Below are 57,671 nucleotides of genomic sequence, written 5' to 3'. Positions count from 1 at the left end.
TATTCGGAGCCATACAGATTGATTCAACCTTTGAAAAGGCGGTGCACGATGACGGAAGAACAACGAATTTTTGACGGGTTATTGTTCAATCCAGGTCATGCCGATCTGCGAAAAATCAAAGCCAAAGCGCACAAGCTTAGCCATCAATATAGTCTTACGTTCGAGGATCAAGTGGAGGAACGAGAAGAGATTCTCCAGCAGCTGCTTGGTGCACGAGGAGAAAATTGCTTTTTGCAGGGTCCTATTTTCTTTCACTATGGGACTCACACCGAGATTGGCAGTTCCTTTTTTGCCAATTACAATTTAACGGTTCAGGATGATGCCAAGGTAAAGATAGGTAATTATACGAGCTTCGGACCGAATGTTACTATCGTTACTCCGGTACATCCGTTAATTGCTTCGGAACGCCAGCAGATGATTGATCAGCATGGAGAAGTCAATTCATTATGTTATGCCAAACCGGTGACGATCGGTAATAATGTGTGGCTGTCTGCCAATGTAACGGTATGTGGTGGCGTGACTATTGGCGATGGATGTGTAATCGGCGCAGGAAGTGTGGTGACACGAGATATTCCAGCTAATTCCTTGGCAGCTGGAGTTCCATGTAAAGTGATCCGAACCATTACCGAGTCAGACAGTATGCGTTATCAACCGGAAGTTATGGGAGATTGTCAGATTAGGGAGTAAAGGGCATGCTAAAGCGAACTATTTGAGTTTTAATATTTTGACTGGTTCTATATACTTCATTGTTGACCTTTCGTGTTAATACTTGAGTATATAGAAAAGGTCATTACAACCGATTTCGTGAGAGTAAGCAAGATAGCTGTTTTATGAATAACAGATAACTTGCTTGCTCTTCTTTCATAATTGTAAGCGTTTACCATTCGATCTTTACCAGATTGGAAACTTCATGCTATTATAGTGTCGAAACGTTTCGAATGAATAAAAAGGAGGCAATACCATGAGAAAAGTACGAATACTCAGCCTAATGTTAGCTTTTGCTTTATTAGCTAATCTGATTTCTGCGCCTAGCTTTGCAGCAGGTCAAGACTCCAAAAGAGCATCCGGATTCAACAAAGAATTGAAAACGGTTGCAAAAAAGACATATAAATACTTTACTGATTATACAGATCCTGATACTGGACTCACTTACGACGAGGTCAGAACTACGGATAAAGGGACCGAAGAAGCCAAACGCACTTCGCCTACCAATATTGCCATGTACATGATGAGTACTGTATCTGCGCAGCAAATGGGGCTGATTAGTAAGAAGGAGGCAGTATCACGTCTGCAGACAACTATCGGTACACTGGAGAAGCTGGATAAATGGAATGGGCTGTTCTATAACTGGTATAACACGGATGATGGCTCACTCAAAAAAGACTGGGGACAGTTCATCTCCCAGGTAGACAATGGTTGGTTGTCAGCCGGTCTAATCGTCGTTGGTCAAGCGTATCCGGAGCTTCATGGACAAACAAGCAAAATGGTCGACAATATGAACTATACAACATTGTACGATCCGGAAGTGGGTCAATTCCGGGGAGGCTATGACGTCGCCAAAGGGGCATTAACCGATCATCATTATGGCATGTTCTATACAGAACCGCGTGTAGGAAGCTATATTGCAATCGGTAAAGGAGACGTACCGCAAGAACACTGGTGGAAAATGTATCGTACCATGCCAGCAGAATACGACTGGCAATCGCAGATTCCTCAAGGTAAAGTGGTCAATTACGATGGTGTAGAGGTATTTGAAGGAAGTTATATATACAAAGGCAAGAAGTTCGTACCGAGCTGGGGAGGCAGCATGTTTGAAGCGCTTATGCCGGGTATCGTCATAAATGAAAAAGAACTGGGCGCCAAAGCGCTGGGATTGAATAATAAAAGACATGTCCAATTGCAGATTGAATACGCCAAGGAAAAGGGCTATCCTGCATGGGGATTTTCACCTTCGGCAACGCCGACAGGATACAGCGAATTTGCAGCGACACCGCTTGGAACTTCAGGATACAAGGACAGTTCCACGGTGACAGCACATGCTACATTCCTGGCTCTGGAATATGCGCCAGAAGCAGCGCAGAAGAATATCAAAGCACTGCAAAAATTGAAAATGGCTGGCAAGTACGGATTTTATGACTCGGTTAATGTAGAGACCGGCGAACTGGCCAAAGCTTACTTGGCACTTGATCAAGGGATGATTATGGTCTCAATTGCCAATTATCTGCAAGATGGAGTTATTCGTGATTACTTCCATAAGGACCCGATCGGCAAGAAACCGGAAGGCTTGTTAAAGAAAGAAGTTTTCTCGATTCAATAGAATCAAGCGGATTTTTCTTTATACGTATTTGAAAGGAACAAAGCAGAGACAAATCTGTTTTGTTCCTTTATTTTGACATGCATTAATACGGATCATGGCATAACGTCCGAAATACCTAATAGTTGGGAAGAGAACTATTGTTACGGTTATAGGATATAGAGAGTATGTTCGCAAAATACTCGAAACAAACTCCAAATATCTTGTTGTTAAAAAGAACTGGGACTCAGATCTGGATGATTTTCATATCAAATGGGGGACACGGAACACAAATGTCATAACGCATGTATATAGCAACGAAAATTAATACAGAAATAGAGGTGTGAATATGCGCAGACAAGTGCTGAAATGGATAATGGCGATCGGAGCACTATTCATTATTTACATTGGTACAGAACTTTTCCTGATGTACCAGGTGAAACCAACGATATATTCTACCGTCAAGCGGTGGGCAGCGCACGCACCAGAAATCGAAGCGTACGGGCAAAAATGGGCGTACGTTGATACGGTAGATATCGGTACATCGACGTTAACCAAATTCACGGAAGGGGAAGGACCCTACAAAGATCAAATGTATTACTTTCCCGGAAGGCCCGTTCGTCCTGCATATATTTTCGTACCCAAAGCAGGGACTGAGTATTATAAATACCAGCTTTCTACGTTTATCTTTTTCTATGGCATTTAAAATATAGAGGCAAAAGAGAGCCTTTAAAGAGCTTTCTTTTTTGCCTCTTATTCTTTTGAACGGAATTAAATCACCTCATATGGTAAGATGAAAATCAAATCTATCCGATAGGAGCTGCATACTGGATCATGAACAAATGGAGCGAGCATTCGCCGGGACACAAGCAAGAGCAGGCACGTGAGGAAACGGCCCGTTTGGCCCGACTGATTGATCTACATATGACGCGGGACGGAACCTCTGCCGCGCGCATTCCTGGATTATATTTCAACCGTTATTCGCAGCCGGAACCGTCTGATTACATGCATACCATGTATTGGCCAACCATAGGAATCGCAGCACAGGGCAAAAAAATCATTAGAATCGGCGAGGAAACGGCCGAATACTTTGGCGCCCAATTGGTGGTCATTCCGGTAGCCTTGCCTGTAGCGATCCGGACAGTGCAGGCAAGTCCATTCGAACCTTTCCTGGGTGTAGGCATTTATCTTGATCCGGATAAAATTGCCGCGCTCGTCCCGAAAGTTTACCCGGACGGACTGCCTATAATGGAAAACCGGAGTGCAGCCTATGTATTGGAAGCCGAACCAGCGTTGATCGCTTCTATGTCTCGCTTGGTAGCATGCCTGGACGATTTCGATGATAACGGACTGCTGCTCTCGCTGGCCGAAGACGAAATTTTTATCCGTCTGCTACGCAGTCCAATCGGGGTCTACGTAGCAGAAACGGTACTAGCCGGATCGAGCATACAGCGCGTTGCTAAAGCAATTGACTGGCTACGGAATCATTTTACGGAGTCGTTCAAAATTGCTGAGCTGGCGGATATGGTCCATCTTAGCGAGTCATCGTTCCGAGAACATTTCAAGTCGGTCACCGCCGTAAGTCCACTGCAGTATCAGAAAGCACTCCGTCTACAGGAAGCCAGACGGCTGATGCTCTCCGGGGAACGGGATGCGATTACCGCCTGCCGGTTGGTCGGTTATGTGAGCGATTCGCAGTTCAGCCGTGATTACAGCCGTTTTTTCGGTAGTCCGCCGAGTCGAGACATCGCCAAATGGAGACAGTAGCCACTATTTGTCAGCTTAGCTTATAAGCATTCGCCTAAGAAAAGAATTGGTTCCCTAAACGTATCATTTTCTATAGACCTTGTCAGTTGCTCTAAAAAGACCTGCTGCCCTTTGGGTGTCAGGTCTTTTTGCGCAGCCAATACGGTTAACCGTTCGATTTGTTCAAACGTCTCGAATCAGGCAAGAAGAAGCGTGAAATAGTCAAACTTTCTATCGGCTTTCTTTCTAAAATAGTAAATAACATGTACCGTATTCAGAATTTGCAGCTTCAGCAGGAGGATAGGAAATGTTCCAGCACAAAAGACTCCAGTAAATCAAAGGGTTCAATCGAAAAAGCGTTACCATACAAGGAGGAAATATGATGCGTATTCTAGTAACGGGAGCAAGTGGATTTATCGGTTCAGCTGTTATTCGCGAACTGATCGAGAATGGACACGAAACGATTGGTCTTGTTCGTTCGCAGGAGGCGGTCGAACGTCTGACTTCGATCGGTGCGATGGCGATTCGAGGTTCTGTCGAGGATACCGCACTTTTGCGCAAAGCCGCAGACAAAGCAGATACGGTAATCCATACAGCGTTTTTTCATAAATTTTCGCATGCCGGACTGTCGACACGTCTGCGTATTGCACTTGGAGGGGCTCCCCGTCAGGCGTCTACTCGGTTCATGGCTGCGGCTATCCATATGGAGCAACGCGCGATCGAAACGTTCGGCGCAGCACTATCCGCAAAACAAGGGGCGCTCGTCATTGCTATGCCGACGATGACGCTTACTGCGGGAAGATTGGCGAGGGAAGAAGACGATGGTGATCCCTATTCGGTCGGTGGCGGCCGAGTGGCTTCGGAGAAAGCGCTGCTGATTCAGGCGGAAAAGGGGATTCGCGCTTCCATAGTGCGCTTACCTCCGATTGTATACGGAGAAGGAGATCAGGGCGGACTGCTACCTTCACTCATTAAAATCGCACGTTCCAAAAAGAAGTCTGTTTTTATCGAGAAAGGTGCCAACCGCTGGCCTTCCGTGCACCGGCTCGATGCAGCCCGGTTATTCAGACTGGCTGTAGAACAAGGAACTCCAGGATCCCGATTTCATGCAATTGCTGATGAAGGAATTCCTTTTGCGGATATTGCAGAATGGATCGGCTTGGAAAGCGGTCTGCCGATCCAATCGATTAAAGCGGATCAAGCTGCAGACCATTTCGGTTGGCTGAGTTCATTTGCTGCTGCAGACAATCCTGTATCCTCGACACTTACAAGTGAAAGGCTAGGATGGAAAGCGAAGCACCCGGGTCTGCTGGACGAGATAAAGAAAGGGTATTATTTCGGGAAATAAAGTTTTCTAAATAGGGATTGAATGGAGAACTCATATGCGTAATATAAATATGAGATATTCTTCACAAAAATGTCACGTCAAACGCTGATTAATCAGTATTTGACGCTTTTTTTTTAAAGTTAGTACATTTAAAGGAAAAAAGGGTAATAGCATTAGAGAACTAATGCTAGAAACGATTCATTTTCAGTTTAAACGGTTAAAAAGTGAGGTTATCCTAATGTTCACCCTTATGGCTGCAAGGTTACTCCGTCTTTTCCCTAATCAGGCGAAAAAGACGCCCATGCTCTCCTTCGAGCCAGTGAAGGAAAAAAAAGAGATGAAAGTAGAGACGTCTGTAAAACTCACGGATATTTCCTTCTACTATCCCTCGAAATCCAAACTGAAAAAACTCCCGCTGTATATTAATTTTCACGGGGGAGCGTTCATCATGCACGAAAAGGAGATGGACGATCCGTACTGCCGTTACCTGGCCAACCGGACAGCATGCATCATTGCGAATGTAGAGTATGCAAAAGCGCCGGAGTACCCTTTTCCTAACCCACTCGAACAAGTCTATGAAGTGTTTCGATGGATTCAGAGTAGAGCCGACGATTTGAACATCGACACGGAAAAAATGATGGTCGGCGGACAAAGTTCAGGAGCCAATCTGGCCGCTGCGCTCTGTCTCTATTTGGAGAAAAAAAAGGAAAAGCAACCGCTGCTTCAAGTGCTGTCATGCCCGATGCTGGATTTTGCGACTCCGCATGCCGACAAGCCGGAAACGGACAAATGGCGGGCACGATATCCCCAGGCCGCTCACTTTTTGAACATGTGCTACGTCCCGGAAAAAGGTCAAGCAGAACATCCTCTTGCTTCTCCAGTTCGCGCTGTCGTCAGCGAACATTTGGCACCTGCCCTTATTCTCATCGCAGAACATGATGCTTTCAGACCGGAAGCGGAATATTATGCGGAGAAATTAAAGGAAGCTGGGGTACATATTGAGGAAAAAGTATTCAAAGACTGCAAACACGCTTTTACCCACCTGGGTCCAAAAGAAAAAGCGGAGGAAGCCTGGGAAATGATTGCACGTAAAATCAGAGAAACGGCGAATGAGCGGTATGCAGAATAAAGTAAGGCGTATGCCGGCTTAGAGCCACAATGAACACCATTCTTGATTGATGGAAGGAGAAACAAGACAAGTGAAAACGACAAACAAAAACGTAGTGGTTATCGGAGGCGGACTCGGAGGACTGTCAGCTGCAATTTCGCTGGCACAGGCAGGATACGAGGTATCTTTATATGAAAAAAACAATCACATCGGAGGGAAGTTGAACCGACTGGACCAGGACGGTTTCGGTTTTGATTTGGGCCCATCTATTCTGACAATGCCCCGGGTGTTTGAACATTTGTTTAATGCTAGCGGTAAATCCATGCAGGACTATGTTCCGATCGAAAAGCTGAACCATCAATGGCGTTCCTTTTTCCCTGACGGAAATATCATCGATCTATATGAAAATCTGCAGGACATGAAGGAGAAAAACGACTCCCTGAGTGAAAAAGATATGCGCGAGTATCAGAATCTGCTTGAATATTCCAAAAAAATCTACAATATGACGGACAAAACCTATTTTAAGCATGGTGTAGATAGCACAAGAGAAATTATGAAGCATACGAGCCTGTTTGGTGCGTTAAAAAATTTCGATTTGTTTTCTACTGTTCATGGAGCAATCGACAAGCGGATCAGCAATAAACAGCTTCGCGATATGCTGTCCTACTTTATCAAATATGTGGGTTCGTCGCCTTACGACGCACCGGCTGTTTTGAATATGATGATTTATATGCAACATGATCAGGGGCTGTGGTACGTACCTGGCGGATTGAATAAACTGGCAGACGGTTTAGTGAAGCTGGCCGAGGAAGTGGGAGTTCATTTCCATCTCGGTACACCCATCGTCAAACTCGAAAAAAACAACGACGAAATCACGGGCGCCTTTTTGGAAGACGGAACAAAGCTGACTGCGGATTATTACGTTTCCAATATGGAGGTCATCCCGGTTTACGAACGGTTACTGGAGGAAGACAACCGCTTTGTAGACAAATTAAAGAAAAAATTCGAACCGGCCAGTTCGGGTCTTGTGCTGCATTTGGGCGTGAAAAAAAGCTATCCTCAGCTTCGCCATCATAATTTCTTTTTCGCGGAAAACATGAAGCAGCAAATGCAGTCCATTTTCCACGAACATACCCTGCCGGAGGATCCAGTCATTTATTTGGTTAACGTGAATAAAACCGATCCGTCGCAGGCTCCTGAAGGACATGAAAATATTAAAGTACTACCCCATATTCCTTACATACGGGATCAGAAACCGTTCACTCAGCAGGACTATGAGCAATTTGCTGAACGAGTTCTGATCAAACTGGAAAAAATGGGCTTAGATGATTTGCGAGCCAATATCGTGACTAGAGATATGTGGACACCAGAAGATATCAGAAAGACGTATGGCTCTGACCGCGGTGCTATTTACGGAACGGTATCCAATCGCAAAAAAAATAAAGGATTCAAGCATGCCAAACAAAGCGAACGCTATAACAATCTCTATTTTGTAGGCGGAACGGTAAACCCGGGCGGTGGAATGCCAATGGTTACGTTAAGCGGCCAGCTGGTCAGCAAAAAAATTGTGCAGAGGGATGTTGCACATGCCGGACAATGAAAATCCTTTTCTGAAGACCTTGCCTGAAAAGCAGCGTGAAGAATTACTGCGCCAAGGCAGCCCTTCAAACGAGATGCGTAAAAAACAGCTTTTAAAGCTGAAAAATATTCTGGTGAAACGCGAAAAAGAATTAACGGATGCGCTTTATTCCGATCTGGGTAAACCGGCGTTTGAATCTTTTTCATCGGAGATTGCCGTTCTGTTGAACGAAATCGATTACGTCTGCAAGCATATCGCTAAATGGAATCGTACCCGGCGTTCCCGGCACTTGAAATTAGGCTATATCGAATCACTCCGGAAAAAGAGACATCCGTACGGAAGCGTACTGGTTATCGGTTCATGGAATTATCCGGTCCAGCTTACCCTGATGCCTGTGATCGGAGCCATCGCTGGAGGGAACTCTTGTATTATCAAGCCGTCCGAATATGCGCCGGCAGTAGCCGAACTGCTAAAAGAAATCATCAATCAGGCATTTCCGCTTGAACAACTGCACGTGGTCACAGGAGATTCGCAAATCGCCAGCCAGCTGACTACAGCACCGTTTGATTTGATTTTTTTCACAGGCAGCGGGCAAACCGGTAAGCGGGTGGCGGATCAGGCAGCCAAGCAGCTTACGCCGGTAATTCTGGAACTCGGTGGGAAAAACCCGTGTATCCTTGACGAAACGGGCTTTTCGGCAGCCGCTGTTAAGGACATTATATGGGGAAAATTTATCAATGCCGGCCAAACTTGTATTGCGCCGGATACCCTTTTTGTACAGCGCTCCGTTTACGAAAAAACGCTGGCGGAAATTTCTACGGTGCTTGCTGATTTCTATGGGGAGCAGCCTCAGACAAGCGAAGATTATGGACGAATCTGTACCGAAGCCCATTTTCAAAAGGTGATCCATTTTATCGCACAGGGCACAGTTGAGTATGGCGGTATGTATGATCAAGCCGACCGGTTTATCGCTCCAACCGTGTTGACGGATATGGAGCCGGGAAGTTCCGTTCTGGAAGAAGAAATTTTCGGTCCGGTTCTTCCTGTTATTCCCTATACCGATTTGAATTCGTTATTATCCAGCGGTATTCTTCAGCGCGATGCCCTTACTGGATACATATTCAGCACTGACAAACATCGCATTGAGCAATTTAATGAATACATGCGCTCCTCGACGATTAGTGTCAATCAAGTGATCCATCATGCGGCGAGTCCCCATATTGCGTTTGGCGGAGTTGGCCAAAGCGGATACGGCGCTTACCATGGCAAAGCCGGTTTTTTGGCTTTTAGCTATGAAAAAACGAGCGTTCGAACGTATCATTATCTACGCTTTTCGGGTAAATTCCCGCCTTATTCGGAACGAAACATGAAAGCTTTGAAAAAGTTGAGAAAGCGGATTCTTTAAACGACCAGTATCGGAACAAAGAAACAGGATGCGGAAATGAGGATTTTGTATGAGTAAAAAGGTAATTGTCATCGGAAGCGGGGTGGCGGGTCTTGCCTCTGCCATCAGGCTTCAGGCTGCTGGCTACCAAGTAGAGATCTACGAAAAAGGTTCAAAACCCGGTGGTAAAATGAACCGGATCGAACTGGATGGAGGATACAAATTCGATTTGGGACCTAGCATCGTGATGATGCCCGAAATCTATCGGGAACTATTCGAAGTGTGCGGCCGCGATCCGGACGATTATATTCCCATGGAAAAACTAGATCCGATTTACCGGGCTTATTTTAGTGATATTCCTGATGAGCCTTTTGACATTTCCTCCGATATGACCAAGCTGACCAAAACGATCGAAGCGATCAGTGAAGAAGATACAGCAGGCTTTTTCCGGTATCTGCATGAGATTTATCAAAAATTCATCATTGCTAAAAATTATATTCTTCCCAGACCTTTCCGTAAAAGGAGTGACTTTTATAACTTCCCGATGCTGAAGAAGGCAATCAAATTAAAACCTTACGATACCGCGGATAAATTTGTCGGTCGATATATCAAGAACAAAAGGCTGAGACAGATGATCAGCTTTCAAACGTTATATATTGGCATTTCACCTCTGACTAGCCCTTCTTTTTATACCATGATTCCTATGCTTCAATTTTTATATGGAGTATGGTTTATTAAGGGCGGGATGTATACGATGGCTTTGTCGATGGAAAGACTCTTCAAAGAGCTTGGAGGAATCATTCATTACGGCCAAGATGTACAGCAGATATCTATTCAAAATCAAAAAGCAGAAGGGATTGTCGTGGGCGGGCAAAACATTTCTTCGGATTATGTCGTTTGCAACGCAGACTTTCCTTATGCGATCAAGCATCTTGTACAAGACAAGCCTTCCAAAGGACAGTATACCGACGAGAAAGTCGACAGCATGAAATATTCTTGCTCCTGTTTCCTGCTGTACCTCGGTATGAACCGCAAGTATGAAGAAACGGACCATGTGCATAATTTTATTTTCAATGAGGATCTGGACCAGAATCTCAATGATATTTTTGATGGAAAAAAACTGACGAATGCTTCTTTTTACGTGTATATCGCGTCAAAAGCAGATCCTTCCATGGCTCCTGAAGGAACAGATGGATTGTATATTCTGATGCCTGTATCCAATGCAGCCGAATCCAATTATGAGTGGAACGAGGAGACGGTTGCTTATTATCGCAGTTACATCTTAAATGAATTGAAAAAGATTCGTGGTTTTGAAAATATGGATAATGAGATTGTGACCGAAACGCATATCACACCGCTGGATTTTAGTTCCAAGTTCAATGCGTATAATGGTGCTTCATTTGGTTTGCAGCCTATTTTAAAACAAAGCAACCACTACCGTCCGCAAAGCAAAGCGAGCGATTGCGAAAATTTGTACTTTACGGGAAGCAGTACACATCCCGGCGCTGGCGTTCCAATCGTACTTCTGTCTGCCAAAATCGCCGCCCAGGAATTGATCCAGGATGATACAGGCGAGCTGTTTGATTATTCGGTGAAATAAAGAAAGGGGGCGAATGTTATAACGGCTTTGGACATTATTAAACTGGCGATTGGATTTGGGACAGTGATAGTCGGCTTCCTCATGTTCTGGTCGCTGCCTGTGCCCCGTGCCTCCGCCAGAGGGGCAACCAATCTACCGTTTCTGTCTATTATTATTCCTGCCAGAAATGAAGAAAGCAGGATTGTGCCTTTGCTGCGGTCCCTACAGGAGCAGCGGTTTACTTCATTCGAAATTCTGGTTGTGGATGACGATTCATCAGACAAGACCGCTGCTGTAGCAGAAAGTTTCGGCGCAAAGGTGCTGCAGAACGAAGGAGCGGGGAAATCCTCAGCCTGCTGGTACGGCGCCGAACAGGCTAAAGGAAGCTGGTTATTATTTTTGGACGCGGATACCAAATTCGAAAGCGCAGAGGGGCTAAACCATCTGCTGCAGTTTTATCAGGAAAAGGGAGCCAGAGGTATTACAGCGCTGCAGCCTTTTCATACGGTAGAGCACTGGTATGAACATCTTTCTGTTATTTTTAACATTATCGTTGTAACCGGGATGAATCTGTTTACCGTTTGGGGTTCTCGGTTTAAAACGGCCGGTTCGTTCGGTCCGTGCATTTTATGCAATCGCGACGATTATTTTTTGTCCGGCGGGCATAAAATAATCGAAGGAGCCATAATGGATGATCTGGCACTGGGAGAGGCGTTTCTTAAACAAAATCTTCCTGTACGCTGCCTGGGGGGGAAAGGTATTATCTCTCTGCGCATGTATCCTGAAGGCATTGGCAGTCTGATCGAGGGCTGGTGCAAAAGTTTTGCCGTCGGTTCCAAATCGACGCATCCAGTTGTCATGTTCATGGTCATCTTATGGATATCCGGCAGTTTCATTGCTGCATCCGCTCTAGTTTCTTCTCTGATAAGATGGAATCCTGCTATGATCCTGTTGAGCGGGATATTATATGTTCTGTATGTCATTCAGACAGGATGGTTTGCCAGTAGGGTGGGGGACTTCAAAAAAGTGATTTTTCTTGTTTACCCGATATGGTTTGCGTTTTTTATAGGCATCTATTTATATTCGTTTATCAGGGTAAATGTTTTCCGTTCCGTGAGTTGGAAAGGTCGCAAAATCAAAGTCTGAATACTGCGTGATGTAAGCTAATAATTAAATCAAGTTTTTGGGAGACCTCTTGTACATTTTTTGAACGTACAAGAGGTCTTTTTATAAAATAAACATAACCATTGAATATCAAGATTCACTAGTGCCTATAATAAAATCGAGATGACGGATCGTGACGAGCATAGAAGATCAACTGCAATAGAAGTATTTTCAATTGTAAAGTGAATATGCTTATCTGATAGAAGAAAACGGAGCTGGAAGCGCGATATAGTCGATCGTACAAACAAAAGGAACAACCCAAATTGTATGCAACCAGGACGCGGTTCTGTATATCGCAGCTATGCAGGATGCCGCGCAGCTCTTGTATTCGCTTATCCCTGTAGTAAGAGATCCTATACTGCTGGTAGGCTACGCTATCATGATGTATCATTTCCCCAGTATAATTATGGAACTGAGCGATCGAGAAAATTCACTTTCAAATTGAACGAGAATGTTAAAAGAACAGAACTCCGTTTTAAAAATTGTTTTGGTATCGAATTAGCTGCGGACCTATATTTTCCAAAGAATATTGAGAAAAAAAAGTCGTCTGCACTTGTAATTGGTGGTCCATTTGGAGCCGTAAAAGAACAAGCGTCTGGATTCTATGCCAATGAAATGGCTGCGCTTGGTTTCGTAACATTGGCTTTCGATGGTTCGTATACGGGTGAAAGCGGTGGAATTCCTCGTCATGTTGCATCACCAGATATCAGCACGGAAGATTTCATGGCAGCTGTAGATGAGCTTGGGCTTCAGCCTAATGTTGATCGTGAACGTATAGGCATGATCGGGCTTTGTGGCTGGGGGGGCTTTGCTTTAAACGCGGCATCAATCGATAAGCGAGTAAAAGCGGTAATTACAGTTTCCATGTATAATATTTCCGCAATGGGTGACGTCCCAACCGCGGAGAGAACGACCACATTGAATGCGTTAGCGAACCAACGTTGGATTGACGCTGAAAATCGCACTAATACTCCCGGTGCGGATAGATTTCCGAACGGTTACCCAGAAAATGAACCTGATGAGGGTAAAAACGTGTATAACTATTATCGTACTGAGCGAGGATTCCATGAGAATTCGATCTTATCGAATAGTACATGGAATGCCACAATGCCGTTATCATTTATGGCAACAAAGATAATGCAATACATTGATGAAATTTCACCTAGACCCATACTGCTGATTGCAGGAGATAAGGCACTTACAAAACCGCATACCGACTGGGCTTACGAACATGCCAAAGAGCCTAAAGAATTATATGTTGTTAAAGACGCAGGTCATGCGACTTTATATGATCAAAAAGATAAAATACCGTTCCAAAAAATAAATGATTTTTTTAATCAACACTTGTAAAGGGAGATTTAATATTGAATGTTTTGATATTAGGAGCAGCTGGAGAAATATAAATTCTTATGTAGGTGAACGAATTCGTTTTTATAGAAAGGCACAAAATTTGACACAGGCTCAGTTAGGGGAAATGGTAGAATTACCACAACCTTATGTTGGAGATATTGAGCGTGGAGAGCGTAATATCTCTTTAGATACTTTACAAAAAAATCTAGTTGTTTTAAATATTAAGCCTTTGCAATTATTTAAGAACTACGATACTAAGCTATCTAAGGAATTGCCAGACATGCTAAATCGACTTCAATTTTTATTAGAATCTCGATCTAATAAAGAGATCGAGATTCTAATAAAAATGATCAATAATTTGCTGGAATCAATAGATGAATTAAAGTAAATAATAAATAAGTATTCAAATACAATAACTGTAGTAAGCAATAAAATTAAATAAATCTTATGTAGGCATGATAAAATAAAATGTACAGGGTTTATTTAATTTAGATATTGAAATCATCAAAGAGCGGCAATAAAGAATTAAGATTAGCAATTGTTAAATAATAAAAAGCTAACGGGATATACAATATATGAGTAATAACTGTAGATATAAAATAAGATAAAACATACGTGACTTCAAATCCTTCATACATAATCACAAAACTCGTATTTTGTACATATGTATATATGATGCTCTATTGATAAAAAATCTACGTTGTATGCTCCTTTATTTAATTTAAGATCATACTATCTATACGCTCTTACTTCATTTATCAATTCAATCTAGAAATTTATTGATTACTTTTCAACTACAATCTCTTTACCCGATCTTGATTGCAAAATAAACTGAAGACGATTTAACAGTAACGTACTATGTAGAGCATTCTACATTTTTATAAAGCGTCTATAGATGTATTTTACCTGACGAGCAATAAAATACTCCAGTCTCCGTATCTGCAGAAATAGTTCTTTCTCTTTACCGATCTGCACTTTGATCTTTTGAAGATCCACGGATGCATTCCAGATTACGATTGATATTCAAACTAATCCTGATACTCTCTCATACTGTATCTTCGTATATAGTGTTAGCGGTAATGTACTTTAAGTATAACCAAATTGATCCAAAGTTCACTATCATTATGAACTAGTTTCACCTAATAAACTCCAAATCTATACATATATCTTTTAAAAATACTAATTTATACTTGCATTAATAAACCGATCGGTTTATAGTAAAACAAACAGTATAGAAAGTGAGGAAATGTAATGACCAATTTAACTCCCCCATTCACTCGCGAAACAGCAATTCTAAAAACACGTATGGCAGAAGACAGCTGGAATAGCCGAGATCCTGAGCGCTGCTCACTTGTTTACACAAAGGATTGTTTTTGGAGAAATCGCAGTGAATTTATAACAGGTCGTGAAGAAATTGTCGCTTTATTAACTAGAAAATGGGCCAAAGAGCTAGAGTATCGTCTTATTAAGGAACTATGGGCATATACAGACAACTGTATTGCCGTGAGATTTGCGTACGAATGGTGTGACGATAGTGGTAATTGGTTTAGATCATATGGCAACGAGAATTGGGAATTTGCTGAGGATGGATTGATGCAACGCAGATTTGCTTCTATTAACGATATGCCAATCCAAGAAGAAGAACGAAAATTCCACTGGCCTCTTGGCTCGCGTCCTGCTGACCATCCAAGCCTAAGTGAGTTGAATCTATGACTCGTACCGTTTTCGAAAAATCGGACATCATACCTCTCGTTGCCGAGGTATTTCGTGAGTTGGGTTATGAGGGTGCATCTCTAAGCAAAATCACAGCCCGTACCAACTTATCGAAAGGCAGCTTGTATCACTTCTTCCCTGGTGGAAAAGAAGAAATGGCTGCTGTAATCCTTGATAACGTAGATCAATGGTTTATCAGTAATATATTTGAACCACTCGAAAAAAGTGAACCCTGGTCGGCTATTGATCATATGTGGCAAGAGGTCGATACTTATTTTCAATCTGGTCAGCGCATATGCCTTATGGGTGCGTTTGCCTTAGACGAGACACGGGATCGCTTCACTACTGCTATTCAGCAATATTTTGTAAGATGGATTGAAGCATTAAGCGCAGCTCTCGTTCGAGCAGACGTCCCCAAAGAGAAAGCCGATCAGATTTCAGAGGAAACGATTGTTGGCATTCAGGGAGGATTACTTTTAAGCAGGGCTCTTAACGACAACTCTTTTTTTGAACGTACATTAACGAATCTTATACAGCGAATCTCGGTGTATCGTAATTGAAATATTCATGCTATTCTATTGAAAGCTGAATCATCCTTGTCTGCAGCGACGAAGATGATTCACATCCTAACTTTTAGGATAAAGGATAACCCAGGCTTCATATGTATTCTTCGATGGCAATAAAAAATTCAACTAACGGAGTGATTTTCAATGGCTAAATTAACTGTAGGCGAAGAAAATGCACAACCAATTGAACTGTACTACGAAGATCATGGTTCAGGAAAACCTGTTGTTTTAATTCATGGATGGCCTTTAAGTGGACGGTCTTGGGAAAAGCAAGTTCCTGCACTGATCGAAGCGGGTTATCGTGTGATTACGTATGATCGGCGTGGGTTCGGTCAGTCCTCCCAACCTTGGGAAGGTTATGACTATGATACCTTTGCTTCGGATTTACATAAGCTGATTCTTCATCTTGATCTGCATGATGCTACATTAGTCGGATTTTCTATGGGCGGCGGTGAAGTAGCGCGTTATGTAGGAACCTATGGAACAGAACGCATTTCTAAAGCGGTATTTGCAGGAGCTGTTCCTCCCTATCTCTATATAACTGAAAATAATCCTCAAGGCGGATTGGATGATGCGACAATTGCAGAATTCCAAAATGGAGTGAAAACAGATCGTCTGGCATTCCTGGATGGGTTTACAAGTAACTTCTTCGCTGCTGGAGACCGTACTGATCTTGTAAGCGAACCATTCCGTTTGTACAACCGGGATATTGCTGCTGCAGCTTCACCTAAAGGTACATTGGATTGTATCGCTGCCTTTGCTCTAACCGATTTCCGTCAGGATTTGGAGAAATTTAATATTCCAACATTGGTGATCCATGGCGATTCCGATGCTATTGTGCCGTTGGAAGTAAGCGGACAACGTACTCATGAATCTATCCCTGGTAGCCATCTTGTCGTTGTTGAAGGTGGACCACACGGATTTAATGCCACTCATTATGAAAAATTCAATTCAGCCTTAATTGAATTCCTGCAAGGTTAAGTTTACTTTGTTATAAGAATAGAAAACCAAAAAGCAGAATGTCCCACTCCATCTTCAGGAGGGACATTCTGCTTTTATTACATAGTATTCCGATATTAGAGTAGTTATCTATCGAATTATGGAACATCTGCACCAATGCTACATTATGCAGGATTTTATCTCAGTGGATATATAATTTGAACATCTTTTAGATTATTTAATTCTTCCTTAAGTATATGGTTATGATCAGCGCCTACAATACATAGAATTTTCCCATTCGGATTATCTTTTATTGCATTTCTTATGCGTTGTAACATAATCAAATGCCTACACTCCCATCTAATAAAATGCGAATTTTGATCAAGTTTCTTTAACCACTGATACTTTTGCTTAGTAACAGTATCAAAGGCAACTGTATTAAATGGAATTTCTCCTTTAGTGGCTGCTTCCTTTTGTTTTTCCCACCAAATATCCAATTCTTTTTCTAAATGTTCTTTTTCAAGGCCACTATAGTCTCGTAGAGGATCAAAATCATTCCATATATCTAATTCTACCCAATCTATTGGAACAAACTTAATTTTTTGTTGGTTGCATATTGGGAAAATTAATTCATAATACTCACTTGGGGGTTCACCCCAGTATCCTCTATTATCTGAATCTTTTTTGTATTTCTCAAAACTGGTTGGTAATACCTCACCACATATTACATCCGGATCGAAATCTAGAATTAATTCTTTAATTACTTCAAGCGTCAAATCGTACTGGAATCTCAATGCATCATCATGAACGACTCCTAAAATTCCTACTTCCATATATACATCTCCTTAATTTAACTCTCATTGTTAGAAAAAAACACTTTAAAGTAGAAATTTGGGATAGATATGTAAATGAACATGCTTATGAAATCTATGAACTGCAAACTCCTGATCTCTCAGGAGTCTTTTTTTATTTATTGTTAGGGAGAGTTACAATCAAATCAGTATAAATTTTGGGGATTCCGTTTTTTAGCTGTGTATTATTTCCTTTTTCATCTATATAGAAAGCGTTTATTTCGTTTGAAGGTTCTATTTGAAAACTAACTGGATCGGCTATAAATGGACGAAGTACAGGATCTGTATTGGTTTTTATTTCTCCTGCTACTGCTGAAAAATCAGCTAGAGCTCCGTACGAATATTGACCTACCGCTATCGCTTTTCCATCTTTAATTTTTACAATGGTTGCAGTGCGCTGATCAGTATACGTATACTGATCAGCTTGACCGGCAGGAAACGTATACGCTTCTCCAGCATACGATTCTTGGGGAGAATTGATTAATTTAAAATTGGCTTGGATCGGAAGTGAGATAGCTGTTTGGCGTTCTGTTTTTAAATCCTTTCCGGCTTCATCTACTTTTGCATTGATGTTGTTGCCAGAAGTGACGAATAGAATTTGGCGAACCGGCTCCAGTTGAACGTGAGATTCGAAAGCCTCACTTACAAAACGAATCGGTACATAGACGCGCCCATGTCTCATCTGAACTGGTACATCAAGTGTAAGTTTCTTCTCATTACTCCATGCTGTTTTACTATTTAAAGTGACCTTGACCTGATTTTTATCTGCATTTGTAATCGAAATGGTTTTCGTATCACCATTCCAATTGTACTCAAGTCCTAAGGAAGAGAGTGCACGTATAGGCACGAGAATACGATTATTAATCTTTTCCGGGTTTGCATCTGTTTGTACAAATTGTCCGTTTACATTTACCGGAATAGGTCGTTGCACATAATCTGAAGCTGCCATGGCTGAAGTTGCACTTCCACAAAGCAGGGTTGTCGTGACCCCTAATAATGCAAGTAACTTTTTCATCTTCTTTATTCTCCTCTATTTAATGTAATATGACACAATTTAGAGACGCCAAAAAAACATTAAGTTACATAATAATTTTATTATGAACAAAAATCCAATTAATATAAATTTAAAGTGAAGTGATTTGCTTAAAACGATCATACGAGAGAAACCCTTCTCTTTCTTCCACACATCTTAGTTTATTTAAGTGAGCATTAAATCTATCGATATAGTCTTCCTCATTCATAAAATGGAAAATAGAATACGTATATGTTCTTAAATCTTCATAGTCACTTGCAATTAGAAAAGGAAGAGATTCCATTGCAATATGAGTCAGTTGCAGATCTTCTAGTGTCAAGCTATCATCTTTCAAATAAGCTAATTTTTGTAAACCTAATACCATTGGGAATCGTTCTGGTACATTACCATTTCGTAAAAAGAACGCATGACTTTGAACTATTGGATGTAATAAGGATTCAAAACGATGCGTTTCAACGAGATCCGAAGCAACTAAAGTTCCCTTGTAGCGACATAGCATAAGGATATAACTTGATTCTATAAACCATTTCAAAGCGCGCTCAGCTAATTTATTTTCACTATTCAAACTATCTACCTCATTTCCAAATTATCTTATCTTTTTAAAAGTGTTTTTTATAAAGATACAATTTATTAAAATTTATTTAATTCCCAAATGTTATCGACTTCTTTTTCTGTTAATTGAGTTATGGTTTTAACCTTTTTCGTATTTAATGAGTAACGATATAGTTTATATTGGGATGGTTTATATTCGCCTACATAATCCAGAGTATCCCCTTTCTTACTCCAAAACATATGGATAGCTCCAATAAGATTTACTTCCCTAGGTATATAAGTGAATGTCTCATCAGGGAGATTATAAATTGCTACTCTACCGATTCCAGGATCTCCATAAGTGAAAGCAAGTTTACTTCCATTTGGTGACCAACTACAAAAAGGAATATTAGGAGAGTTTTTTAACATTTTCACAATATTATTGATTAATTTATACTTGCCATCGGTCAGATTTAAAACGATCAATCTTGATCCATCCATAGCATTTCCTGCTATGGCTACATATTTTTTGTTAGGAGATACTTCAAGTGAACGTATATCAGATAAAGAGTCATCAATAGTAATAGGGTATGTTTGTTCATTACTTGTGACTATAATATCACGAAGAATAATGGATTGAGGCCCTTCGTTGGCTACCTTTTTAGCAGTTATTGTAACAGCCCCATCCCTTACTACGACCTTACTCTTGTCGGCTTTTTTCTCCATATTGTCGCTCTGCATATAATATTGAGACATATTAAAATTATTATTGGCTGCACTTATAGTTGATATTGGCATACTAAGCATACCAAATGACAAAGCAAGAGCTGAAATACTAGCTATGGTCACAGATTTTTTCATAATAAACTCCTTTAACTTTTTTTGGAGAATTCCATCTTCCCTCTTTTAATTCCACTAATATACACTCATAATGAAATAACGTTAATTTTGCAACAATGTTACAGCTTATCCTAAAATGTACCTGAGTATTAATGGAGTTCTCTGGTAAGTTCAAAATATTGAACTTTACAAACTTGGATTCCAATTCCTTCGTTCAGCTAAAATAGTATAAAAGAAGCTGCATCCAACAAGTTCGCATAACGCTAACCTGTTGAGTACAGCTTCTTTTATATTTTTACTCGCCTTACATAGCGAATTCATAATCATTTCACGCTTTGCGAAGAATTTGTCTCTCGCTCAGTTTTGAAAGCATATCCTTTGTCATAGCCTTCAAATCGTAGCGAGCATGAAATCCCCATTCTGTTTTTGCTGCCGTCGCATCAATGGAATGCGGCCAGCTATCCGCAATCGCCTGTCTCTTCGGATCAACGTCATAATCGAGGATAAAACCAGGCAACTCCTCTCGAATTGCTGCAGCAATCGCCTCCGGATCTACGCTCATTGCGGTAACATTAAATGAGTTCCGATGCGTCAGCCGACATGAATCCGTTTCCATTAAATCGATGATCGCATTCAGGGCATCCGGCATATACATCATGTCCATATTGGTATCCTTGGCGATATAAGATGTATACCGGCCAGCCGTCACCGCTGCGTAATAAATTTCCACCGCGTAATCCGTCGTTCCTCCGCCGGGAGGCGTCATATAAGATATCAGACCCGGGAATCGAAGTCCTCTGGTATCCAAACCGTATTTGTGAAAATAATAATCACAGAGCAGTTCGCCGGACACTTTGTTCACCCCATACATTGTATTGGGTCTCTGGATCGTATCCTGCGGGGTATTGTCTTTTGGAGTCGAAGGGCCAAAGGCTCCAATAGAACTTGGCGTGAAAAATTGACAGCCGAGTACTCTGGATACTTCAAGAGCGTTCATTAATCCACCCATATTCAAATTCCAGGCAAGCAGAGGTTTCTCCTCTGCCGTAGCCGATAGCAGCGCAGCCAGATGAATGATGGTATCCACTTCGTACCGCTTGGCAATTTCGAACATCGCCTTATCATTCGTCACGTCCAGCAGCTCAAATGGACCGGATCGGGTAATTTCGTGGGCTGATGATCTGAGATCTGTAGCAATAACATAATCTGCCCCATAGATCTCACGTAATTTAACAACTAACTCAGAACCGATTTGGCCCAGTGCTCCAGTCACCAAAATCTTGTTCATAAGACATTCCTCCCGAAATAGAATCCCGCGAATGCAGTTAGATCAGCTTCATTTCCTTACCAACTTTCTCATAAACAGAGATCACCTGTTCCAGCATCTCTTTGGTATGGGCAGCTGTCGGCATGTTGCGTATTCTTCCGGTCCCTTTTGGAACAGTCGGAAACACGATCGCCTTGGCATAAACGCCTTTTTCATAGAGCCGTTTGCTGAACTGTTGAGTGGTTACTTCATCGCCAATGATACAAGGTGTGATCGGTGTTTCACTTTGACCTACATCATATCCAAGTTCGCTCAATCCTTTTTTCAAATCATTGCCGTTCTCCCATAGCTTCTCAATCAGCGCTGTATCATTCATCAAAATGTCGACAGAAGCACTGCACGCAGCGATCGCACCTGGAGGTAGCGATGTTGAGAATAGAAACGGACGACTTCTCAGCTTCAACCATTCGATCAGTTGTTTTTCACCTGCTACATAACCGCCAACAACGCCGATCGCTTTGGAAAGCGTACCAATTTGAAAGTCTATGCGGTCGGACAATCCAAAATGTTTTACAGTTCCTGCACCTGCTCCCAGTACGCCTGAACCGTGGGCATCATCCACATAAGTAATCAGATCGAACTCTTCTGCTATGTTTACGATTTCAGGTAGCTTGGCTATGTCACCATCCATAGAGAATACTCCGTCGGTGATGACCATAATTTTGTTATACTGACCCGATTCCTTGGCAGCTTTGGCCTGGTCTCTCAAATCATTCATATCCGAATGCTTAAAGCGAATTACCTTGGCTCTCGACAAACGGCAGCCATCAATAATCGAAGCGTGGTTTAGCTCATCGGATAAAATGGCATCATGCTGATCCATTACCGCTGATATGGCAGCCATATTGCAGTTGAATCCTGATTGATACACGATAACGGCTTCCGTCTTTTTGAAATGGGCCAGTTTCTCTTCAAGCTCGATATGAAGATCCATGGTCCCATTAATAGTTCTGACCGCCCCTGCTCCTGCCCCGTATGTCTGTGATGCCTTAACCGAAGCATCGATCAGGCGGTGATCGGTTGCCAATCCCAAATAGTTATTCGAAGACAAATTGATTAGGGACTTTCCATCAATACGAATCACAGGTCCATTTGCACCCTGCAGTGTATCGATAACGTTATACAGACCTTTTGTCTTTAGATCTTCAATGTTCATACTCAAAAATTGGTCCAGTGTTTGGCTAGACATTTTATTCCCTCCTCGGCATACGAATGTCCTTGTACAGGAGACATATTATATTTGTAAACCCTTTCATAAAAGGAGATAAGCTGATTTCAATGTATCATCTTTCGACTTTTTTGTACACACAGTACGGACAAAAAAGTTAATACATAAAAAATATAGTAGCGATTTCTTCTCCATTTCTGGAAACATCGCTACTACATTTTTGTTTATCTCTTTGCTTATTCCTGTAAATGAAAAATGCTCATCCTTAGATGATGAAGCCCTTATCAGGATTAACTATCTTTTCGCTAAGGGAGTTTGTAGCATGGATTGTTTGTCTTATGATATTCAGCCGTCTATAAGATTTACCTATTGGATATCGAACCGTGCCAAATAATACGCAGGAGATTCCTGAAAAGACGGGATATCTCAATTCACCTCCTCATTAGTAGCTTATTTTATATTTCTAATTATTTTCAAATAAAGAAGGTATTTACATATAGGGTATAGAATAATGACCTACGTAAAAAAATGCTACCTGGAGGTATGATTAATGAAAAAAAGTTTACTAAGTTTATTGGTAATAGCAACACTGCTGTTCGCCTATATGCCGAGAAGTTATGCATCGGATATAGTAATGGGTGGTTGGGACACGGACGGTGACGGAGCTGCTGAGACCGTCTACAATAGTGACGGTAATATCAAAATTAAAGAGTCCGATGGCACCTCTCGTACATACCCTCTTGGAAGCGGATGGTATTTTATGGGGGCTGCAGATACGAATGGAGCTCCAGGCATTGATCTAATTTTCAATGTAAGCGGTACCGTAAAAATCGTACACGACGCCTCCCAAATCACTAGTACTTATCCTATGAATAGTAATTGGTGGCTTTTAAAAGGAGGAATTGCCGACACAGACGGGATTCCGGGAGCCGAAGTAGTATTTAATATTAACGGAACGCTTAGATTCTTACATGACAATACAGGCACTATGAAAGATTACTTTATGGGGAGCAATTGGATTCTTATTTCAGGAGGTATCGCCGACTTAGACGGTGTAGCGGGTAATGAAATTGCCTTGAATATGGGGATTGTCGATGGTATTAAAGTTTTCCATGAAAGTACAGGAACTTCGAACAGCTACACTATGCCTGTGAATTGGACACTGGGAGGGATTTATGACCAGGATAATGTCGCAGGAAATGAAATTATCTATTCTACTTCCACAGGTAGCTTTGCGATCAATGATCGGTTGAAAACAAACTACGGCATATGACTTCGAAATCACTCAAAATATCATCTGAAAAAGCCCAGACGCATGAAGTGCGCTCTGGGCTTTTTAATAACTATCTCTGATCACATTTCTAATAATGTGCTTGAAATTGCTCTGTGCAATTAACTCTTGGGATAAGCAATCACCTGGTTACGTCCTGCTTCTTTGGCTTGATACAGCGCTTGATCGGCAGCTTCGATTAGCTCGGCCGCAGTAAGACCTTCTTGCCACTCTGCTACACCAAAGCTCGCTGTAACCGTATATTTGCGAGAAGGCGACTCTATTTCCAGCTGCTTGCGGATTCGTTCTGCGACTTCTACTCCTCCACGATTCGGTGTGTGCGGCAACAAAATCGCAAATTCCTCACCACCATAACGCACAGGAATATCACTGGGACGAACCTGGAACTCAAGCAGTTTGGCCAAATGCTTCAGTACCAGATCCCCCTCGGAATGTCCCCATGTATCATTGAACACCTTAAAACGATCCACATCCAGCAAAATCAAGCTAAAGGTAGTGCTAGGGTCTTCCTGCTTATACTGCTTGATCAATTTTTCCAGAACCACTTCAAAATATCGGCGATTCCATAAGCCAGTCAACGCATCGTGAAGAGCCATTTCCTGAATACGGTTTGTCTCCACTGCATTATCCATAGCCGTAACAATCATAGGAGACAGCAGCTCCAGCTGTTCTTTGTCCTGAAGCGAGAAATGATTAACTGTTGTCGCAAACAGATTCAGCAATCCGACTACACGCGTTTCTTTTCTAAGAATAATATGCATGGAGGAACGAATGCCGTTCTCATACAGTTGATCGGTAATGGGACCTTCTGCCCGATATGTCGTCCAATCTGCATGCACCATAGAGAAACCGCTTCGCAGCAGATCATAGATATCAATTGCTTCTCTCGTCAAAGGAATATCTTTGTGCGTAAACATACCGCTCTGAATAAATGCCTTGATGGAGAAATGACGACTGTCATTCTGGGTAATGATGGAGACCCGATCACATGGGATAAGCGCTGCCACTGATTCGAGTGATATCCGGTATACCTCTTCCAGATTACGAGCCTGATTCACCATATTAATCATTCGATAGGTTTCTTTGATCGTACGTCTTTCTTTTTTCATTTCATCAGACATCATTTCAAACTTGGAAATAAGTCGTCCAATTTCGTTCTGCTCTGTATATTGAGGGAGCTTGGCCTGGATATGACCCGACTGGTAAGAAGAGACCGCATCATCCAGTTCGATAATCGGCCGGGTAATTCGGGTTAGTCCAGATTGAAGAACATACAGCATGAAAAATTGAATGCCGATAAAGATAGCTCCAATAATAGCAAATAAATAGTATAGTCTATTCAACATGTCTTCTCGTCGATCATCGCGTAGAACTTCAACATATTTCATAAGCTCAGCTTCCTGGTCACGAAATGTATCAAAACTCTGCTTGCCTCTTAGTAGCTCTTTTTCGGTAATGGTTCCACCTGCCATCACTTTACGTACCTGCGGATCTCCATATTCAACCTTCCATCGTTGGCCCGTTTCGATCAATCGAACGATGTCTTGATGGATATTTGGGTTTTCTTCTATGTTTTCACTATTTTTTAATAATGCTTCGGAAGCTCGGATATAATCTTCCGTCCCTTGGTCAAATGGTTTCAGAAATTGTGAATCTTTGGATAAGAGAAATCCTCGCTGCCCTGTCTCCTGATCCACCAGTGCTTTTTCCAGATTAAGCAGTTGAATTCTCAAATCTGCAGATTGTCGCACTTTTTGGTAATTATCCTGAAAGGAATGCCCCATGTAATCAAAACCAATGATGATGTTCAGAATAAAAATGATCATAAAAATGATATTAATTTTAATGAGGTTAGAACCAACAAACTTTTTATTTTGGATAAGATACTTCACTATATTTCTCATTTTGGAGTCCCTTCGTTCTTCCGTCCTTTTAATACATATATCTGCATTTGGGAGCCACTTATTTAGAAAATAATGCAGGATTTTCAGTATTTACAAATCATACCTCTCCTTGATTATTCACAGAGAAGAAATGTCCGCCAGTCTTAGTGCCAGCTATCCACGACACAAAAGACCTGCAGTCACCACTGCAGGTCTTGATTGATAAATATAATAGATGAGTATATATAGTCCCGTACTTCTATAGTTCTTACCAGAATCGCTCCTCATACCCCATCAATAGCGCAATGCCTTCTGCAAAATAGTAGTCTCCATAGATCAGGGGAACATCGACATTCTGCTGTTCCGGAAAATGACTGGTGCCATGCAAAATAAGTCCTTCCTCTGTCTCCGACTCCCAGGCTCCATATCGGCTGTATAGCGAATGTAGAATCTTCTCTCCGCTTTCACGATACATTCGTGCTTCCAGCTCGCCTACCTGATCTGCCAGCAATAAAAGTCCACATGCTGCACAAGCTCCAGCAGAAGAATCACGTACGGCAGAATCTCCTTCCGGTGAACGAAAATCCCAATAGGGTACATGATCTTCAGGCAAATTCGCCATGAAGAAATGAGCACTCCGTTTCGCTGCATTCAGATACGCCGGATTCCCCGTATATTGATAACTCAGACTCATCCCGTAAATTGCCCAGGCTGTACCACGTGACCATGCCGAGTCAGGCGCATATCCCTGTCCGCCTTTCACTTCCAGCTTCTCCCCGGTAACCGGATCGAAAGCTACAATGTGGGATACCGATCCATCCTCACGGTAAAAGTGCTGTAGTACAGTATCTGCATGCCGGGTTGCGATATGCAGATACCTCGGGTCACCAGTTACCGAGGAGGCCCAGTACAGCAGCGGCAGATTCATCAGGCAGTCGATAATCGCCCACCCTTCCAGCCCTTGACCATTCCATGCGCGGATAAAGTTCCCCTGGGCATTAAAACGGGCACTCAATAGATTGGCAGCGAGTAGTGCTCTTCGCTTGGAATCCTCGTCTCCCAGAATGCGGTATCTGGCTCCGCTCGTCAGTGTCCACATAAAACCAATATCATGATCCACCTTAGCGGCATCTGTCAGCAGGACATCCAGCTGACGCTCACAGGATTCTGCAGATGCTCGTAACTCCTCATCCCGGGTATCTCTATATACCAGCCATAACAAACCCGGCCAGAATCCAGCGGTCCACCATGCTGCCGGTTCCAGCTTGTAAGTTCCATTGACACTGGCATGGGGAAATTGATCTCCTATACGTGTATGTACTCTTTTCACTTTGTTCTTCATTTGTTCCCATGCTTCCTGTACCCATTGTGGTTGTGCAGTCATCTGTTCTTGCTCCTCTCTGTAATATGATTCCTAGTTGTGACTCGGTACCGCCATATCGATCGGGAAAACTTTGCCAGACCATGCTTTTTGCGCTGTCCATTCTGCTTGTCCCTGCCAGAATTCGTGTTCCGGGGCAAGGCCAAGAGCAAGAAATACAGTCGTACACAGATACAGACTGCCTGTCGAGATATACCCTTCCCCGATATCCGGCTGATTGCCTGCAAACCCGATCTGCAGCCAGCCTTGCTCGTCAAATGTACCCGGCATCTGAATCTGACGGCGAATCACAGCGGTAAGGGCACCGCGTACCTGTGCAGGCATAACCTCTGCCGGCAGATCCTGTCTCAGTGCCGTCAGGGACAGATGCTGAAAAGCACCAAAACGATACGCGAGGGATCTCCCTATAGGCGGATAAGTGCCTTCCGGCGAAATCATCCGTTCCAGAATACCAGCATAACGTACAGCCCGCTGTTGCACAGGAACACGAAGAGTATCCCAGTCACTGAACTGATCGCCCATCACATCCAGAATATCCACCAGCATCGGCTGAATGACAAAGCTGTTGTAATAATCCCAGTGGAACTGAGGACCATCTCCATAGATGCCGTCTCCCTTATACCACTGCTCATGCTGTCTGATCGCGTAATCAATGCGCATGCGATCCCATATCTCTACACCCATACGGAACAGCACCGTCTCAATCATTGCACTGAACAGCAGCCAGTTGCTAAACACAGGACGAATCTCTCGTGTCGACAGCAAAGCAGTGATAAGCTGCGCCTGAGTCTTCCCGGGAAGCAGTTCATACAGCTCATGAGGTGCACGAATAATCGCATGAGCCAGAAATGCAGCATCGACCAGAGGCTGCCCACCTTCAGTAAAATTCATATACTCACTGGAATCCGGGTCTACAGCAGATTCGATCGCCTGCCTCGCCAGCAGAGCCATGTCTGCTCGCTGCTGCCCTTCCTCTCCGGTACGAGGACCGTGTTCCAGCCATGGGGATATACCGGCGAGAGTTCGTCCCAGTGCTTCGAGATGAGTATACTTCGATCGGTCTGCTTCTACAGGCATATCCCGGGTCAACCGGCGCTCCGATAACGCCTGAAGGACAGGATGGGCAATCTGTATAAGTGTCTTCACCCAATACGTTCTATCTTCCGACATGATGTATCCTCCTTTGATCAGCCTGTCATTTCAGAAAAAGTATAGTGATTTGTAACCGTTATCACAATAAACTATAATGATCAAAAACTGACCTATCGTGCTTGGAGGTAAAGAAAGATGATTACGCTATTAGCCTGTGGGTATCGAACGATCCACCATGAGGGGATTATCAGGAATCGCCCTCATGGTTCGGGAAACTATACTTTTATATTTTTTAACAGCAGAACCGAATTAAAACTCCATGAGCATATAATGGTGATCGAGAAGAATACATTTATCTTTTTCCGGCCGGATACTCCCTATTTCTATCGTGAACTGGAGAGTCCCTTTATTAATGACTGGTTTCATTGTAATGGCGAAGAGCTAGAGGGATTTCTTACAGGTCTGCAGTTTCCGCTGGATACGCCTGTAGAGGCATCTGACCCGATGATGATCTCACGCTGCATGATGGAGCTGCAGCATATCCACCGGCTCGATGGACCTTTGCGCGAGCGTATTATCGATTGCGACCTTCGCTCTTTTTTGATGAAGCTGGCTGATTTGCGTCAGCGTACAGCTCCGCACCAGCTGCACCGATATTATGCTGCCTTTGCGGAACTGCGTAATGATCTGTACCGATCGCCTCAGCAGAACATATCGGTTACCCGATTGGCAGAGAATCTTAATCTGAGCAAATCCTATTTTCAGCATATTTACAAACAGCTATTTGGCTGTTCGGTGGTGACGGATATGATTAACGGAAGAATGGAACATGCCAAATATTTGCTGGATCACAGCGAGATGTCGGTGACGCAAATTGCCGATAGCTGCGGTTATGAGAACGACACTCATTTTATGCGGCAATTCAAAAAGTTTGTAGGTAGTTCACCGAGAAAATATCGATTCCGAAGTGAAACTTGAGCCTAAAGCGGTGCTAACAATCGAAGTTTACTTTTACATGTGGTCACACAAGGAGATTTACGTTATTTTGAATATTTGATGATTACTGGTATCATAAATGAAATGATTCCGATAACATACATCCTATTATTTCATGAACAGGAGTGATACCAGATGCTGCGTATTTTGTTTGTCAATTTCCCTGCAGAAGGTCATGTGAATCCAACGCTCGGTATAACCCAGGCGTTTACAGCACGTGGTGATGAAGTACACTATATTACTACGGAAAAGTATCAAGAAAGACTCGAAGCGGTAGGTGCTATCGTTCATCTACATCCCGATCTGGTGCGCACCGCTTTGATTGACACATCCAACCGGGAAAGTATCAATGAGTTCATGAAGATCCATATTCGCACATCACTGGATATTCTGGAAATCGCCCGTCAGCTGTCGGATACGATGGCATTTGATCTGGTATTGTATGATCGGTTTGGAGCAGGCGAACTGGTACGGGACATGCTGAATATTCCGGGTATCTCTTCTTCTCCATCCTTCCTAATCTCGAACAAGCATATGGCGACCAATCTGTTCCGTCCGAATGCAGAATCTCCAGGTCAGCTGGATCCATTTGTAGCAGAGTCTCTGACGCTGATGAGAGAAAAATACGGCGTTGCTCCAAAAGAAATGGTGCAATTTATGAATAATTCAGGAGCGCTGAATATTGTGTATACCAGCCGATATTTTCAGCCGAATGGCGATCAGTTTGAAGAACAGAATCTGTTTATCGGTCCCAGTTTCCCCGAACGCAAAGGCTCGGGTCCTTTTCCATTAGATCAACTTACCAACAAGAAGGTACTGTATATTTCCATGGGTACGGTGCTGAATCATATCGAAGAGTTCTTTAATACGTGCATCGAGGCATTTACGGATTTCGATGGAATCGTGGTAATCGCTGCCGGTGAGAAAGCCGATCTAACCAAAATCAATCCTGCTCCTGCGAATTTCATTATCTCGTCCTATGTACCTCAGCTGGATGTACTGCGCCACACCGACGTATTCATTACCCATGGCGGAATGAATAGTGTGAATGAAGGGATTCACTTTGAAGTTCCACTTGTTGTACTCCCTCAGGACAAGGATCAACCAATGGTTGCGCAGCGTCTCACCGAGCTGCAGGCCGGCTATCGAATCACCAAAGATCAGGTGAATGTACAATCCCTGCAAACAGCAGTCCGGGAAGTGTTATCTAATCCTGCTTACCAGGAAGGCGTTCGGAAAATCAACCACAGCTTCCAGCAGTGCGGCGGTACGGATGAAGCGCTTCGTCATATCGATGCCTATTTGCAGCGTGTACAAGCATAAGTGCTACCGGTAATGAATTGTACATTTTATGCGTAAGGGTTAGATTTTCAATAGGCTCTGGTTCACTTACACGATTCGTTTGATCCTGTGTCTTGCTCAAATATATCGTTCACACAAAAAAAGTCGTACCTGATCAACTGCTCAGATACGACTTTTTTGTGCTGATGAGTATTAATTGATATGATGATCTGCTTATGACTTGCGATCCGGTTGAATCACACGAATATTCGGCTGCTCAGGCTGCTCCATACCGGTTCCCAGATAATAGCTGGTATGCGGCGGTTGATTGTAGCCGGTATTTTGCCACGCAATACCCAGCCGGTAGACCGCATCATGCATCAGCGTTACCAATCGATAATTGGTCTGCTCGGTGGTGGAATAGATACGCAGTTCGGTGCTGTCCGTATTGCGAAGCACCAATTCCTCACGCCAATCACCCAGTATATCTGCCTGCAGAGCCGGATTGCCCTTGGTGTCATTATTGGACAGGTTGCCAGTGAATGTAATCAGATTACGCAAGCGCTGATTGGCGTAATCCCACTTATCAATCTTGGGTACACCTTGCCGGACAGGTTCTGTACTGAACGTATGATCCAGCAGTTCACGACTCAGATCCCCGTCCCACCAGATGGCAAAGTTGGAAGAAGGAATGCTGCTGGAAATCTTCTCTCCTGCTGCTGTAAAAAGACCGCCTGTTGCACTGTTCCACTCTCCATCAATAGCCCACATCTCAGCTCCCGGATGTCTTGGATCGATATCCGCACTCAGTCCACGCCCAACATCAACACCCAGCTGTGCCTGTCCCCAGAGCACACGGCCGGTTCGGGCGTCTTTGAGATCAGCGGAATAAGGGGCATCCGTATGCTCCTGAACCGCCCATTCTTCCAGGCCCAGACGCTGAGGATTCAGATCGCTGACATGCATGGCATCACCATGTCCAAGTCCGCTGACCCACAGCCCTGATCCATTATGATCGATAGCCGCAGCTCCTGTGATAATCTCGTCTTTGCCATCGTTATCCACGTCGGCCACAGACAGTTGGTGGTTCCCTTGTCCGGCATATTTCTCATTGCCCGGTGTGCTGGAATCAAAAGTCCAGCGCTTGGTCAGCTTGCCGTCTCTCCAGTCATAAGCAACCAGTACCATACGAGTATAGTAACCACGCTGCATAACCAGACTTGGTCGTTCGCCATCCAGATAAGCGATCGCAGCCAGGAAGCGGTCGACCCGGTTACCGTAGCCATCTCCCCACGAATTGACATCTCCGCGTGCCGGTTCATAATTCTCTGTAATAAGTTCACGGCCTGTTGTTCCTTCAAAAATCGAGAAATATTCGGGACCAGTCAGAATATAACCGCCGTCATTGGCATAACGGGCACTGGCATTACCAATAACTTTGCCCTGTCCGTCGACAGTTCCATCGGCTGTACGGAAAGCTACTTCGGCTTTGCCATCACCATCCAGATCATATGCCATGACATCCAGGTAATGTGCACCGGAGCGAATATTCGGTCCCAGTGTGACCCGCCATAGGAAACTGCCATCAAGCTTGTAGGCATCGACGAGTGTACTGCCGGTATGACCACTCTGGGAATTATCCTTGGCATTGGATGGTGCCCATTTAAGAATGATCTCGTATTGTCCGTCTCCATCCAGATCAGCAGTAGTGGCATCATTGGCGCTGTAGGAATAGACTTCACCGGTAACCGTCTTGCCGTCTGCCGGTTTGCGCAAAGGAATACTCAGATGATCGGCATTCCATACTTTGGCCGTTTCGGACTGCTTGGGTCCTACTTTACCGCCTACGGCTTGTACATAATACGTAGACTGGCTGCTGCCACCCTTATCCATAAAGTTTGTTGTACTGCGTATTGGACCAGAATTTACTTTTTTGCCATCCCGGTACAGGTCAAATCCGATAGAGTCCGGATCGGTACCAAGCAGGCGCCAGCTTACATAGACTCCGCCGGATTGAGGAATAGCTACCAATCCGCGATCCAGATATTCCATCTGACGAGGTGGCAGTTTGACAGGAGTCTCCTGGATCGTTACTCCGGTAGATTCGCTGCCATCTTCAAAAGCGGCTTTGACAACAAATGTATAAGTTGTGTTGTTTTTCAGTTTATCGATGGTAGAGATATACGTTCCACGCGCGACGGTATTGACCAGCTTGAGCTTTTGGTTTTTCTGTACCTGATAAATATGGGCTTCGGTATAGGTAGGATCAATCGTCTCCTCCCATCCGATCTTCACTTTGCCGTTATGCGGTTCGGATACGACATACTGAAGATCCGGATATTTCTCCAATCGGGTCACATTCAGTGTGTAGGTACGGGAGATATCCGAATATGTATCGGAAGTCACTCGAACCGGAATGCTGGTCGTTGCTCCATCCAGAATAACTGATGCGGAAGTACCGCTGGAAGCAGTAGTCTTTCCAACACTCAGCTGCACTTTATCAGCATCACTTGCTGTAGGTGTAATATCGAGAGTATTCACGGAATAAGGCACTTCCATCTGGTAATTAAGGACAGATGGGTCAAATGCCGGAGTGAAAGCAGGCGTAAAATCTTGTGACTTCACCTGCAGGCTGCTTAGATTCAGATCCAAATTGGTAACGTGTGCATTTGCGAGCTGAATGGTTCCTCCATCTCGTCCCAGATACAACCCAAAGCTGCTGATCCGTGCCACTTTGTTACGGAATGAATCCTGCCACTCAGCAACGATGCTACCTGTAGATAGATCGGTAATGGTCGTTGTATATGTCTGTGCAGGAATATTAATTACATATTGCAAGCGATACCAGGTTGAAGGATCATAAGCAATCCGATTAGACGATTGCGTACCCTGAATACTGCCTGCGCCCATACCGGTATTCACGGCGGCAGCACTGGTCGCATTAATCTTGCCATCCATCATGTACAGGGAACCGCCGTTATTACCCGGTACGCGAATATCAAACTCGGCGATAAGCCCGCCCGTTTGTGCAGCAAAGCGCTGACCGATATAGGAAGAACCGGAAGATGTATTTTTGATTTCGGCATAGGTCATTCCAGTTACCGTCTCTCTGGCGATCTGAACCACAGGTGCACTGCCTTCTTTGCCCCAGGCGTTGCCACTGCCTATAGTGAAAGGTCCTGCCGGATAGCTGCTAAAGTCTTCATTCACCAGTACTGTATTCTCTGCCTTTACAGAAGCCGGAACAGCAGGAACGACAAGCGACAGAATCATAATAATCATAAGCACTTTGGACACTATCTGCTTTGTTACAGTTTTGCTTTTATAAAAATGCATAAATGAAATCCCTCCTTGTATCTGATCTATTCCATTCAACACGATATTGCCCAATAATATTGAAGCGCTTTCAAAACACCTCCTGTCGATTACTCTGGTCAGTACGTTACCTGAATCCATATAAAGTCTAGCAGTTTCCTATTTACAAGAAAACAGCTAATTTGTACATATCCATGTTTATTCGGAATTATCATTTGTCTGACGTGCAGCACTTCGCTATTTTCATATGTAAAAATCCGGAGCCACAAAATAGCATAAGAGATATGCAGTGTAGCATATATCCGATCATCAACAGGAGGCGATAGATTTGTCGGTACATCAGAATACATATACCCATTATCTAATGGTACATTTTATTGGGGAGCAGCCGGATGGAGAACAGATTTACTTTTCACTCAGTCAGGATGGACTTCATTGGCATGATCTGAATCGTGGATTGCCTGTTCTGCACTCTACAATTGGTGAAAAAGGAGTCCGCGATCCTTTTCTGATTCGTGCAGTGGATAGTGGCAAATTCTATATTATCGCTACCGATCTGCGGATTGCCAGCGGCAAAGGCTGGTCGGCAGCAGTTAACGAAGGCAGCCAGAATATCGTTATCTGGGAATCGGACGATCTGGTCAGCTGGTCTGATCCATGGACGGTAACGGTCGGTACATCTGATGCTGGCTGCGTATGGGCGCCGGAAGTCATTTACGATGAAGTTGCCGGTGATTTTCTTGTCTTCTGGGCTTCGGCTACATTGGATCCCGGAATGAATGAGCGTAAACAGAAAATCTATAGTGCGCATACACATGATTTCCGCACCTTCACTTCGTCGGAATTATATATCGAGCGGGACAATCATATTATCGATACCACGATCATCGCTCATGAGGGAATCTATTACCGTTACTCCAAAAACGAGACTACCAAGAATATCCTGGTAGAGCAAAGTAATTCGCTGGATCGGGATTCTTTTGTACCTGTAGATGCTCCCGTACTTGAAGCATTGGAAGGCGTCGAAGGGCCGCAAATTTTCAAATTAAATGACCGCCAGGAATGGTGTCTGATTGTGGACCGGTTTGCAGAACATAAAGGATATCTGCCTCTAATCACTTCGGATCTGTCCAGCGGAGACTTTCGTGTACTGTCCGATACAGAATTCGATATGGGACAAACCCAAAAGCGTCATGGTAGCGTTATACCGATCACGGTAGCCGAAAGTGAACGTCTGCTGGCAGCTTATGGCGCTGCTTCACAAACTGTGGCAGAGTAAAGTACATTACACCGTATGCATCTATAGCGAATACAATCATATAGCGGGCATCGTGTGTCTACACAAGGTTGGGAAGTACGTGCCGACAGTTGAATACGAAATGCAGCTGTTAAACATATAAATACGTAGCCGATTATTGCAAATGTACAATGTTGATGTCTGCCCGAATTGAATCAGTCGATAGACAAAAAAAGCCGTGAGCAATTTCACGGCTTTTGGTCTGTTTTAGAACGGTTATACAATTTTGGGCTAAATAGGTGAATATTATGAATAGCCCACTTCAGGAGCCATTCCTCATGAGTGCTTACTATTCAATATTCAGCATTAATTTCCATGCTTCCTCGATCTTGTGCACACCGGCTGCAACGGCTTCCTTGCCGAGCAGAATATCAGTAAGGTTAGGGGTGAAGTCGTTAAACATCTGCGAGCCTTCCGGAATCAGCGGTCTTGCTTTGGCAACATCGACCTGTGCTTTGAAGCCCTGGATAATCGGATCATTGGCCAGCGTCTGATCATCATAGACACTCTTCTGCGTAGGTAGTGTTCTCAGTGTCTGTGACTGCTGGAGCTGGGTATCCTGACTAGTCAGATACTTGATAAGCTCATAGGCTTCTTTGGGGTGCTCGCTATACTTGGAGACGACAAAGCTATGTCCACCTATAGGAGATCCCTGTCCTTTGGGTCCTGCCGGAATCTGCGTAATCCCCAGATTATCGGCATCCTTGAACTCCTTGCCGTTCAGAAGTTCCAGAATCGCCCATGGACCATTGATAATCATAGCCGATTTGCCTTCAGTAAAGTCTTTCATCATTCGGATATAGGAATCATTGAAATCCGGGTATTTCTGTGTTACGCCTTGCTCTTTTAATTGGTACATAAATGAGAATGCTTTCATGGAATCAGCCGAGGTCACTTCGATCTTGCGATCATCACTGATCGTTCCTCCACCGAATGCCCATAGATAAGGCAGTGCATAATAAGAGTCATTGTTCAGATAAATGCCGTAACGATCGCCATTCGAGACTTTCCGGGCGATCTGCAGCAATTCATCCATCGTCGCTGGCGGAGCAGAATACCCTGCTTCCTTCAAAATTCGCTTATTGTACAGCAGAGCAGGCGCTTCCAGTACAGAAGGCAATCCATACAGGCTACCCTGATATTCATCCGACTTGAGTGCTGACTCTACATAACCACTTTTGTCTTTGGCAGTGGCCAGCTGATCAAGTGGGTATAGCAGGTCCAGATCCGCAAATTCCGGTATCCAGCTGTTGTCTGCGCGAAATACATCAACTTGCTCATTACTCAGCAGCGCAGATTTAAACTGATTGGAAGCTGCTCCAAAGTCAACAGATGCCAGAGTGACCTTGATATGCGGATGCTCTGCCTGAAACGCATCGACCCGTTTTTGCAGAAACTCGGTCTGCGCCCCTTTGTCCGTAGTCGTCCAGAAGGTTAATGCGACATCCTCAGTCTTGGCGCTGGAACAGGAAGCGAGTGTAAAAGTCATCAGTACAGCACTTATAAGCAAAATCAATTTTGTTCTCATTGTCCGTTTTCCTCTTTCGCCAGTTTGAATTTGCCGATCAGATCGCTTAACTCTTCTGCCAGACTGGCAAGAGCTGCCGATGAGGCGGAGATCTCTTCCATTGAAGCCAGTTGCTCTTCGGTCGAAGCAGCAATACTGTGAGTACTTGATGCATTTTCTCTGGCGATTCCCGATATCTGATCCATTGTAATGACCATCTTCTCTGTATCTTCCTTGATATAAGCGGTAGAGTGAGTAACTCCCTCTATATCCTGCTCTACCTGCTGGATCAGCTGCAGAATGCCTTCAAAGGAATTGCCGGCTACTTCGATCAGCTGAATTCCTTTTTGCACTTCTAGCGTACCATGAGTCATTTCTTCCTTGGCAATGCCAGCTTCATGCTGAATCCCGGTAATCAGGGAAGCAATCTGATTCGCGGAATCTTTGGACTGCTCGGCGAGCTTGCGTACTTCCCCTGCAACCACGGCGAATCCTTTGCCCTGTTCGCCTGCACGTGCTGCTTCGATACTTGCATTTAGTGCCAGCAGTTCCGTTTGCTTGGTGATCTGCATGATGAGTTGGATCGCCTGCCCAATCTGATTAGCCTGATCGTTCAGTCCAGACACGATCCGGTCGAGCTTGGTATTGCTTTCATCAATTACACGTACCTGCTGAATCGCATTGACCAGATCCAGCTTGCCCTGAGCTGCCGTTGTAGATGTCGTATGCACTGTACTCAGTACGGTCTGATTATTGGCTGAGATCTGCTGCACATTATGGGACAGCTGATTGATGACCTGCATATCATTATCAATATGATTGGCCTGTTTCTCGGTACCTGCTGTAATGTCCTGCATAATGACCGCGATATGTTCCGTTGCTGTGCTCGTCTGTTCCGCGCTCGATTGCAGCTGTGCAGATGATGCCGCTACCTGCATCGACACATCTCCTGCACTGCTGATAACCGAGCGCAGCGATTGGGTCATCGTATTGAATGCCTCTGCCAGATCGGTCAGCTCGTCTTTTCCTTTGAAATGAAGCTCTTCGACGGACAAATCGCCCTGTGCGACAGTGATCGCCGATGTCTTGAGCAGACGAATACGACGGATCAGATAGTTAGACAGCAAAAAGGCAATAGCCAGCGACAGCAGAGTGGCAGCTGCAGCCATCACAATATTTACAAGCAGACTGGTCTGGCTCGTATCCGCGATCTGTGCCTTGTACTGCTGAACTTTGGCTTCTTCTTCTTTGACAAAGGATAATAAGGAAAAGGCAACCGGATCAAATGAACGCCGGGTAAATCGTTCCTGTGCGAGCGTCAGGTTACCTGCTTCTCTTAGGCTCATAATGTCTTCGGCATTTTTCTGATACGTGTTCCAGTGGGATTCGAACTGCTGAATATTGTCAGAAGCTTCTCCCTGGGTAAGCACTTTCATATGTTGAACCATTTTTTGCACCGATTCGGCATCTGCCTGATAACGACTTTTAAAATTATCCTTGAGATGATCAGGCGCCAGCAGATAATGGGCACCATCGTCATTAGCCATGCGCGCAAACAAATTAAGCATCTGGGCATTTTCCAGACGCTCTTGCGCCAGCATGATATGACTGGTTAATTGGGTGATCCGCTGGGTCATCGTATTGGATACGACCACCGTCACCAGTAGAAGCAAAATAATAGAAGCAAAACTCAAATATAACTTCCAACGCATTGAAAAAGACAAAGAACTTCCCCCGCTTCTGTTGATTTAAGCTACTCATTTAGTAAGACTATGTATTCTATCGACATATATCTACATAAAATGAAGAGAAAATACATCCTCTGTCATATATTATTTATACCACTTAATTAATATTTTAAAGTAATAGATCATTGTATAGCAGTTTAACTAACATATCGATCTATCGAAGTGCAGATAACAGCGATATATCTAACATTATTTATACATTTATATTACAAAACAGAACAACTATACTATAATACATCGTTTTATTCTTTCTCCTCATAACGAATACCCTCTGCTCGTTAACAGAGGGTATTCGTTAGATTGAATTCTGCTAATAACCCTTAATTATTGCATCACTGCCAGCTTATCCGTATCTAGAGAGTTGGTGGACTGGATTCTTCTTGAGCAGACCCTTCTTCGAAAAAGCGGGCAATTTCTACAATCATTGCTCCCATTCGTTCCAATTCCGGTACGACGATGCGCGTTATATTTTCATCACGCAGCGCATCTGCAGTAACTTTGCCTACAGCTGCTGCCAGCACTTGATGGTTAAATGTATTCCGAAGATCTTCTTCCTGCCCCTGCTCTCTTGCATAGTCGAACAGATACTTGACCTGTACCTGTGTGGTAAAACTAACCGCATCAACCTGATGCTGGAGTAGTTCATCCATTAGCTGTGCCAGTGTATCTCTGTCCGGTGCCTGGTAACGATAAGGAAGCACCGCCTGTACATTCATCTCCGGCTCGCTGCTGATAAAGTCATGCAGCTGGGACGTAAGCTCTCCGTGTAGCTGCAGCCATACCTGACAGCCTTTAAAGTCAAAAGCACTCAGCTTGTCGACCATATTGGCGATCGTCCCGTCATCTGCACTGACCACGGGATGAACACCGGATTTTTTGAGGTAGGCATTGGTACGATAACCACGGCATGCTACTTTGGCTTTTTGCAGACGCTCTTCAAGCAGTGGAACAATTCCCTGCCGCTCTGCCGACTTGTAAATCGCCTCATAACCGATACCTGTGGTGAAAATAATCCAGTCGGCATCCTGCTCGGTCAGCTGCCGAACATCCTTGTCGATTTCGGCAGGATCGGCAGGCATTAATCCCTGTAAAGACCGCACCAGTGCGGTTCCTCCTCTGCGCTCAATCACTTCTGCCATATCCTCCGGAATTTTGGAGCCGGTAATAACGATCGTTTTGCCTTCGAGTTCTTTAGCCATTGCCTGATTCGCCTCCATTTTTTGGAATGCCAATATGCACCTGTTCTCCGGTTAGCAGCACCGGGTAGGTTTTGACCTGACCGGTATCCGGATCGAGCACCTGTCCATCCTCCATCCGGATGCGCCAGTCACAGATGGGATCGAACAAAATATGCTCTGAGACCATCCCTTCAACCAGTGTCCCGCCTTTGGGACCCGGGCTTTTATTTTCGAGAGCATATAGTTCGCCATCGGATGTTTTGAACAGAGCAATCTCCTGTTCATCAATAATCACCCGTCTGCCCACTCGTTCCAGAAAGTCATGAGTGCTTCCAACCTCATAATACGTATAATTGGGATCTGCTGCAGATGAAGACATTGATATATACCTCCTTACGATTGGGTCGTCGAAATCCGCACATCATCAAACATCTTCTCGCGCAGATTCTGATTATCCAGAATTTCATTCCATGGTTCCTGTACCTGGCTTAGTGCCAGTTCAATTCGCTCTACCAGAGCATGGCGGTTGTCCAGATCGTTAACAACAGTATCCATAATGCTCTGCAGACCGACTCTCTCGATCCAATCCGAGGTACGTTCCAGGTATTTACCGGTTTCCCGGTAATGCTGGATAAAGGCAGCTATGATCTCCAGCAGCTCTTCATCTGTTTTTACTTTGCAGAGCAGCTCTGCTAGCCGTGCCTTGATTCCTCCATTCCCGCCAACATAGAGCTCCCAGGCTCCTTCGTTGCCGACAATCCCGATATCTTTGGTAGATGATTCGGCACAGTTACGTGGACAGCCATTCACTGCCATCTTGAACTTGGCAGGCATATCCAGACGCTCGAATCGCTTCTCGATCAGTACACCCATCGTAATGGAATCCTTGGTACCAAACCGGCAGAACTGCGAGCCTACACAGGTCTTCACGGTACGTAGTGCTTTAGCATAAGCATATCCCGAAGGCATCCCTAGATCTTTCCAGATATTAGGCAGGTCTTCTTTTTTGATTCCGAGCAGGTCAAGCCGCTGTCCACCGGTCACCTTGACCATTTTCACATTATATTTAACAGCAATATCCGCAATCAGGCGCAGATCTTCAGGTGTCGTGACACCGCCATACATGCGGGGAACAACACCGAATGTTCCGTCCTTCTGAATATTGGCATGCATACGTTCATTCACAAAACGGGAATCGCGCTCATCCACATGCTCGGCAGGCCAGATCATGCCCAGATAGTAATTGAGCGCCGGACGGCATTTGGAACAGCCTTCCTTATTGTTCCATTCAAGCGCATAACGGACCTCCTGCGAAGTGATCAGCCCTTTTTCCTTGATCTCGCGCACAACCTCGTCACGGCTGAGTGATGTACAAGAGCAGATGGTTTCTTTTTTGGCAGCAGCAGAATCATATTGATCACCGAGCACATACTGCAAGATCTGCTCAATGACAGGACGGCAGCCTCCACAGGAGCGGCAGGCGCTGGTAGTCGACTTGATCTCTTCTACTGTCGTGAGTCCATTTTCCGTAATCGCATCGACGATGCGCTTTTTGCTGACTCCATTGCAACCGCATACAATCTCTTCGTCTGCCAGATCAGCTACTGTGTTCTCTGTATCGGGTGCTCCCTGTCCCACAATAGCAGTATGAATTGCTTCGGTCATGATTGCACCGGTACGAATCCACTGCTGTAGCCGCGAAGCTTCGCGTCCATCACCTACGAGGATACCGCCGATAATACGGCCTCCACGCATAAGTACTTTTTTGTAAATTCGCCGCCAGTCATCATGCATTCGTACAACTGCCAGATCCTCAGTGTCCATAAATTCACCCGCTGAGAATACATCAACACCCGAGATCTTCAGCTGGGTCGATACAACAGATCCTTCATATGGCGGTGTCTCAATATCACACAGATGCTTGGCCAAAACGGCACCTTGTTCAAATAGCGGAGCTACCAATCCATAGGAAATGCCGCGGTGCTCATTACATTCCCCTACTGCGTATACATCAGGTGCCGAAGTACGCATATAATCATCTACCAGAATTCCACGGTTAACTGCGAGTCCAGCGGACTGAGCCAGTTCGGTATTAGGCTTGATCCCTGCTGCCATTACGACGAATTCGGCTTCCAGTTCGGTTCCATCTGCAAATCGTATTCCGCTAACACGTTCATCTCCGAGGAATTCGGCAGTTTGTTTACCTGTAGCAAATTGAAGCCCCTGACTCTCCAGCTCTGCCTGCAGCATATGCGAAGCTACCGGATCGAGCTGACGCTCCATGAGTTCACGGAATAAATGAACAACCGTTACCTCCATTCCCAGCTTGAGCAGTCCTTTGGCTGCTTCCAGACCAAGCAGCCCTCCTCCAATGACAGCAGCTTTACGATATAAATCTGCGGCATGGAGCATTTGCTCACAATCTGCAATATCGCGGAATCCCACAATCCCCTGCTTATCTACGCCCGGTACCGGTAGCATAAATGGACGCGAGCCTGTAGCAATCACCAGACGATCGTAGGGTACGACCATCCCATTACTGGCTTCTACTGTTTTTTGTTCTGTATCGATTGCAGTGACATGTGTTCCTGTGTACAGCTCAATACCATGAGCATCGTACCAGTCGCGATCATTCAGAATAATTTCCTCAATCGATTTACTTTTTTCCAGTACATACGACAGTTGAATCCGATTGTAGTTTGGATACGGTTCGCTTCCAAATACCGTAATCTGATACGTATTTGGAGATAATTTAAGGATGTGTTCCACGGTATTGATACCCGCCATTCCATTTCCGACAATTACCAGCCTTTTCTTCCCATCCAGGTTTGTCATGTGTCGGCCTCCTTGTTGTGACAATGAGTTCGGTTCAACCATTATTAACCTTCCAATTTACTGTAAAATCAAAAGAATACATAACCTCTGCATCTCAGCGATCTCCATCATCTGGCCGCATACGCTCTCTTGAGGTCTCGCGGCCTGAAGTAACGGGCTTCAGTTGACCAGCTTTGCCAAGTCCGAATGGCGGCATATTAACATAGATGGATTCATAGGCACCAGCTTCCACTGTATAAGTCTCATGATAGATACCCACTGCTTCGCCCACGCTTGCTTTACGATTAAAATCCTGCCAGGCTTTTAGATGGTTCGCTCCTCCACGTGCATAATGTTCCAATTGTTCATAGGAACGCCAGTATTGCACAATCGATAATCCCCTTCCAGAGATAAAATAGGATGCATCCAGAAAGCCCAGACTTTTATTTGCATATAATTCGCTCAGCATGGGTCCCATAGAGCGCATAACCGACAGCCAGCGATGTACAGCCATCCATTTGTTAATCCGTACGCCAATAATAAACACGACAAATGGACCTTCAATTTCAGCCATTTGGCGACCTTTTATAACAGAACCCATATCACTTGCCTCCCTGTTTTGGCTTCACTATATTCTTATATTGATCTACCATCCTCCCTTCATCCACACAAGTTACAAATTTACCAAGTAACTTTTCTAGCAAAGTATAACATTCCTCTGTATCAATTCCGTTAAATATTATATTAGATTCCAATAAAAGGAATATTTAGTCATAAGGCAGCATGATTTACGTACCGGGAATCCATATGGCAGCTGCAGCGATATGCAGCCAGCGCCTACCAACAATGCTTATGCATCATACGAATAGGGGAACGAGGGGATAGTATCGATGAGAGCAAGTCGCATCCTGAAAAAAGTAACGCAGCTCGCACGCAAACCGGTTGTTCAGATTACCAGCGCAGCAGCATTAATCACCATTTGTTTTCTGGTTCCGGCAGACATGATCTCTGCTCCTGGTGGGACAAGCATCTACTCAAAAGGAGAAGAATCTGCTTATTTATCTGGAGACGACAGTAATATTATCCAGATTCCAACCGATCCTCCTACTCTTATTTCCGAGCTGCCGGAAGCTGAAGAACCAGCTAATGTCAATTATGTTGCAGGCAATATGATCAGCAATGAACCTGGAGGTAAACTTCCGGTTCGCGTAGCAGTCGAAAGAGAAGTGAGCGATTCCTCCTGGCTGGAAGACAAACTCACTATTGGACCGAAAGAGGCTGCGCTTACTGCAGATATGCTGCGCAAAGATGGAGGATCCATCGGCATATTCGGCATGCCTCCTGCCCCTGCCGAAAAAAAGCAGGTAGGCGATCTCTATTTTACCTTCAGACAGCGTGCAGCAGAACTATTCTCTGTATCCCATCAAGGGGTATTCATCTATGCACTGTATGGTCAGCTCATGCTACCGCCCGATACGGTAGCCACACTGATTGGTGATTTAAAAATACACCTGCATACGGATCATGGAGCTGCCAAGCCAGAGGGAGCTCAAGGCACACCAATGGAATTTATCAATGATTTTCCGCAAGATGGTATCTGGTTGAATCTGCCGGTAGAGAATCTGGATATCGACAAACAAGATCTGCCCCGGCTGCAGATTCATGCCTCTTATACAAATGGGCAAAACGAATACCTGTCCGCAGAACTTACTAATTATGACGATAAATATCCACATGGAATGAAATTTGAAGCCAAACAAAATGCCATCTATACTGTTGTGTTGCCGGGTGCCTGATTGAGAAGGACTTCATTAATGCTGGAACAGCCTGTTTGCCGGATCGTCAGACAGGCTTTGACAAGGAGAGTTATGATCCCATGACACTGACTATTCATACTGTATTCAAAAAAATGATGTTGTTATCCGCCCTAACTGCTATTCCGATTGCATATACCGTTATCGGTCACTCTGCACAGCCATTTGCAGGATTGCTTCCTTCTCCCCACAATGAGACAGGTCGTTATCTGGTTAGCTATAGCAGTGAAGATGGCAAACAGACTCTCTCCAGATTTTCCAGTAATGACAGTCATTCACACATGATCGCTCTTGATTACCTGAACATGGTAGCGGTTACCCTGACACCGACCCAGAAAAAGGAACTATCCCGTCAGCAGGGAATCTCCCATATTGAACCAAGCCTCAAATATAGGAATGTTATTCAGAGCAATTCCGTTCAGTCGATAAGTGTGACCAAAGGGGAACAAGCTTCATGGGGATATCAGACGGTGGACGCCGAGATTGGATTCCAGAATCAGTATACCGGCAAAAATATAAAAGTAGCGATTCTGGATACCGGCATCTCTCCCCACTCCGATCTAAAAATAGCGGGCGGTGTCTCTACAGTCGATTATACCTCCGAGTATGTGGATGATAATGGTCATGGCACATTTGTCGCCGGAGTCATCGGAGCGCTGAACAACGGTAAAGGACTAATCGGTCAAGCGCCGGATGCCAAGCTGTACGCTGTAAAAATCCTCGACAAGCAGGGAAGTGGCACCACAGAAGATCTGGCTGAAGGATTGAACTGGGCGATTCAGCAGAATGTAGATATTATCAATATGTCCATTTCATTTCCGGAAGCTTCTCCTGCTGTCGAACAGATGCTGCAATCCGCTCATAGCAAAGGAATCCTGATGATCGCATCTGCCGGCAATCATGGTACTGCAGATGCAGCTGCCGATACGGTCGAATATCCTGCACGTTCACCTGAAGTAATGGGAATCATCACCGTGGATAGCCAACTGGAACGAGCTGATTTCTCCGCTTCCGGCAGTGAAGCCGATGTGGCCGCACCGGGCGTGTCTATTATTAGTACAGCCAACAATGGGAAATACGAGCTGCGTGATGGAACCTCCGTCTCTGCTCCTTTTGTTACCGGACTGGCTGCAGTGCTAAAAGAAGCCTATCCGAACAGTACCAATGAACAGATTCGGCAGGCAATTAGCTCCAATGCTGTGGATCTCGGTGCACCAGGCAAGGACAATCTATATGGATATGGTCTGATTTCCTATCAGCATTTATTTGGTCCTTCTTCTCCGCTTGGCAAATAAAACCAAATACAATAACAAAAAAGTTCAATTCAAAAACAGACCCTATTCGCTTGATGGAATAGGGTCTGTTTTCTTATAGGTTAATCTGTTGATTCATGTGTACTTCTGAAATAATCCACTACGATCTGACGGAACTCCATCGCAGCTTGCGAAATATAACGGTTACGGTTCCACAATAGGGCGATTTCTCGGCTCAATTCGCAATCTTCAAGAGCAATATAATGGATTGGCTCATACGGATCTCTGGCTGTTCCCGGCATAAACGCAATGCCTATTCCCATGGCTACCAGAGTACCCAGTCTCGCAGGCTCGTCTCCTTCATACACATATCGGGGTACGAAGCCAGCAGATTGACAAGCGGCATCGACCTGATCGCGTATCCCATAGCCGGTTCTTACTCCCACGAATGCCTCTCCTGCAAGCTCGTTTAGAGAAACATACTTTCGTCCGTATAAGCGATGTCCCTCCGGAACAGCCACCATAATCGGATCCTTATGTACAATCTGGCATTCAATATCCTCTCCCTGTACCGGTGGAGAGGATAAGCAAAAGTCCACTTCTCCCCGCTCAAGCAGTGCTGTCATTTCCTGAAGAGCAAGCATCTGCACATGAAACTGGATATCCGGTCTTTGTTTGCGGAATTCCTTTAGAATACCTGGAAGTGTGCTTGCTGTAGTCACCGCCAGCTCAAGCGTAATCGATTCCCGATGAGCCAAATCCCTGATTTCCTGCTTTCCCTGCTCCAATTCCAAAAGCGCTTTTTGTGTACGACGCAGGAATAGTCGTCCTGCCTCATTCAATCGCAGATTTCTGCCAGTCCGATCAAATAATGCGACTCCCAGATCTTCTTCCAGACGCTGAATCGTTTTGCTAAGCGAAGATTGCGTGACATGCAGATATTGGGCAGCTTCGGTCATATGCTCCGTACGAGCTACGGTTATAAAATATTGCAGTTGAAGCAGTTCCATGGATTCCCTCCATTCATTCCTTACAGTCAATGAGATCATAACATAAAATGCGTTGGAGTAAATAAATGATTTCTTCTACGATAGGATTATCCTATTCTGAAGGAGGCGTTAGATTATGAGTACACGCAGTTGGTGGCTGATCATCTCGATCGGATTGGGAGTTATGCTGAATCCACTGAACTCGTCCATGGTGGCGGTAGCAATTCCTGATTTGCAGCATACCTTTCAATTGAATTACACTGCAGTATCCTGGATTATTTTTTCTTTTTATATTGCCAGCGCAGTGACTCAGCCTGTTATGGGTAGAGCCAGTGACTTGTTTGGCCGCCGTAAAATCTTTTTGGCCGGACTGCTGGTTTCTCTGATCGTCTCCCTGTTAGCTCCATTCTCACTAAGCTTTGGATGGCTGATTGTGTTCCGTATTTTGCAATCTATAGGTACCAGTATGATGGTGGCGGTCGGAATGGCAATTGTACGTATTCATATTACAGAGAAACAGGCTGCTGCGCTGTCGGTATTATCCATCTTTTTGTCCGGTGCTGCTGCAATAGGTCCTTTTGTTGGAGGATTATTGATGTACTGGTGGGACTGGCGGGCGATCTTTTTGATGAATATTCCTGTGATATTAGCCAGTACGTTGTTAGCAAGGCAAACCATACCTGTTGATAAGCCATCCGTGCAGGACATGGATCAAATGACCTTTGGCAGATGGATGAAACGAATAGATGCAGCGGGTATTTTTCTTTTTACAACAGGACTTGTTGCTTTGCTGATTGGGACATTATCCGCGATATCAGAAGATGCCCTCTCGGGGTATTCCCTTGTGGAAGGCATAGCAGGTGTTGTTATACTGGGAGGTTTTGTATGGCATGAGCTGCGTACCGATTCTCCATTTATTCCTTTGCGTACGTTTGCCCGGTATCCTGCGATGACATGGATCAACATGCAATTTATCGTGGTCAATCTTATTTTTTACGCTATCTTTTTCGGACTGCCTTCTTATCTGCAGATTGTACGCCAGATTAGTGAATTGCATACCGGGATTCTGATGTTGAGTCTGGGGTTATGCTCTCTTCTCGTCTCTCCCCTGGCAGGGCGATGGATTGATCGGGCTGGACCGGGACCTGCGCTATTGTTCTCTGCTGTACTGATGACATTCGGATCATTGGGACTGGTTGCTCTGGGTCCACATTCAGGTATCATCTATATTTGCCTGACGCTTGCTGCATTTGGTATCAGTAACGGGCTGAATAACGTAGGTATGCAGGCTGCCCTTTTTCAGAATTCACCCAAGGAGATGATCGGTGTAGCTTCAGGGTTGTTCAGTACTTCCCGATATATTGGAACGATACTGTCGTCCCTGTTGATCAGTATCGTAGCAGGAAGACAATTCACCTTCGCCGGATTTCGGATACTGGGCATCGTGCTTACTGCCGCGGCATTACTGTTGGTCTTCATGAATTGGCATCAGCAAAAAAGACAGCAGCATACGGTTAGTCCAGATCACATCTCTTGAGGCAACTGTTATTGTCAGGTCATGATAGGCAATAAATACATTACTAAATCATTGCTCCCCTGAATCCTGTGATTTTTTCTTACGAATCTTAGGTTGGGTAAGATGATAGCTGTGTTCTATCATATCCTGAATTTCTTCGAGCGGAATCTCGCCTTCCAGATTCACTGTATTCCAGTGTTCTTTGTTCATATGATAGCCAGGCTGCACATCCGTATACAGCGTCCGCAGGAAATCTGCTTTGATCGGATCACATTTTAGATTGACACACAGATGACCATGACGCTGAAAAATAAAGGCAAATGACTTTTTGTTGCCGACATGCCGCATAACCGTCCATGTCTCGTCAAATGGATAGTCTTTGTAGACACCGGGATAAGATAAACAGTATTCGATCAGTTCTTCTTCGTTCATTGGTAACCTCCATCTGAGCTGTTCGTACAGACTTTTTACAGTCCATATTTACATGTTATATTCCACATTCAGCATACCGTAAGTACAAAAAGCAGGCAATCCAAGCCGGCTATACAAAATGCCCAATAGACAAATCATCGATGGATGTCTGTCTATTGGGCTTATAATGTATTCTATTCATCATAAGGAACTATCGGCAAAGTTGGCTTATCGAATAAAGCGTATAGATTTATTGGATCTGGTGCAGATAGCTGGGAATCATCGTCTCAAAAGACGGGAAAGCATAGATAAGCTTGTCTGCTTGTTCAGCTGTCAGTCCCAGTGTAATAACTGGCGTCAGGCTGTTGATAATTTCCAATGCTTCCTGGCTGTATGCAGCAGCTCCGACCAGCTTGTGTTCCTGATTATAGATCAGGGTCAAATGCGCCTCTGTATCATTGCGTCCGGCAAAGTCCCACTGTTTGCCCAGTTCAATCGGCTTAATGGTATACTCTTCCGATTTCTCTGCATCTTCGATGCTAATACCAATCTGGGCAATTCTCGGTACAGTAAAGGCAATCGTAGCGATCGGTGGATACTCAATCGGCGTATTAATCATGCCCAGCAGGGAACCCGCCAAATACTTGGCTTCAAATACAGCGGTTGGCGTCAGTCGCGGCTGTGTTTTATCAAGAATATCTCCTGTCGCATAGATATGCGGTTGTGAGGTCTGCAGACGATCATTCACCACAATTCCGTGCTTGTTATATTCTACACCGGCTGCTTCCAGATTCAACTGATCGGCATTAGGTACGCGCCCGGTTGCATTAATAACCAGTCCTGCAGTTAAATGCAGTCCATTTTCCGTAGTAACAGCCAGCTCGCCATTTTGCTGTTCTACTGCGGTGACATGATCATTAAAGTGGAACTGGATACCGTCCCGCTTCATTTTCTCAATCAATTTGTTGGCGTAGGGCTGAGGGAATCCATTAAGTATATGGTCCGAAGATTGAATAACATGTACTTCAGCACCTGTCTTCACCGAGATTGAAGCCAGCTCCATGGATACATAACCTGCACCGACAAATACAATGCGCTTCGGCAGTTCCGGTAAATACAGGAACTCATTGCTGGTCTGCATATATTCCTCTCCCGGAATATTGAGTGTAGCTGGACGATGACCGGCAGCAATTACGATATTCTCTGCTGTATACTGCTCGTCGTTTACCGTAACGGTATGGTCATCCACAAAACGGGCTTCGCCACGAATAATTTCAATACCTGCCTGCTTCAGATTCTGTTCCATCTTGTCCGGCAGTGCTCCGAGAATTTTATTTTTGTGATCCATCAGTTTCGACCAGTCCAGCTTGAATTCACTTGTCAATCCGGCTGCACCGAACAGCTCGGCATCTTCCATTACTTTGATCGGACCATCCAGAATAATCTTGGGATTACAGCCATAGTTGGTACATACGCCCAGAATCTTGTCACGTTCAATCATCGCTATTTTCTTGCCGGATTGGCTGAGCGGCAAGGCGGCATTCCATGCTCCCTGTCCACTACCAATAAAGATAATATCGAATTGTTTAGTCATAATGATCCTCCCGCTTTCTGTAGATTAAAGTCTTGATTAACAAATAGAATTAATAGTGCGTAATTAATTAAGACTTTAAATGATTTTGTGCTATCTATTTACTATTACCCAATAACAGAGGTTTACCACAGCTTTTGGGAGGATCATTTTGTAAAAAGTAAATCTTCTTCACTGGGGTGTGCTATCGGATAAGCTGTTTAACTCTCGATCAAACCATATTTCGCAAAGCTTTTATACAGCCCCTCCTGCTCCAGCGTGTCAGTAATATCATCGGCGATCTCCAGCAATCCAGGTCTGGCATCAGCCATGGCAATCCCAACAGCACAGTATTCCAGCATCTCGGCATCATTCATTCCGTCTCCGATTGCTATGGTCTGTTCACGAGACAATTGTAGATGATCCAGTAGATCCGCAATAGCAATAGCTTTGTGTATGCCGGGAATCATCAATTCGCCGCTGTTCGGTCCGAATAGGGGAACCGTACATTGGATGACTTCGAATTTGCCATCAAACTCTTCCCGGATCTGCTCAAAGGGTAGTGCACTGTCCAGAAAGCATACTTTATTTACATCATCTTTATACAAATCAGCTTCGCCATAAGTCAGTCCCGCAATAAAAGGATGCGGCTTCTGCTCCATTCTCTTTCTTGCTTCAGGATCATTCTGGATATCCCCATAGATCAGTTGTTCCAGTTGGGGTTTCAGACCGGCACTGGCATACAGCGCCGAATTGGACTCCAGGTAAAATGCGATATTATGCCGATCAAAAAAATCTACCATATGGCGTACAGCTTCCGGCTGCACCTTTTTGTGATACAACACTTCGTCTCCGATCTCCACGTATCCTCCACCAGCCCCGATGAGTCCATCAAACCCAATGTCCCAGATCGAATCATAAATTTCTGCTTTGGATCTTCCTGTACAGAGGAAGAGCAGATGTCCATTTGCCCGCGCCTGCCGACAGGCGTTTGCAGCAGATTCAGGTACATGCCCATTATCATCGACCAGCGTGCCATCAATATCAATAAATACAATTTTCTGTTTCGTATGATTCATGATTTACCATCTCCCTGATTATGAAATAAGCTGCTAAACAGCTTGATCTATTCATTACTGTAAATGTTGAAACGGGTTACATGTCAAATCTTTCTATACGACCTTCATCGGTATTCGTATAAATAAAACAGCCGCTGGAATTACTCCAGCGGCTGCTTATTCAGATTAGGTTGTAGCAGTCTGTTCCTGCATCCTCATTATTCTTCGATAGCGAGACCATACATTTTACACGCTTCTTCCAGACCACCTACAAAATACTTGTCCGAAGTCGTAAAGGCCCATTCGCCATCAATTTTGCGGAATTGACCCAGTACAAGCGTATCGCATACCGCGCTCGGCATATATTCAAACGTGTGATACAGATCCAGCTCATTATCAATGATCAATTCTACCCGCTGTTTGTAAGCATCCAGAGAACCAATAATAATGATACGCTGACAGTGATCCGGCAATAAGGACAGATTCAGATACATCAGCTTTTCCCAGGTAGTATCATTGATCAGCCGGATACATCCACTGGCATGCTCCGGTTGATTGTAGAAGACCAGATCGTCATCACTCAGGCACCGGTCATGTTCATCTACGAGAAAAGCAGAGATATCGATATCAATCTCGTCCTCGGCTTCCTGTTTGGACAATTTAAGCTTCAGCTCATGATCCGGCGATACACCGATACGTGAACGAAGACGATCCTCAATCTTTTTCAACTGGGTTTTATCCCAGATTTCCACCTGTAGTTGTTCGGCCATCTGAAGCGCCGCGCGACTGAAATAATTGGTGGCTACCACCATATAGCGTGTACAATCATACATTTGGGCGCCGGCATACACTTCCTGAATCGCTTTGATCGGCACCACATTATTAAAGCACTTGAGCTGTACTGCGGTTCGAATGCCTGCTTTGGTAATAATAAGGTCTACACCATAATCAGGAGCATAAGGATCACTGGTCGGCATTTCAACTTCATATCCCAGTTTGGTGAACAGATCCTGCATATGATATTCAAATGATCTGCCATCCAGAGCAATATCTTCGATGATACCCGGAGTGAAATCATAACTCTCTGTCAGATCACTGATCCCGTACTGTGCTCCAATCTTCTCCATACCGGCATTATATCCATTACCGATCGCATGGAATCGCCACTGCCCTTTATACATATACAGCGCACATAGCTCCAGAGCTGTATTCTCCTGACACACACTCATATCTATAGAATAGCGAAGAATCTCCCGGTTATCGTAGGTTAGCATCCGAATATATAGCTGTTCGGGTGCTCCGCCCGGCATCACCAGTGTAAACAGCACTTTATCCTGACTGGCCTGCTCAATCGCAGACAGATTAATCATATACTGCTCCATATCCTCTGTCGGCAGCTCTCTGCTATCAATATGCGTCATACCGATTGTGGATTTGTTACCGAAAAAAGTAATATTTTCGGCATCCAGCAGCTTGTCGCTTGTGAGCAGCATCGCTGTACTGAGACATTCTTCGCCAAATGTTTTCCAGCCAACGCCGATTTTGATATTCATCTGCTCTACAGGCACTTTGGCGCCTTTGATAATAGATACCGATCCTGACAAATCTTCTGTGCGGCTGATACGTACCCGTCCGCTTAATGGCAGGTCGGTTTTATTGACATATTGGGAGAAGCGGTTTAATACTTTGCGATAGAGTACGGATGTAGCCAGACTGGAAATTTTGGGCGCATGGGTGAGATTTATGTTTTTGGGCGGTGTTCCCGCGCAGCGCAGCGGATAACCTTTGATAGATACAAAGTTCCAGAACAGATGCGGGGCATGCATGGATTGAATAACCGTGACATAGGGGGTAATCTCTTCATCGGTAAACCAGATAATATGAGTCAGCTCACTCGTATGGAACAAATCGGAGAATAAATCGACCCGTTCATTTGCAGAAGCATCCTGTCCGTAAATACTATTTTTCATATATTTGGGTGCACTTTTCTCATTAAATGCCGGTAATCGATAAAATTCGCCACCCAGCTGTGCCAGTACCTGTATATCCCCGTACATGGATAGCGGTGAGAATTTGTTGAATACAGTCTGCATATTATTGCGCTTCATATACCGCTGCAGGCTTTCCATGGTGTTGATGATGAAAATGTATTTGATTTTGGCTCCATCGACATCCTGGCGTGTTAGATAGGATTGGTACGATGCTCTGTAATTACGGACGGAACTCATGACAAGACCCCTTTATTCTCTTTTTGTATACTCTCTATGACGCTGTTCATCCATAAAAAAGCGAATCTTTCTGCAGATAGACAGAGAAAGATTCGCTTCTCATATGGTAGATTTTAACACTTGAAGCAATAATGAGGAATACAATTTTATCCATTTTACTTTTTTGTTTCACTTTTCAAAAAGGCTTCGTCCCTGGAAATCCTCACCTTGTCAGCTGGAAAGTGTTTGCTGAAATAACTCCGAACCCGCACATGAATATCATTTGTATACCACTGTTCAAAACCATGCTCCCTGAACAGCCGTGGCATCTCCAGCTTCTGTGATCGCTTGCCTCCTGCTCCATCGCCGATTGTGAGCGTATCAATCCAGATATGTTCTGCTGCTTCTACCAGCATCTTAGGGAAAGCCGGAGTAAATGGCAGTACCGGTGAAAGGGCTGCCTGAGTAGCAATGCCATATTCACGAAGCTGCCGCAGTGCCTGGATACGTACACCGATCCCCGGAGCATAGGGAGCGAAGATTCGTTTGACGTCTTCCCGATCTGTCTCAATAGTCATGGAGACGAGCAGATCACACTTTGCGCTTAACTGACCCAAAATCTCCATATCTCTTGCTACCAACGGGCTGCGTGTCTGAATCTGCAAATAATCAGGCGGATGATCCAGCATGGCTTCCAGCAGACTGCGTGTAATTTCGGCCTGGCGTTCTGCTGGCTGGTATGGATCTGTCGCGGAGGACATGAAGATGTTGACGGGTTTGCCTTTGGCACGGAGCTTGACGATTTGTTGACGATAGATCTCGGCAGCGTTGATCTTGATATCCAGCCACTCTCCCCAGGGAATATCCTTGAACTGCTGAATCGGCATCTGGCGTACATAACAATAACTGCAGGCAAAAGCACAGCCGCTGTATGGATTTAATGAGTGAGTGAATCCCACATCCAGATAACCTTTGGCTTCGGTAAGAATTTGCCGAGAGATCGTCTCTGTTGTCTGTATATGCATATATGTTCCTCCCTGGCATCATTAATATCATTTATTGAATGAATTTGTTTAGTAAACTTTCTTTTTGGCTGTTATTTAGGCATACTAAGTATATGGTTGTTTACGTTACTACGAGTACAGGAGAGAGTTATGGAAAATCAGATAGAGCAATTGAAGTTGATTCGCAATAATATTACACGTTTTATGATGATGTATGAATTTGCCTTAAAAGAACTTACCACAAAAATCGAGATTCTGAACGACGAATTTCATGTGCTGCACGAATATAACCCTATCGAACATATCAAATCCCGGATCAAATCACCGGAAAGCATTATGAAAAAGTTGCAGCGTAAAGGCTATGCCCAGAGCCTGGATGATATCAAAGAGACCGTCAGAGATATTGCCGGGCTGCGTATCACCTGTTCTTTTACCGAAGATATTTATCGGGTATGCCAGATGCTGACCAACCAGGCGGATATCAGTGTGATCGAGGTCAAGGATTATATCCGTAATCCCAAGTCCAATGGGTACCGCAGCCTGCATATGATTATTCAGGTTCCTGTATTTATGTCGGATCGGCAGGAAGATGTCTATGTAGAAGTACAGATTCGTACGATTGCAATGGACTTTTGGGCGAGTCTGGAGCACAAAATCTTTTATAAATACGAAGGTGCTGTTCCCCAGCAGCTGCTGAATGAGCTCAAGGATGCTGCAGACTCAGCCACCGCTCTGGATCACAAAATGGAACGACTGCATCACGAAGTACAATCGATCAAGTCGGTCGACAAAACGGAGCCGGAATATGAGCTGGTCCAGAAGCTGACGAATGACAATCAGCTGAGTATCCCGGAAGCGCTGATAAGACTGGTTAATCAATCACTCTAGCCGCCTTTGGGTCAGCAGTAAAACCGGAGTGATCCCTTTACTAAAAGATATCAGTTATATTAGCTATAATGAAAAGTCCGCAGCAGCTATACAGCCGAAGCGGACTTTTTGCTGATGCGTATTTAGATTGTTTTCACATAATGATCATATTGCTTCTCCAGCTTCATACCTGCACTTTCATATAACGCCTTGGCTGAAGCATTGTCTACATGCGTTTGCAGGATCACTCTGGCAGCACCCATCGTTCTGGCGAAAGTAAAAGCATGTTCCAGCAGGGCGCGACCTGCTCCTCTTCCCCGGCTGTCTGCTCTGACAAACAAATCATTCAGCATATAAATACGCTGTATACCAATCGAAGTGAACAATGGGTACAGCTGGGTAAAAGCAATTGCCTCTCCCCCGTCGTATGCGAGGAAAATAATGGATTCTTCTTTTTGGATACGCTCTTCAATAAATGCGCTGCAAGCCTCCTGACTACGATCCTGTCCATAAAATACCCGATACTGGTCAAATAATAAAGTAACATCCGCAAGATGTGGCAAATTCGCTTTTACAATATTCATATTCATGCTCCTTTTTGTCTGGGTATGTCTTGGATCGGCTATTATCTTCTCGTATGCTGTCTCGCTGATCTATACAGTTCATCTGATTTCTTATATAGTATTCATAATTTCTGACATTAGTAAAAGGTACAAAATAGATTATAATAACATGTCAGATGCTTGAAACGAATGACATGACCAGCGAAAGGAAGAATGTTGTACCATGAATGAACTATTAATCAACCTTAATGACACCTACTCCAAATACATACAAATCTATCACTTTATCCGTTCGCTGATTGAAGATGGACAGCTGGAGGAAAATACAGCTCTACCTTCGATCCGCCAGCTTGCAAAACAGCTCGGGGTAAGCCGTAATACGACACTTACCGCCTATGAACAGCTGTTGGCAGAAGGTTATATTCGCAGCGAACCCAAAAAAGGGTATTATGTAGAGCCTGTTGAAGAATCTATTACAGGGGTAGACAGAAAAGTGTCTTCTGCAGAACTGCACATACCCGATCATCCACGTCCACTGATCGATTTTCGGATTGGCAGTGTGGACGGTCAGGCTTTTCCTTTGCAAAAATGGCGCAAGTGCACCAATACGATCATGCTCCAACCCTACATTTACACCTACGGTCATTATCAGGGAGAGCCTGAACTGCGGATGCAAATCGCACAGTATCTGCTTCAATCCAGAGGAATACGTACATCCATGGATCAGCTGATCATAGGCAGTGGTACTCAGCAGCTGCTCCTGCATCTATCCATACTGCTAAAAATAAACGGATATGATTCTCTGGCTGTAGAAGATCCTGGCTATGATGGGGCACGTACCTTATTTCATATGCAAGGTCTGCAGACAGAGCCGGTTCAGGTAACTTCCAGAGGAATAGATATATCAGAGTTAAAGCGGTGCAAATCCAGAATCGCTTATGTTACGCCTTCCCATCAATTTCCTACCGGAGCAGTGCTGCCAGCAGCCGAACGTTATCAATTGCTCAAATGGGCAGAGGAACGCCAGGGCTACATTATCGAAGATGATTATGACAGTGAATTCCGTTATCGACATCAGCCTATTCCTGCACTCGCTTCTCTGCAGCAGGGCGCTCAAGTCATTTATCTAGGCACCTTTTCCAAAGGATTCCTCCCGTCGATTCGTTTGAGCTATATGATACTGCCTCCTGTTTTGATGGAGCAGTATGCCAGGATGTTTACCTTTGTCGAGCAATCCGCTTCGGTGATCCATCAGCAGACGATGGCTTACTTTATGAAGCAGGGGTATTGGAGCTCCCATGTACGCAAAATGCGGGCGATCTACCGTCGCAAAATGCAAGTATTGGTCAATGCTCTGCAGGAATCGTTTGGTAAACAGATTCGGATTATTGGCTCCCATTCGGGTCTGTATATTCTGGTGGAGCTTCAGCAGTCCGGTCATGAAAATGAACTGATTCGGCAGGCCCTGCATCATGGAGTACAGGTATATCCAACAAGTCGTTATTATTCCTTATTGAAAGTAGATCGAAAACCGACTATTCAGCTGGGCTTTAGCAACCTTACTATAGAACAGATCGGTGTTGGGGTTCAGTTATTAAAGGAGGCATGGGGCAGAGTATAAGAATGAGGTTAAGTAATGTAAATATTTACTTATGTGTAATATTTCTTTTTCTAATTAAATAGTGTAAAATTAATTGTTGTACTATCTATTATGGAAATTAAAGGAGTGTACTGATATGAAAGCCATTATTGTCGAACAACAGGAAAATGCTAACGGGCTGAAGCTTACGGACCTCCCTGCTCCTGTACCTGCTCCCGGTGAGCTGCTGGTCAAGGTTCACGCCGCAGCGATTAACCGTACTGATATTGTGACTCGTGAAGGCAAGTCCGGCTATGCGACCAATCCGATTCTGGGTGTTGAGATTGCCGGTGTAGTAGAGAAAGTGGAAGGCGACTCGGATTATGTGCCAGGTGATCGCGTGATGGGTCTGGTTAATGGCGGAGGCTATGCGGAATATGCCGTTATGCCGGCAGACCGGGCGATGAAAGTTCCTTCGATTTATACCTTTGAACAGGCAGTAGCAGTTCCGGAAGTATTCTTGACTGCTTACCAGACACTATACTGGATTGGCCGCCTA

49 protein-coding genes (2 of these 49 running past the window's edge) are annotated in these 57,671 nt (G+C 44.3%); 26 read left to right on the top strand and 23 right to left on the bottom strand.

Translation table 11 applies throughout. The annotated features are described in order from the left end of the window. The 16 genes from WH46_RS08475 to WH46_RS08400 all read left to right on the top strand — a co-directional run. Positions 1 to 22, top strand: partial view of an FAD-binding protein gene (locus WH46_RS08475; protein ID WP_082208350.1) — the 3' end only. It extends 1,241 nt beyond the left edge of the window; 22 of the gene's 1,263 nt are visible here — the last part of the coding sequence; its start codon lies beyond the left edge, outside the window; it ends in the stop codon at positions 20 to 22. A gap of 26 nt (positions 23 to 48) precedes the next feature. Then, a complete protein-coding gene (locus WH46_RS08470; protein WP_046226399.1) occupies positions 49 to 687 on the top strand; it encodes a sugar O-acetyltransferase in 639 nt (212 codons plus the stop codon). Positions 688 to 961: 274 nt separating this feature from the next. Beyond that, positions 962 to 2,317, top strand: a complete 1,356-nt coding sequence (locus WH46_RS08465) for a glucoamylase family protein (RefSeq protein ID WP_046226398.1) — start codon at positions 962 to 964, stop codon at positions 2,315 to 2,317. A 325-nt stretch (positions 2,318 to 2,642) separates the two neighbouring features. Then, positions 2,643 to 2,999, top strand: a complete 357-nt coding sequence (locus WH46_RS08460; RefSeq protein ID WP_046226397.1) for a hypothetical protein — start codon at positions 2,643 to 2,645, stop codon at positions 2,997 to 2,999. A 128-nt stretch (positions 3,000 to 3,127) separates the two neighbouring features. Next, the gene (locus WH46_RS08455) at positions 3,128 to 4,060 is read left to right on the top strand and encodes an AraC family transcriptional regulator (protein WP_046226396.1); all 933 of its coding nucleotides are present in this window, start codon (positions 3,128 to 3,130) and stop codon (positions 4,058 to 4,060) included. Between the two features lie 358 nt (positions 4,061 to 4,418). Beyond that, positions 4,419 to 5,387 carry an SDR family oxidoreductase gene (locus WH46_RS08450; RefSeq protein ID WP_231584314.1) on the top strand — a complete coding sequence of 323 codons (969 nt, stop codon included), beginning with the start codon at positions 4,419 to 4,421 and terminating at the stop codon, positions 5,385 to 5,387. A 217-nt stretch (positions 5,388 to 5,604) separates the two neighbouring features. Next, on the top strand, positions 5,605 to 6,495 hold the full coding sequence (locus WH46_RS08445; protein WP_046227157.1) for an alpha/beta hydrolase: 891 nt from the start codon (positions 5,605 to 5,607) through the stop codon (positions 6,493 to 6,495). A gap of 49 nt (positions 6,496 to 6,544) precedes the next feature. Beyond that, the gene (locus WH46_RS08440) at positions 6,545 to 8,074 is read left to right on the top strand and encodes a phytoene desaturase family protein (RefSeq protein WP_231584346.1); all 1,530 of its coding nucleotides are present in this window, start codon (positions 6,545 to 6,547) and stop codon (positions 8,072 to 8,074) included. Further along, a complete protein-coding gene (locus WH46_RS08435; RefSeq protein WP_052714164.1) occupies positions 8,061 to 9,458 on the top strand; it encodes an aldehyde dehydrogenase family protein in 1,398 nt (465 codons plus the stop codon). The genes WH46_RS08440 and WH46_RS08435 overlap by 14 nt, the downstream gene beginning before the upstream one ends. Positions 9,459 to 9,507: 49 nt before the next feature. Continuing rightward, positions 9,508 to 11,037: a phytoene desaturase family protein gene (locus WH46_RS08430; RefSeq protein ID WP_046226394.1), complete on the top strand. Its 1,530-nt coding sequence runs from the start codon at positions 9,508 to 9,510 to the stop codon at positions 11,035 to 11,037. Positions 11,038 to 11,064: 27 nt separating this feature from the next. Beyond that, positions 11,065 to 12,162: a glycosyltransferase gene (locus WH46_RS08425; protein ID WP_052714163.1), complete on the top strand. Its 1,098-nt coding sequence runs from the start codon at positions 11,065 to 11,067 to the stop codon at positions 12,160 to 12,162. Between the two features lie 285 nt (positions 12,163 to 12,447). Then, the gene (locus WH46_RS08420) at positions 12,448 to 13,530 is read left to right on the top strand and encodes an alpha/beta hydrolase (RefSeq protein ID WP_156172239.1); all 1,083 of its coding nucleotides are present in this window, start codon (positions 12,448 to 12,450) and stop codon (positions 13,528 to 13,530) included. Further along, positions 13,505 to 13,918: a helix-turn-helix domain-containing protein gene (locus tag WH46_RS08415; protein WP_082208348.1), complete on the top strand. Its 414-nt coding sequence runs from the start codon at positions 13,505 to 13,507 to the stop codon at positions 13,916 to 13,918. The genes WH46_RS08420 and WH46_RS08415 overlap by 26 nt, the downstream gene beginning before the upstream one ends. 863 nt (positions 13,919 to 14,781) lie before the next feature. Further along, positions 14,782 to 15,243, top strand: a complete 462-nt coding sequence (locus tag WH46_RS08410; protein WP_017815046.1) for a nuclear transport factor 2 family protein — start codon at positions 14,782 to 14,784, stop codon at positions 15,241 to 15,243. Then, a complete protein-coding gene (locus WH46_RS08405) occupies positions 15,240 to 15,803 on the top strand; it encodes a TetR/AcrR family transcriptional regulator (protein WP_046226392.1) in 564 nt (187 codons plus the stop codon). The genes WH46_RS08410 and WH46_RS08405 overlap by 4 nt, the downstream gene beginning before the upstream one ends. A gap of 150 nt (positions 15,804 to 15,953) precedes the next feature. Continuing rightward, positions 15,954 to 16,790, top strand: a complete 837-nt coding sequence (locus WH46_RS08400; protein WP_046226391.1) for an alpha/beta fold hydrolase — start codon at positions 15,954 to 15,956, stop codon at positions 16,788 to 16,790. A gap of 155 nt (positions 16,791 to 16,945) precedes the next feature. On the opposite strand, the gene WH46_RS08395 is transcribed toward WH46_RS08400, so the two are convergent. The 6 genes from WH46_RS08395 to WH46_RS08370 form a co-directional block, all read right to left on the bottom strand. Then, a complete protein-coding gene (locus WH46_RS08395) occupies positions 16,946 to 17,581 on the bottom strand; it encodes a hypothetical protein (RefSeq protein WP_046226390.1) in 636 nt (211 codons plus the stop codon). A 133-nt stretch (positions 17,582 to 17,714) separates the two neighbouring features. Continuing rightward, positions 17,715 to 18,614, bottom strand: a complete 900-nt coding sequence (locus WH46_RS08390) for a copper amine oxidase N-terminal domain-containing protein (RefSeq protein WP_046226389.1) — start codon at positions 18,612 to 18,614, stop codon at positions 17,715 to 17,717. Between the two features lie 109 nt (positions 18,615 to 18,723). Beyond that, on the bottom strand, positions 18,724 to 19,197 hold the full coding sequence (locus WH46_RS08385; RefSeq protein ID WP_046226388.1) for a hypothetical protein: 474 nt from the start codon (positions 19,195 to 19,197) through the stop codon (positions 18,724 to 18,726). 65 nt (positions 19,198 to 19,262) lie between these two features. Then, a complete protein-coding gene (locus WH46_RS08380; RefSeq protein WP_046226387.1) occupies positions 19,263 to 20,024 on the bottom strand; it encodes a TolB-like translocation protein in 762 nt (253 codons plus the stop codon). Positions 20,025 to 20,331: 307 nt separating this feature from the next. After that, positions 20,332 to 21,291 carry an L-threonine 3-dehydrogenase gene (locus WH46_RS08375; protein WP_046226386.1) on the bottom strand — a complete coding sequence of 320 codons (960 nt, stop codon included), beginning with the start codon at positions 21,289 to 21,291 and terminating at the stop codon, positions 20,332 to 20,334. 37 nt (positions 21,292 to 21,328) lie between these two features. Next, a complete protein-coding gene (locus WH46_RS08370) occupies positions 21,329 to 22,519 on the bottom strand; it encodes a glycine C-acetyltransferase (protein WP_046226385.1) in 1,191 nt (396 codons plus the stop codon). 529 nt (positions 22,520 to 23,048) lie between these two features. On the opposite strand from WH46_RS08370, the gene WH46_RS08365 reads away from it, so the two are divergent. Next, on the top strand, positions 23,049 to 23,771 hold the full coding sequence (locus tag WH46_RS08365) for a PA5033 family protein (RefSeq protein ID WP_046226384.1): 723 nt from the start codon (positions 23,049 to 23,051) through the stop codon (positions 23,769 to 23,771). 119 nt (positions 23,772 to 23,890) lie between these two features. Here WH46_RS08365 and WH46_RS08360 read toward each other — a convergent pair whose 3' ends face one another. The 3 genes from WH46_RS08360 to WH46_RS08350 form a co-directional block, all read right to left on the bottom strand. Next, positions 23,891 to 25,540, bottom strand: a complete 1,650-nt coding sequence (locus tag WH46_RS08360) for a sensor domain-containing diguanylate cyclase (RefSeq protein ID WP_231584313.1) — start codon at positions 25,538 to 25,540, stop codon at positions 23,891 to 23,893. Positions 25,541 to 25,940: 400 nt separating this feature from the next. Then, positions 25,941 to 27,056 (bottom strand): glycoside hydrolase family 88 protein, encoded by a 1,116-nt coding sequence (locus tag WH46_RS08355; RefSeq protein ID WP_046226382.1) that lies wholly within the window; start codon positions 27,054 to 27,056, stop codon positions 25,941 to 25,943. 30 nt (positions 27,057 to 27,086) lie between these two features. Further along, on the bottom strand, positions 27,087 to 28,223 hold the full coding sequence (locus WH46_RS08350) for a DUF2264 domain-containing protein (RefSeq protein ID WP_046226381.1): 1,137 nt from the start codon (positions 28,221 to 28,223) through the stop codon (positions 27,087 to 27,089). A 117-nt stretch (positions 28,224 to 28,340) separates the two neighbouring features. Here WH46_RS08350 and WH46_RS08345 point away from each other — a divergent pair, with 117 nt between their 5' ends. After that, complete coding sequence (locus WH46_RS08345) at positions 28,341 to 29,123, top strand: helix-turn-helix transcriptional regulator (RefSeq protein ID WP_046226380.1); 783 nt, start codon at positions 28,341 to 28,343, stop codon at positions 29,121 to 29,123. A gap of 153 nt (positions 29,124 to 29,276) precedes the next feature. Then, the gene (locus WH46_RS08340; RefSeq protein WP_046226379.1) at positions 29,277 to 30,464 is read left to right on the top strand and encodes a macrolide family glycosyltransferase; all 1,188 of its coding nucleotides are present in this window, start codon (positions 29,277 to 29,279) and stop codon (positions 30,462 to 30,464) included. 192 nt (positions 30,465 to 30,656) lie between these two features. Here the strand turns inward: WH46_RS08340 and WH46_RS24490 are convergent, their stop codons facing one another. Next, positions 30,657 to 33,758 carry a rhamnogalacturonan lyase family protein gene (locus WH46_RS24490; RefSeq protein ID WP_046226378.1) on the bottom strand — a complete coding sequence of 1,034 codons (3,102 nt, stop codon included), beginning with the start codon at positions 33,756 to 33,758 and terminating at the stop codon, positions 30,657 to 30,659. A 307-nt stretch (positions 33,759 to 34,065) separates the two neighbouring features. Here WH46_RS24490 and WH46_RS08330 point away from each other — a divergent pair, with 307 nt between their 5' ends. Beyond that, the gene (locus WH46_RS08330) at positions 34,066 to 35,016 is read left to right on the top strand and encodes a glycoside hydrolase family 43 protein (RefSeq protein ID WP_231584312.1); all 951 of its coding nucleotides are present in this window, start codon (positions 34,066 to 34,068) and stop codon (positions 35,014 to 35,016) included. A gap of 307 nt (positions 35,017 to 35,323) precedes the next feature. Here WH46_RS08330 and WH46_RS08325 read toward each other — a convergent pair whose 3' ends face one another. The 6 genes from WH46_RS08325 to WH46_RS08300 form a co-directional block, all read right to left on the bottom strand. Next, positions 35,324 to 36,562, bottom strand: coding sequence for an extracellular solute-binding protein (locus WH46_RS08325; protein WP_046226377.1), 1,239 nt, complete (start codon positions 36,560 to 36,562; stop codon positions 35,324 to 35,326). Continuing rightward, positions 36,559 to 38,235, bottom strand: a complete 1,677-nt coding sequence (locus WH46_RS08320) for a methyl-accepting chemotaxis protein (RefSeq protein WP_197088263.1) — start codon at positions 38,233 to 38,235, stop codon at positions 36,559 to 36,561. Before WH46_RS08320 ends, WH46_RS08325 begins: the two co-directional genes overlap by 4 nt. 407 nt (positions 38,236 to 38,642) lie before the next feature. Further along, positions 38,643 to 39,488 carry a uroporphyrinogen-III synthase gene (locus WH46_RS08315; RefSeq protein WP_046226375.1) on the bottom strand — a complete coding sequence of 282 codons (846 nt, stop codon included), beginning with the start codon at positions 39,486 to 39,488 and terminating at the stop codon, positions 38,643 to 38,645. Then, positions 39,481 to 39,846, bottom strand: a complete 366-nt coding sequence (locus WH46_RS08310; protein ID WP_046226374.1) for a nitrite reductase (NAD(P)H) small subunit — start codon at positions 39,844 to 39,846, stop codon at positions 39,481 to 39,483. Before WH46_RS08310 ends, WH46_RS08315 begins: the two co-directional genes overlap by 8 nt. Positions 39,847 to 39,860: 14 nt before the next feature. Beyond that, positions 39,861 to 42,302, bottom strand: coding sequence for a nitrite reductase large subunit NirB (nirB, locus tag WH46_RS08305; protein ID WP_046226373.1), 2,442 nt, complete (start codon positions 42,300 to 42,302; stop codon positions 39,861 to 39,863). A 94-nt stretch (positions 42,303 to 42,396) separates the two neighbouring features. Next, a complete protein-coding gene (locus tag WH46_RS08300) occupies positions 42,397 to 42,882 on the bottom strand; it encodes a DUF4188 domain-containing protein (RefSeq protein WP_046226372.1) in 486 nt (161 codons plus the stop codon). Between the two features lie 289 nt (positions 42,883 to 43,171). On the opposite strand from WH46_RS08300, the gene WH46_RS08295 reads away from it, so the two are divergent. Together WH46_RS08295 and WH46_RS08290 are read left to right on the top strand one after the other, a co-directional pair. After that, the gene (locus tag WH46_RS08295) at positions 43,172 to 44,077 is read left to right on the top strand and encodes a hypothetical protein (RefSeq protein ID WP_046226371.1); all 906 of its coding nucleotides are present in this window, start codon (positions 43,172 to 43,174) and stop codon (positions 44,075 to 44,077) included. An 80-nt stretch (positions 44,078 to 44,157) separates the two neighbouring features. Then, a complete protein-coding gene (locus tag WH46_RS08290; protein ID WP_052714161.1) occupies positions 44,158 to 45,390 on the top strand; it encodes a S8 family peptidase in 1,233 nt (410 codons plus the stop codon). 80 nt (positions 45,391 to 45,470) lie between these two features. Here the strand turns inward: WH46_RS08290 and WH46_RS08285 are convergent, their stop codons facing one another. Further along, on the bottom strand, positions 45,471 to 46,358 hold the full coding sequence (locus WH46_RS08285; RefSeq protein ID WP_046226370.1) for a LysR family transcriptional regulator: 888 nt from the start codon (positions 46,356 to 46,358) through the stop codon (positions 45,471 to 45,473). Positions 46,359 to 46,473: 115 nt separating this feature from the next. On the opposite strand from WH46_RS08285, the gene WH46_RS08280 reads away from it, so the two are divergent. Then, on the top strand, positions 46,474 to 47,874 hold the full coding sequence (locus WH46_RS08280; RefSeq protein WP_046226369.1) for an MFS transporter: 1,401 nt from the start codon (positions 46,474 to 46,476) through the stop codon (positions 47,872 to 47,874). 48 nt (positions 47,875 to 47,922) lie between these two features. On the opposite strand, the gene WH46_RS08275 is transcribed toward WH46_RS08280, so the two are convergent. The 5 genes from WH46_RS08275 to WH46_RS08255 form a co-directional block, all read right to left on the bottom strand. Continuing rightward, complete coding sequence (locus tag WH46_RS08275; RefSeq protein ID WP_017812245.1) at positions 47,923 to 48,285, bottom strand: MmcQ/YjbR family DNA-binding protein; 363 nt, start codon at positions 48,283 to 48,285, stop codon at positions 47,923 to 47,925. A 229-nt stretch (positions 48,286 to 48,514) separates the two neighbouring features. Beyond that, on the bottom strand, positions 48,515 to 49,858 hold the full coding sequence (locus WH46_RS08270; protein WP_046226368.1) for a dihydrolipoyl dehydrogenase family protein: 1,344 nt from the start codon (positions 49,856 to 49,858) through the stop codon (positions 48,515 to 48,517). 197 nt (positions 49,859 to 50,055) lie between these two features. After that, a complete protein-coding gene (locus WH46_RS08265; RefSeq protein WP_046226367.1) occupies positions 50,056 to 50,913 on the bottom strand; it encodes a Cof-type HAD-IIB family hydrolase in 858 nt (285 codons plus the stop codon). A gap of 197 nt (positions 50,914 to 51,110) precedes the next feature. Beyond that, on the bottom strand, positions 51,111 to 53,120 hold the full coding sequence (locus WH46_RS23335) for a TerD family protein (protein WP_052714160.1): 2,010 nt from the start codon (positions 53,118 to 53,120) through the stop codon (positions 51,111 to 51,113). 155 nt (positions 53,121 to 53,275) lie between these two features. Continuing rightward, complete coding sequence (locus WH46_RS08255) at positions 53,276 to 54,124, bottom strand: SPL family radical SAM protein (protein WP_046226366.1); 849 nt, start codon at positions 54,122 to 54,124, stop codon at positions 53,276 to 53,278. Between the two features lie 129 nt (positions 54,125 to 54,253). On the opposite strand from WH46_RS08255, the gene WH46_RS08250 reads away from it, so the two are divergent. Then, complete coding sequence (locus WH46_RS08250) at positions 54,254 to 54,991, top strand: GTP pyrophosphokinase (protein WP_017812240.1); 738 nt, start codon at positions 54,254 to 54,256, stop codon at positions 54,989 to 54,991. 122 nt (positions 54,992 to 55,113) lie between these two features. Here the strand turns inward: WH46_RS08250 and WH46_RS08245 are convergent, their stop codons facing one another. After that, entirely contained in the window at positions 55,114 to 55,554 is a 441-nt protein-coding gene (locus tag WH46_RS08245; RefSeq protein ID WP_046226365.1) for a GNAT family N-acetyltransferase, read from the bottom strand. A 202-nt stretch (positions 55,555 to 55,756) separates the two neighbouring features. On the opposite strand from WH46_RS08245, the gene pdxR reads away from it, so the two are divergent. Further along, on the top strand, positions 55,757 to 57,154 hold the full coding sequence (pdxR, locus tag WH46_RS08240; RefSeq protein WP_046226364.1) for a MocR-like pyridoxine biosynthesis transcription factor PdxR: 1,398 nt from the start codon (positions 55,757 to 55,759) through the stop codon (positions 57,152 to 57,154). Positions 57,155 to 57,269: 115 nt separating this feature from the next. Continuing rightward, positions 57,270 to 57,671: the 5' end (the start) of an NAD(P)H-quinone oxidoreductase gene (locus tag WH46_RS08235; RefSeq protein ID WP_046226363.1), read on the top strand. Its footprint extends 579 nt past the window's final position; the window shows 402 of its 981 coding nt (coding positions 1-402); the start codon lies at positions 57,270 to 57,272; its stop codon lies off the right edge, out of view.

The sequence above is a fragment of the Paenibacillus dauci genome (assembly GCF_000971985.1).
In the GTDB taxonomy this organism is placed as follows: Bacteria; Bacillota; Bacilli; order Paenibacillales; family Paenibacillaceae; genus Saccharibacillus; species Saccharibacillus dauci.
Note: the sequence above shows the minus strand (reverse complement) of the source record. Positions and strands in the feature narration are given on the sequence as shown.

Coding starts and splice junctions, on each gene's coding strand:
- WH46_RS08435 (WP_052714164.1), top strand. CDS start 8,061: ATGCCGGACAATGAAAATCCTTTTCTGAAGACCTTGCCTGAAAAGCAG.
- WH46_RS08415 (WP_082208348.1), top strand. CDS start 13,505: ATGATTTTTTTAATCAACACTTGTAAAGGGAGATTTAATATTGAATGT.
- WH46_RS08315 (WP_046226375.1), bottom strand. CDS start 39,488: ATGGCTAAAGAACTCGAAGGCAAAACGATCGTTATTACCGGCTCCAAA.
- WH46_RS08280 (WP_046226369.1), top strand. CDS start 46,474: ATGAGTACACGCAGTTGGTGGCTGATCATCTCGATCGGATTGGGAGTT.
- WH46_RS08465 (WP_046226398.1), top strand. CDS start 962: ATGAGAAAAGTACGAATACTCAGCCTAATGTTAGCTTTTGCTTTATTA.
- WH46_RS08275 (WP_017812245.1), bottom strand. CDS start 48,285: ATGAACGAAGAAGAACTGATCGAATACTGTTTATCTTATCCCGGTGTC.
- WH46_RS08340 (WP_046226379.1), top strand. CDS start 29,277: ATGCTGCGTATTTTGTTTGTCAATTTCCCTGCAGAAGGTCATGTGAAT.
- WH46_RS08380 (WP_046226387.1), bottom strand. CDS start 20,024: ATGAAAAAATCTGTGACCATAGCTAGTATTTCAGCTCTTGCTTTGTCA.
- WH46_RS08245 (WP_046226365.1), bottom strand. CDS start 55,554: ATGAATATTGTAAAAGCGAATTTGCCACATCTTGCGGATGTTACTTTA.
- WH46_RS08370 (WP_046226385.1), bottom strand. CDS start 22,519: ATGTCTAGCCAAACACTGGACCAATTTTTGAGTATGAACATTGAAGAT.
- WH46_RS08445 (WP_046227157.1), top strand. CDS start 5,605: ATGTTCACCCTTATGGCTGCAAGGTTACTCCGTCTTTTCCCTAATCAG.
- WH46_RS08455 (WP_046226396.1), top strand. CDS start 3,128: ATGAACAAATGGAGCGAGCATTCGCCGGGACACAAGCAAGAGCAGGCA.
- WH46_RS08250 (WP_017812240.1), top strand. CDS start 54,254: ATGGAAAATCAGATAGAGCAATTGAAGTTGATTCGCAATAATATTACA.
- WH46_RS08365 (WP_046226384.1), top strand. CDS start 23,049: ATGAAAAAAAGTTTACTAAGTTTATTGGTAATAGCAACACTGCTGTTC.
- WH46_RS08405 (WP_046226392.1), top strand. CDS start 15,240: ATGACTCGTACCGTTTTCGAAAAATCGGACATCATACCTCTCGTTGCC.
- WH46_RS08265 (WP_046226367.1), bottom strand. CDS start 50,913: ATGAATCATACGAAACAGAAAATTGTATTTATTGATATTGATGGCACG.
- WH46_RS08395 (WP_046226390.1), bottom strand. CDS start 17,581: ATGGAAGTAGGAATTTTAGGAGTCGTTCATGATGATGCATTGAGATTC.
- WH46_RS23335 (WP_052714160.1), bottom strand. CDS start 53,120: ATGAGTTCCGTCCGTAATTACAGAGCATCGTACCAATCCTATCTAACA.
- WH46_RS08310 (WP_046226374.1), bottom strand. CDS start 39,846: ATGTCTTCATCTGCAGCAGATCCCAATTATACGTATTATGAGGTTGGA.
- nirB (WP_046226373.1), bottom strand. CDS start 42,302: ATGACAAACCTGGATGGGAAGAAAAGGCTGGTAATTGTCGGAAATGGA.
- WH46_RS08390 (WP_046226389.1), bottom strand. CDS start 18,614: ATGAAAAAGTTACTTGCATTATTAGGGGTCACGACAACCCTGCTTTGT.
- WH46_RS08420 (WP_156172239.1), top strand. CDS start 12,448: ATGCAACCAGGACGCGGTTCTGTATATCGCAGCTATGCAGGATGCCGC.
- WH46_RS08325 (WP_046226377.1), bottom strand. CDS start 36,562: ATGAGAACAAAATTGATTTTGCTTATAAGTGCTGTACTGATGACTTTT.
- WH46_RS08255 (WP_046226366.1), bottom strand. CDS start 54,124: ATGCATATACAGACAACAGAGACGATCTCTCGGCAAATTCTTACCGAA.
- WH46_RS08400 (WP_046226391.1), top strand. CDS start 15,954: ATGGCTAAATTAACTGTAGGCGAAGAAAATGCACAACCAATTGAACTG.
- WH46_RS08290 (WP_052714161.1), top strand. CDS start 44,158: ATGACACTGACTATTCATACTGTATTCAAAAAAATGATGTTGTTATCC.
- WH46_RS08345 (WP_046226380.1), top strand. CDS start 28,341: ATGATTACGCTATTAGCCTGTGGGTATCGAACGATCCACCATGAGGGG.
- WH46_RS08440 (WP_231584346.1), top strand. CDS start 6,545: ATGGAAGGAGAAACAAGACAAGTGAAAACGACAAACAAAAACGTAGTG.
- pdxR (WP_046226364.1), top strand. CDS start 55,757: ATGAATGAACTATTAATCAACCTTAATGACACCTACTCCAAATACATA.
- WH46_RS08270 (WP_046226368.1), bottom strand. CDS start 49,858: ATGACTAAACAATTCGATATTATCTTTATTGGTAGTGGACAGGGAGCA.
- WH46_RS08460 (WP_046226397.1), top strand. CDS start 2,643: ATGCGCAGACAAGTGCTGAAATGGATAATGGCGATCGGAGCACTATTC.
- WH46_RS08375 (WP_046226386.1), bottom strand. CDS start 21,291: ATGAACAAGATTTTGGTGACTGGAGCACTGGGCCAAATCGGTTCTGAG.
- WH46_RS08285 (WP_046226370.1), bottom strand. CDS start 46,358: ATGGAACTGCTTCAACTGCAATATTTTATAACCGTAGCTCGTACGGAG.
- WH46_RS08410 (WP_017815046.1), top strand. CDS start 14,782: ATGACCAATTTAACTCCCCCATTCACTCGCGAAACAGCAATTCTAAAA.
- WH46_RS08295 (WP_046226371.1), top strand. CDS start 43,172: ATGAGAGCAAGTCGCATCCTGAAAAAAGTAACGCAGCTCGCACGCAAA.
- WH46_RS08430 (WP_046226394.1), top strand. CDS start 9,508: ATGAGTAAAAAGGTAATTGTCATCGGAAGCGGGGTGGCGGGTCTTGCC.
- WH46_RS24490 (WP_046226378.1), bottom strand. CDS start 33,758: ATGCATTTTTATAAAAGCAAAACTGTAACAAAGCAGATAGTGTCCAAA.
- WH46_RS08470 (WP_046226399.1), top strand. CDS start 49: ATGACGGAAGAACAACGAATTTTTGACGGGTTATTGTTCAATCCAGGT.
- WH46_RS08355 (WP_046226382.1), bottom strand. CDS start 27,056: ATGACTGCACAACCACAATGGGTACAGGAAGCATGGGAACAAATGAAG.
- WH46_RS08300 (WP_046226372.1), bottom strand. CDS start 42,882: ATGGGTTCTGTTATAAAAGGTCGCCAAATGGCTGAAATTGAAGGTCCA.
- WH46_RS08450 (WP_231584314.1), top strand. CDS start 4,419: ATGATGCGTATTCTAGTAACGGGAGCAAGTGGATTTATCGGTTCAGCT.
- WH46_RS08350 (WP_046226381.1), bottom strand. CDS start 28,223: ATGTCGGAAGATAGAACGTATTGGGTGAAGACACTTATACAGATTGCC.